Origin of the sequence: Salinicola salarius (assembly GCF_003206135.1) — a bacterium.
GTDB classification, from domain to species: domain Bacteria; phylum Pseudomonadota; class Gammaproteobacteria; order Pseudomonadales; family Halomonadaceae; genus Salinicola; species Salinicola salarius.
On record NZ_PZJT01000021.1, the window covers coordinates 1 to 54,591 of the forward strand.

Sequence of the window (54,591 nt, forward strand, 5' to 3'; positions counted from 1 at the left end):
AGCTCGAAGCTCGTCAGAGGATATTCCATGGCAGTGCTAACGACACAGATCAACCCCCGCACGGACACCTTTCAGACCAACGAGACGGCGCTGCGGGCGGAGGTCGACAAGCTTCACACGCTGACCGCCAGCATCGCCCGGGGCGGTGGCGACAAGGCCCGTGCGCGGCATGAATCTCGCGGCAAGCTGTTCGTGCGCGATCGGATCGACCACCTGCTCGACGAGGGCTCGGCGTTTCTGGAGATCGGCGCGCTGGCGGCGCACGAGGTCTACGATTCCCCCGTGCCCGCCGCCGGCGTAGTGGCGGGGATCGGTCGTATCAGCGGCGTGGAGTGCGTGATCGTCGCCAACGACGCCACGGTCAAGGGCGGCACCTACTTCCCGCTAACGGTGAAGAAACACCTGCGCGCCCAGGAGATCGCCCGCAAGCACCGGCTGCCCTGCGTCTACCTGGTCGACTCCGGCGGCGCCTACCTGCCCGAGCAGGACGAGGTCTTTCCCGACCATGACGACTTCGGCCGCATCTTCTACAACCAGGCCACGCTTTCCGCCGCCGGCATCCCGCAGATCGCCGTGGTGATGGGCTCCTGCACCGCCGGCGGTGCCTATGTGCCGGCGATGGCCGACGAATCGATCATCGTGCGCGGCCAGGGCACCATCTTTCTCGGCGGGCCGCCGCTGGTGAAGGCCGCCACCGGCGAGACCATCAGCGCCGAGGATCTGGGCGGCGCCGACGTTCACGCCAAGATCAGCGGCGTGGTCGACCACTATGCCGAGAACGACGCCCACGCGCTGCAGCTCGCCCGCCGCGCTGTCTCCCGGCTCAACTGGCACAAGCGCGGCCGGTTGGCGATGCGCGAGCCTCGCCCGCCGCGGCTCGATCCGAGCGAGCTCTATGGCATCGTCGGTACCGACCTGCGCAAGCCGTACGACGTGCGCGAGGTGATCGCACGGCTGGTGGACGATTCCGATTTCGACGAATTCAAGCGCTACTACGGCGACACCCTGGTCACCGGCTTCGCCCACTGGTGCGGCCATCCGGTGGGCATCGTCGCCAACAACGGCGTGCTGTTCTCGGAATCCGCCCAGAAAGGCGCGCACTTCATCGAGCTCTGCGCCCAGCGCCAGATTCCGCTGATCTTTCTGCAGAACATCACCGGCTTCATGGTCGGCTCCAAGTACGAGCAGGAAGGCATCGCCAAGCACGGCGCCAAGCTGGTCACCGCCGTGGCCTGCGCCAAGGTGCCCAAGTTCACCGTGCTGATCGGTGGCAGCTTCGGTGCCGGCAACTACGGCATGTGCGGCCGCGCCTATGACCCGAATCTCTTGTTCATGTGGCCCAACGCGCGCATCTCGGTGATGGGCGGCGAGCAGGCCGCCAACGTGCTGGCCCAGGTGAAACGCGAGCAGCTCGAACGCGACGGCAGCGACTGGCCGGAAGCCGAGGAAGCGGCCTTCAAGGCGCCGATTCGCGAACAGTACGAACGCCAGGGCCACCCCTATTACGCCAGCGCCCGGCTGTGGGACGACGGCGTGATCGACCCGCTGCAGACCCGCGACGTGATCGGCCTGGCGCTGTCAGCCGCGATGAATGCCGAGATCGAAGAGACGCGCTTCGGCGTGTTCCGGATGTAGGGCGCTGCGCGCCAAGCNNAGCCGTAAGCCGGGAGTTAACCAATTGATGCTGAGAAACGGCCGGATTTTGTTTTTTCTTACAGCTTAAAGCTTATCGCTGACAGCCCATCAGAGAGGTTCTGAAATGATGAAGGATGTCTCCCACTCAAGCCTGGTTGTCGATTCTCGCGGCGTCGCGCGGCTGACGCTGGATCGGCCAGAGGTCCACAACGCTTTCGACGATGCGTTGATCGGCGAGCTCAACGCCCATCTGGAACAGCTGCACGTGCTGGCGGAACGCGGCGAGGTGCGGCTGGTGGTGCTGGCTTCGAACGGCAAGCACTTCTCCGCCGGCGCCGACCTGAACTGGATGAAGCGCATGGTCGACTACGGCTTCGACGACAATCTGGCCGATTCCCGCGAGCTGGCGCGGCTGATGCAGCAGCTGGACGAGCTGCCCTGCCCGACCCTGTGCCGCGTGCAGGGTGCGGCTTACGGCGGCGCGGTGGGGCTCGCCGCCTGCTGCGATGTGGTGATCGCCGCCGACAGGGCCAAATTCTGCCTCTCCGAAGTGCGTATCGGCCTCTCGCCGGCAGTGATCAGCTCCTACGTGCAACGCGCCATCGGCCCCCGCCAGATGCGCCGCTACGCGCTGACCGCCGAGGTGATCGACGTCACCACCGCGCAGGCGTTGGGGCTGGTTCACGAGGTCGTCGGTGCCGACGCGAATCCCGACGCACTGGATGGCCGCATCGACCAGATGATCGACCAACTGCTCGCCGCCTCGCCCCAGGCCCAGCGCACCACCAAGGCCCTGCTCGCCGAGGTGGCCCGCGAGCCCGACAGCGACGCCACCCGCGAGAGCACCTGCCGCACCATCAGCGAGCTGCGGGTCAGCCGCGAAGGGCAGGAAGGTCTGGCCGCCTTCTTCGACAAGCGCCCGCCGGCCTGGCAAAGCGCGGGTGGCACCAACGGGAATAAAGACGGCAATACGGATAAGGAACCGCGCTCATGAGCCTGACCAACGCACCTCGCCCGCTACGTTCGGTGCTGATCGCCAATCGCGGCGAGATCGCCTGCCGCGTGATGCGCTCCGCCCGCCGCCTGGGACTTCGCACCATCGCCGTCTATTCCGATGCCGACGCCAACGCACTCCACGTGCGCGAGGCCGACGAGGCCGTGCGTCTCGGCCCGGCGCCCGCGCGGGAGAGCTATCTCGATATCGACAAGGTCATCCAGGCCGCCCGGCGTAGCGGTGCCGACGCCATTCATCCGGGTTACGGGTTTCTCTCCGAAAACGCCGAGTTCGTCGCCGCCTGCGAGGCCGCCGGCATCGTGTTCGTCGGCCCGCCGGCCAGCGCCATCGCCGCCATGGGCGACAAGGCATCGGCCAAGGCGCGCATGTTTAATGCTGGTGTGCCGCTGGTGCCCGGCTACCACGGCGAGGCGCAGAACGATGCCCTGCTGAGGGAGGAAGCCGGAAAGATCGGCTACCCGGTGCTGCTGAAAGCCAGCGCTGGCGGCGGTGGCAAGGGCATGCGCGTGGTCGAATCCGACCGCGAGTTCCAGGCCGCGCTCGACGGCTGCCGCCGGGAGTCCCGCGCCGCGTTCGGTGACGAACGGATGCTGATCGAGAAGTACCTGACCCAGCCGCGCCACGTCGAAGTGCAGGTGTTCTGCGATAGCCAAGGCAAAGGCGTCTACCTGTTCGAGCGCGACTGCTCCGTGCAGCGCCGCCACCAGAAGGTGCTGGAAGAAGCCCCGGCCCCCGACCTGCCCCCCGTACTGCGCCAGCAAATGGGCGAAGCCGCCGTCCGCGCCGCTCAGGAGATCGGCTATGTCGGCGCCGGGACGGTGGAGTTTCTGCTGGATGCCGCCTCTGAAACCTCTTCGAGCGAAGCGGCGCATTTCTACTTCATGGAGATGAACACTCGCCTGCAGGTCGAGCATCCGGTGACCGAGATGATCACCGGCGAGGATCTGGTCGAATGGCAGCTGCGCGTGGCCGCCGGGCTGCCGCTACCCAAAGCCCAGGATGAGCTGACGCTGACCGGCCACGCCATCGAAGCGCGGCTCTACGCCGAAGACCCGGACAACGACTTTCTGCCCGCCACCGGCACGCTCGAACGCTTCGGGCTCGACCCGAACGCCGGCGGCCTTGCGCCGGATCGCGTGCGGCTGGATAGCGGCGTCGAAGCCGGTGATGACGTCTCGATGCACTACGACCCGATGCTGGCCAAGCTGATCGTCCACGGCGAGGATCGCGGCCAGGCCCTGGCGGAGATGGATCGTGCGCTGGCGGCACTGGACGTCTCCGGCGTGACCACCAACCGTCGCTTTCTGCAGCGCCTGGTGACGCATCCGGATTTCATCGCCGCCCGGCTCGACACCCGCTTTATCGAACATTACCACGACGACCTGTTCGCGAGTGAACCGGTCGCCGACGGGGAGTTCGCCTGCGCCGCGCTGGTGGCGCTCGACCAGTTGGATCGAGCCAGCGATGAACGTTCACTGTGGAACCGCCGCGACGGCTGGCGGCTCAACGCCCCGCAGCACGTTCGACTGGCGTTTGCCGAGGCCGAAGGCGCGCCACCGATTTCCGTGACCGCGACACGCTCTTCATCGCAATCGACCTGGCAACTGAGCGTGAATCGCATTGGAGAAGAGTCGAATCACTACGAGGGGAAGTTGCAGCGGCTCGATGGCGACGCCGTGGCGATCACGCTGGATGGCCATCGCCGTCGCCTGCTGGCACGTATCGATCCTGCTCTCGAGGGCGAAACGATCATCCTCACCGCCGCCGGCTTCGAGTCCCGCCTGATCTGGCGGCGCTCGGACCGGGCCGATCATCTTCCGCATGAGGTCGAGGCCAAACTGACCGCCCCCATGCACGGCACCGTGGTAGCGCTGCTGGTCGAATCCGGCCAGCCCGTCGAAAAAGGCACACCGCTGGTGGTGGTGGAAGCGATGAAGATGGAGCACACGCTGAGCGCCCCCGCCGCCGGCGCAGTGGAAGCGTTTCACTTCAAGGTGGGCGACGCCGTGGCACAGGGGGACGAGCTATTGGCGTTTGCCAGCACCGAAACGAACGAGGCCATGTGAGATGGGAATGCCGAAACGGGTAAGTATCGTCGAAGTCGGCCCGCGGGACGGGCTGCAGAACGAAGCCGAACCCATCGCCACGGCCGTCAAGCTGGAACTGATCGACCGGCTCGGCGCGGCGGGACTCAAACGGATCGAAGCGGCGAGTTTCGTCTCGCCCAAGTGGGTGCCGCAGATGGCGGATCACCGCGAGGTGATGACCGGTATTCGACGCCGGCCGGGCGTGGTCTATTCCGCACTCACGCCCAATCTGAAAGGGCTGGAAGCCGCGCTGGAGTGCGGCGTCGAGGAAGTCGCCGTTTTTGCGGCGGCCAGCGAAAGCTTCTCGCAAAAGAACATCAACTGCTCCATCGCCGAATCGCTCGAGCGCTTCGCCCCGGTGATCGAACGTGCCAAACAGGCCAACGTGCGCGTGCGCGGCTATGTCTCCTGCGTGCTCGGCTGCCCGTATGAGGGCGAGATCGCCCCGGCCAGGGTCGCCGAAGTCTCCAAGGCGCTATATGAGATGGGCTGCTACGAGGTTTCGCTCGGCGACACCATCGGCGTCGGCACCCCGCTGAAAGCCAAGCGCCTGCTCGAAGCCGTCGCGTACGACATTCCGATAAACAAGCTCGCCGCCCACTTCCACGACACTTACGGCCAGGCGCTGGCCAATCTTTACGCCGTGCTCGAGGAAGGCATCGGCGTGATCGACAGCGCCGTCGCCGGCCTCGGCGGCTGCCCCTATGCCAAGGGCGCCACCGGCAACGTCGCCACCGAAGACGTGATCTACCTGCTCAACGGCCTGGGTATCGAGACCGGCGTGGATCTGGATAAGCTGGCAGAGACAGGGGTGTGGATAACACAAACCATCGGCAAGCCGAATCGGTCGAAGGTGGGTGTGGCGCTGGCAGCAAACAGCTCATCGCATTAGCTTGGCTCGTGTATCTACGAAGCCGTGCTCAGACGCGAGATTGGCACCCAAGCGGTGGAGACATTGCCAGACAACCGCGACTGGTCATGAATTATTCGTAGTGGCTCCAGAGCCTGAGAACCTTCACCACCCGCTCGTCTTCGATCACTTGATAGACCAGGCGATGTTGAATATTGATGCGGCGTGAATAGGCTCCCGCAAGATCACCAATAAGCTTCTCAAACGGAGGCGGCTTGCGATAAGGGTCTTCCGCAATTAATGCCAATAGTTCCTGAGCTTTGGGCTTGAGACCGCTGGAGGCCAGTTTCTTCGCGTCTTTCTGGGCTTGCTTGGTGTAAACCAACCGCCATGTCACCAGTCCAGCTCCTCATCGCATTCATCCACGGAGGTATCCATCCCCTCTCGAATCGACTCCCGCATACCTGGCACGGAGAGCAGATAAAGCGTTTCCTGAATGGCAGACCAGTCTTCTTCGGAAACCAGCACCGCTTTGTTCCGCTTCCCCATGATGACGATGGGTTGGTGGGATTCGGCGGTTTCATCGATCAACCGATAGAGATTGCTACGCGCCTCAGTGGCTGTGATTCCGGTCATGACGCACCTCCTGCTTGTTCAACTGACATCAATGTACGCCTTTAGGTACGTACGTCAAGACGAACGATTCGTGTCATTAGCCATTACCAATGACGCTATACCGAAGGCGCCACCGGCAATGTCGCCACGGAAGACGTGATCTACCTGCTCAACGGCCTCGGCATCGACAGCGGCGTGGACCTGGATAACTTGGCAGAGACAGGGATGTGGATAACACAAACCATCGGCAAGCCGAATCGGTCGAAGGTGGGCGTGGCGTTGGCGGCGCGCTAGTCATTCTCGGGTCGACCACTCTAGGCTCCGCGATCTAGCTGGGATTGAAGCGCGCGAGACAACTCAACATAGTTTTGCGCTGCTTCTTTCGTCGGTTCCAGGTCGCGAGCCACCTCGCGACGCAGACGCCGAAGCTCGTGATACAGCGTCACCTGTGGCTGATCGATCAGCCCTGCCCGCACCAGCAGTTCCGGCAACCGAGCCGCTGATACCTCACCCGGGCCACTCTCGCCGCTTTCCTGCGACGATAACGACGTGCGGGCCGCGCGCTCCAGTCGAGTCCACGCCTCCAGTATCGCCGTACGGGGATGGCGCTCGGCCAGCTCGCTGAGAAATGTCTCCTCTTCACCGGCACGCACACCGACGACGTTACCCTGACGTGGAGACAGCGAACGCAACTGTTCGAGGTCGTGCTCGAACTCGGCCTCGATAGGCCCGGCCCGCAGCTTCTTGATGAAGGCCCCAAACTGCAGGATCTGGTCGCGGAAGAGAAGCGCAAGAATCAGGGCGAACAGCGGCCAGGCCCATCTTGCTGAATATGAAACGGATCTCTCATTCTTGGTGACACTTAACGCCTGCGTAATGGGCTGGTTTGGAGCGCCAGCGGAAAACCAGTCCCAATTGACGCGCCTGTTAAGTGTTTATACTACTTTGTTCATGTCGACTTCATAACCAGAATTACGCATTTCTTTGGCTAGTGCCAACTTCCACGCTCCATGATCATCCATTGGGACATAAACAACCCCCGATATATCGTTTGGAGTTTCTACATCACCTTTAACCAAGGCACATACATTATGGCGCCCAAGTTTTCCATTTAAGAACCCATGTTCAAAAACAACATTCTGGCGAGCCCTAGATCTCAAATCTGGTTTTGAGGATGATTTTGCGCCCAAGTCGCAAGGCGTATACAAAACCACCCCAAAACCAACATTTGAATATTTTTCTATCTTTTCGATTATTGTGCTGCCTGAACTGGCTTGTTCGTGTATAACAATTGGTTCAAAATCCATTTTCTCTATGAATCTTGCAACCTCTATTTTGGCTAGATCATCGTGGCCATGTACGATAAATACCTTGGTCACATCGAACTCAATTTCCGCAGTTTCCTTGGTGTTGGTTTCGACTGGATTGGACTTAATTCTTTCTTCTGCACTAGAAAATACTTGTTTTGTTATATCTTTAGTGTACCTGTCGTAACTTACAACATCTTCTCGAGATACAAACATGATAATACCTGGAGACATATTTCTATTTTCATATTTCGACAACTCTTCTGTAGTTCGCTCGGTCTCTTTTACAACGATGCGCTTGACTTCACTTGCATTTACAAAGTAACCGTCAAACTGAAACCTATTTCCCTTTAGATAAGGGATGACCACATCGTTTTCGATTTCGATCAGATTATCTTTATCTAGCTCGAAAAGTTGCTTGTAGTTTCCGCTCTTTCCGACTTTTTCAGATGTTTCAATTAAGACTTGATAGAACACTTGTGCTGAATCTCCTTTTACTTTTAATGCCCGCATTTGCGGATGGTTTGGAGCGCAGCGGAAAACCAGTCCAACAACATGCGTTTGTTATATTTTTTATATCTTTAAAATTTATATAACAGCATGGCGCCCTTTGTGTACTGTCTCAACAAACCTTCTAAGGTCCTCCAAGCGATCATCATTTAGCGGTATTGAGGATAAAAGCTTGGTGACATATTTCGGGCCATGACTGCCAATTTCTGGGCAAAAATTCTCTATTTCACCAACTGGCACAAGATATATACCTATCTGTTCTAGCCTCTCCTTAAGAGCGCCATAGTCTTTCTGCGCTTCTCCTCTCGGTATACCACGCGAACCATATTTTTTCACTTCAGCCCAAGGTTTTCCTTGCTTCATCGCTTCTATTACGTCACCTTTCGGTAGTTTTTCTGGCTCTGCTTTTTCTAAAAGTGCAGTAATTTCACTTTTTATTTCTTCTGCTGATTTTGGCTTTATTCCTTCTCTAACAGCCGCGTCAACACGACGCCAAAGCGGCTCTATAGATTCCCATGAACCTCCAAATGCTCCGACTGTAGCTTCTACTAAGCTGCGTTCTGACAAAAAATCAATGTCAAAAACTGCCTTTATTGGAACCCCGATTTTACGTAACACTGTTGCAACTTTAGGAACTCCATGCTTTCCACCAGTGGGAACGTAAGAAGTGTCCTGCCATACACTTTCTGAGGAAGAGGATAAATGATCTGCCACACAGTTTATTAGACGACAGTCACTATCATCTTCACAAATAACCGTTTGCTCGTGAAAAACACCTTCAAGAGCATTTGAATAACGAAGCTCAGGCTTTTCCCAAAGCTCCTTAATCACATCGGGAGATGCTTCAGAAACTAAGTTCGCACTTCCCTCACGACGGAGTCGAAAAATACGGACATTACCTTGCGTACCTTCTAAAAAACCTCGCATAATGTCACTGCTATGCGTCGCCACAAGCAACTGTCCCTTAACTTCTGCAGCTAGAGTCTCTCCTAGGCGACGCATTTGGGGTGGATGCAAAAAAGCCTCTGGCTCGTCGATCAGTGTTATATCTCGATTTGCAACAATGGCATCAAAAAGTATACCTGCATAACTTTTCATTCCGTCCCCCTGCTTATCAAGCAACGGATTCTCTCGCACAGCACTTACATAAAGATTACTAACTCGATCAGTTACGTTCTCTATATCAGGAGTTTCTCCTACGTGAATTGGAAGCTTACTCCCCCCACGGAAGTCGAACATGAGTTCTTTCCCAAATGCGCGACTAAAAAGTTCACTTATTTTATCCATAAGAACTTCATCGTCATAAAGGATATGCTGCGGTTTGGATTTTTGATCTCCAGGAGCGATGCTATTTTGTTGATCGCAGATTCTTAAGCGATCATCAGCGGCGATTTTCCTTATGAATCCGCCAGCCATGCCCCGAGTCAGGAAAGGCTGCCCCCAAAATTGAAGTAAGTTTTCTCTTATCTGCCAATCTTCAAATCGATACATCTCGCCTACTAAATCAGCATTATCGGCTAAAAATTTACGCAATTCTTCGACACCACCTGATTTGGAGACGGTTAAATTAGTAACAACGAGATTGTTCGGCTTAACTCCATTTTCGCATATAGAAAGTATTTCACGAAGTGATTGAGATTTTCCGCTATTATTGGGGCCGACGATAATAACCTTTTCGTCTTTCTTAAGCGCAAACGTATCGCCGCCAGAGAATACTAATCCACTGATCGAAGCTGATGGCTTGCTAAAACTTTCTGACATAAATCTATTCCTTAAATCAAACTTTCTGGCTCGCTGCTCCGAAAATCTGACGCCTGCAGCATGTGCGGCTTTGTAGCGTAGGCGAAGCCGCAACGAAAAAGCCGTCGCCGTGCCTGCGATTGTTAAGTTCTTGCTACCGCAGCCTCTAACTCAGCAGCATGCTTTTGGATGACATCGAAAACCTGGGCGCTTGCATCCTTTTTATCTCTAAAGCGCTTAACCTCAGATTTAACAGTTTCATAATCAAGACTGAAGGTTGAGCTGCTAGCTCCTTGAACCTTTAGAGTGATGTGAAAATTCTTATCGTCCCAAGCGACATCAACTTCTGGAAAGTTTGTAAACGTAAAGTTGTTGACCCTCAGATCGTGAAGCAAAGCAGAAGCAACAAAACCGCCCACTTCACAGCTACTGAACCCTGAACTCGTAAAGTATGTTCCCATGTTGCCTCCTGGCTGATGAACGGAAAACTTAACAGGTATTAGATAGCCCGCTCGCTTTGCCACTTTCACAAGCTCGCGCGTTCAAGAACCTTATCTAGAATGCTCTTTCACGCTTAGCGCATTGATTTTAAAGAGCTCTCATAATAATTAGGCGTGCTTTGCAGAATTCGCGTGCTCGCGCGTTTTGCTCGGTCCGATATGACTGTGCATAGATACAGTCATTTGATGAAGGGTCGTTCGGTTGCCTTTTAGCGAAAACAGGCACGCTACCGCCCACCACGCAGCATGATGCTGGCGCGCATCATCTCCGCGGGCAGTTTCTGAGCCTTTTTGACCAGGTAACCCATATGTTGTGACGTCTCGTTCACAGTAACCAACCGTTACATGGCAGGCAACGCCAACGAAAGCATCAGCCAAGCAGTTGTGGCTTAAAGGTTCTATCTCGTAGGGGTCGGCAGATGAGGACTGTGCCCGGCCGCTTGCCGTGGCACACCATGCTCAGGAACGTGTTTCCGCCGCCCTCAACTCTCCTAGCGCACCCTTGCACCGCTCTTCGACCTGGTCGAGTTCGCGCTGCATGATGCGGATGTCTTCCAGTTGGCGTTCGAGGTTGGCGCGTTTGTCGGCGAGGATCTCGAGCAGGCGCTCAAGTTGGCGAACACTGCCGTCGTGGCGGGTGTCATAGAGATCGAGCACTTCACGGATTTCGATCAGCGAGAAGCCGAGACGCTTGCCGCGCAGGGCGAGCTTGAGGCGGACGCGGTCCTTCTCGTGGTAGACGCGGGTCTTGCCGCGCCGCTCGGGGGAGAGCAGGCCTTCCTGCTCGTAGAAGCGGATGGTGCGGGTGGTCACATCGAAGTGTTGCGCAAGTTCGCCAATGGCGTAAGTCTGGCCGGACACGGCATTATTCTCTTTTCTGATTTTCCCCACCCTAGCGCTATTTGACCTTTACGTGAAGATCAACTTTATTCGCGGTTTTTGGCGGTCGTGAAGATTGGCGACGGCGCGTGTCGAGATCCGGTTGGGAGCGAAACATACCGAACGGTTTATCAACAGCCTGTTTCAGATTTGGCTAAAACAGCGATTCCTGTCGCTCACCGGGAAACTCCGCCAACGGCGGCAATTCGATCCGTTCGGCGATCCGGTTGTAGAAGTTTCGTGCCAGTTCCGGCGCCTGTCGGTTATCCGGTGTATGCACAAAGAGAAAAGGGGTTTTCCCCTGTTTTATCCACAGGATGAGGCGTTCTATCCACGGTTCGAAACGGGCGTGATTAATGGATTCGTCGAAGTGCCCGATAAAGCGAATAATGGGATTGACCGCCGTGCAGAGCACGTGTAATGGGACTTTGGGCTTTTCGCCTTGCGCCTTGGCGAGCCGGTTGTCAAGTCCTGGGGGTGTGGCAAAGAGCGCACGCACGTCGAGCATTACACGATTGGCGTCTTGACTTATCAACAAGCGGTTGAATGCCTGTTCCGCGGCCCCTTTGTGGAAAAAATCACTATGCCGGACCTCGACTGCGCGGGGTATCTCCCGCGGCCAGTGAGTGAGCAATCGCTCCAGCGCGGGCAGCTCTGCTTGGCCGAAATCCCGCGGTAGCTGAACCATGATCGGGCCGAGCCGATCCTTCAGTGGCGAGAGCCGCTCGATGAAGCGTTCGAACTCCTCAATGATATCGCGCAGGCGTTTGGCATGGGTCAGCTGGCTGGGCAGCTTGAAGCAGAAGCGGAAGGTCTCGGGAGCCTGTTCGGCCCAGGCGGCGACGGTTTCCGCCTTGGGTATGCCGCTGTAGAAGGTGGTGTTGCCCTCCACGGCGTTAAACACGCTGGCGTAGTCGCGCAGGTCCACATCGCCATGAGCGGGCAGCAGGGAGCCTTGCCAGTCGGCGTTGGCCCACATCGCCATGCCCAGGTAGAGCGGCGGCTGAGGGGCCGTGGCGAGGCTATCTAAGGCGTTCGGCATGCAAGGTCACCGTCGGCGAAACAATATCCTGCTGCGCGGCGATCACGGCCAGTTCGCGGGTGCCGGCGCGGCGGGTGTGTTCGAACAGCATCTGCACGGCGGCGGCGGTCTGCTCCAGGGCGCGGGCGGGGCCTTCTTCGGTGAGGCCGGCGCGCAGGCTGTGGGCGAGAAACATGGCGGCGGTGAAGTCGCCGGCGCCGTTGGGCGGAATGGCGAAATCCACCTTGGGGGTGGCGATCCGCCAGCTGCCGCTTTCGGCATCGACCAGCATGCCGATATGGCCCTCGTCGTCCCCGGCGACTTCCAGCGAGGTGATCAATACGACCTTGGGGCCCTTGGCGCGCAGGGCGGCGGCGGCATCGAGCGCGTCTTCCAGCGTGTCGATCTGGCGCCCGGCGAGGAAGGCGAGCTCGAATTGGTTGGGGGTGACGATATCGGCACGAGCGATGGCGTGGTCGCGCATCCATTCGGGAATGCCTTCGCGCACGAAGAAGCCGCGGCCGATATCGCCCATCACCGGGTCGCAGCAGTAGAGCGCTTCCGGGTTGGCCTGCTTGACGCGGTCGACGCTATCCAGCACGGCGCGGCCGATACCTTCGTCGCCCATGTAGCCGGAAAGCACGGCATCGACGCCGTCGAGCCCGACCAGCGATTCGACGCCGTCCAGCACGTTCCTGAGGTGATCGGGGCTGAAGACATCGCCGGTGAAGGCGCCGTAGCCTGTGTGGTTGGAGAACTGGACGGTGTTGATGGCGGTGACTTCCAGCCCCAGCCGCTGCAGCGGGAACACCGCCGCACGATTGCCGACATAGCCATAGGCGACGTGGCTCTGGATGGAGATGACATGGGTCATGAGACGATCCTGCGGCGAAGGCAAAGGGCACAGTGTAATGCGCCGGCGAGCGAACTTGCAGGGATTTGGCGGATCGAACCGCCGACTCGACGCCATCGAGCGGCGGCGATATGCTCGCTTCAGTTTTTATCGACGGTTTGTCCACCTTTCCGACTGCATCGTGTTCAAGGATCGAATCTGCATGCTCTCCAGCGTTCCGCGCCCGTTCGCGTCATCACGCCACTTCCCTTCGCTGCTGGCCTGTCTCTTTTTCGCCGTGCTCGTGGCCGGCTGTTCCAGCGGCCCGGTGGTGACCACCGCCCCGAGCGGCAGTCCGGAGGCGCGGGTGGAGCAGCCGGCGCGCAAGACCAACTGGCACAACCTGCCGGGCTGGAGCCGTGACCAGCCGATGGCGGCGTGGAGCGCATTCCAGGAAAGCTGTTCGCGGCTGAAGCGCAAACCGCTATGGAAAGGGGTCTGTGAAGACGCCAGATCGGTCGACCCGCTCAATGCCAAGGCGATCCAGAACTTCTTCGAATCCCGCTTCGTGCCCTATCGTGTCACCAACAGCGACGGCAGCGCCACCGGGCTGATCACCGGCTACTACGAGCCGATCCTGCGCGGTTCCCGCGTGCGTGGCGGGCCGTACCAGACGCCGCTCTACCAGTATCCGAAGTACTGGAAGAAGCACACCCACGTTGGCCCCACCCGCGCCGAGCTGATGCGCAGCGGCGATCTCGACGGCACGGAGCTGGTGTGGGTCGATGATCCGGTGGAAGCGGCCTACCTGCAGATTCAGGGCTCCGGCCGCGTGGAGCTGACCGATGGCACCACCATGCGCGTGGCCTATGCGGGCACCAACAACCAGCCGTTCAAATCGTTCGCCAAACGCCTGATCGATCGGGGCGAGATTACCCCGGCCCAGGCCACGCTGCCCGGTGTGCGGGACTGGGCGCGCCGCCATCCGGGCGAGGTCGAGGAGATGCTCAACATCAACCCGCGCATGGTGTTCTTCCGCGAGCTCAAGGGCGGCGAGGCCTTGGCCGATACCAGCGGCCCGGTGGGGGCGCTGGGCGTGCCGCTGACTTCCGAGCGCAGCATCGCGGTCGACCCCGACGAGATCCCGCTGGGCGCGCCGGTGTTTCTTTCCACCACGCAGCCACTCTCCAACCAGCCGCTGCAGCGGCTGATGGTGGCGCAGGACACCGGCAGCGCGGTGAAAGGGGCGGTCAGGGCGGACTTCTACTGGGGCCACGGCGATGCCGCCGGGGAAGCCGCCAGCCGGATGAAGCAGCGCGGCGAGATGTGGGTATTGATGCCGAAAACGGACTGAGCCCGGCGCGGATTTGCCGGCCTCGAGATCGCAAAAAACCGGGAGCCAATGGGCTCCCGGTTCTGGTTCTACCGGTGAATTCGCGCTTCATCGCTTCGATTCGGGCGCGAAGGCCCACCCTATCGAGACGTGTCGAATCGTGCATCAACGGTCGTTGCCGTCCGAACGCGGATCGTCGCTGTGCATTCCACCGCCCTTGAGGGGCGTGGGGCGAGGATTCGAATCGGTGGCTTCTTTCGCGGAGCCGGGCGTCGTGGCCGTGGGCGGCACGGCGGTCTGCCCCTTGTCGATCTCCTCCGCGGTGACGCCGGGCATGCCGGTCGCCGCCGAACCCAGGGTGCCACGGGATCCGGACGTCTCGTGCGAGCCCGCTTCATGAGAGTTCGATCCGGGCGAACCCGCTCCGTGCGAGGCCGTCTTGTGCGAGCCAGTCTCGTGTGAGCCCGTGCCACCCTGGCGCGAATCCTGGCCGGCGCCGCTCTGGTGCTCGGTCTTCTCGTGGATCTTGCCACGCGCTTCGTTGGCGTAACGCTCGCCCTCTCGCGAGGCGCGGTCGATGGCCTTGTCGCGCAGCCCGCCGAGGCGCTGATCCTCGGTACGGGTCGACGGCAGAATCCCGCCCAGCGCGGCACCAATGGCGATGCCGATCGCGCCGGCCATCACCGGATGATCCCTGACGAACTCCGCAGTCTGGTGACTGAAGCTCTGCGCGCGGTCGGAAGCGCCATGCATGGCGTCACGGGAGCCATGACCGAAGCGCGAGGCCTGGTCGTGCAGCCCGTGGGACATGGCGTGGGTTCGATCCTTCACGCTATCCGACATATGGCGCGCCTTTCCGCCGGCGCCAGCGGTGTGCCCCGAGGTGTGGGGCTGGGTATGGGCGTAAGACTGATCGGTGCCCTGGGTGCCGTTCGGCATGCCGGATGTCAGGTCGTCGGCCGCCATCGCTTCGCCGGCCGTTGATGTCGCGTAGGGATCGTAACGCCGATTGGGGATGTTCGATGACGAGGCGTGCTGGCCGCCGTTGCGCTGGGACCAGAAGAGCCAGCCGAGCCCGATGCTAGTGACGAGAAACGGCGTCGGATTGCTCTTGATCGTGCCGCTCAGGTTGGAAACGAACTCGTTGGCGCCTCCGTGGCGAACGTAGTCGAAGGCGCTATTGACCAGCTTCTCGGGAGAGAAACGCTCTTCCATCTGTCCCAGCGTGTCGTCGAGACGTTCGCGATGCTGCTTGATGTCGGATTCGATCTCTTCGGGTTTGCGCTGTTCGTGTTGGTCGCTCATTTCAACTCCTCCTTGACCTGACCTTCATGCTTCTTCGCCATGTCCTGATCCTTCCTGAAACTGGCCATGGTGCGATTGGGTGCCAGATTGGCGCTCTTCAACTTCTTCTTGGCGCTCTGCAGCATGATGAAGCCGATGACGACCACGATGGCACCGACGATCAGCGCGGAAAGCCAGGGCCGTTGCAGGAAGGTATCCAGCGCGAACACGGCCGCGGCCAGCAGGACGAGAAAGCCGCTCAACAATACGCCGCCCGCTACCGCCATCGAGGTGACGCTCGTCGTTACCTGCGACACCTTCTCCCGCATTTCCGCCTTGGCGAGTTCGACCTCATCGCGGACGAGCGCCGTCACTTCGTGCGTCAGGCTGGAAATCAGCGAGCCGAACGAGCCGCTTTCTCCCGAATTACGATTATCAGTATCCATACTTAGCCTCCCTGGCTTTTGAAGGAATCAAGGCGTGTCGAATTGATCTGCGTGCGCTCATTCAAGGAGCGCATCCAATGGATCACTTTCAATGAGCGCTTCCAAATGAAGCACTTCCAACAGCCGCTTCCTGCGAATCACGCTCGATGGTTACCCATCGGCGAAAACCGCTGGCGAGAAATATCGGCTGCCCGCCAACTTCAGGATTACTTTCGGTTGCGTTAAAAGACGCTGCAATGAGTCGAAGTATCCATTCGATAATCAATAAAGCCCTTTGTCGGCATGATCGCTCGCATGTCTCGAGTCGGTCGTGGAGGACATGCTCGCCGACGTGGTGTTTCCGCTGCCTTGCGGTGATGACGTCTCGTCACGCTTCTGGGAGCTGTTAAGAAACCGCGCCAGCACGAACCCTGCCGCAACCGCGCCCCCCATGAAGAGTGCCGGCTGCTGGCGGCTGTAGTCCCGCACCTGCCCCATTAGCCCGTTCATGTCCTGGTCCCGCAAGCGCTCGGAGGCGGTATCGGTACAGTCGGCCATGCGCTTGGCGTAACCGGACAGATAGCCCTGATTCTGATCGTCCAGCTCCTGCGCCATCTTGCGGAAGGCTGAAGACAGGCTCTTCGCCTGATCGGCGGCGACACCCTTCTGCTGGTCGAAGACGCCCTCGGCCTTGTGCTGCGCCGTCTGCCGGATCTCGTCAGCCGTTTCGCGACCTTTGTCGCGCATGTCACCCTGCGGCGAACGATCGGCGGAACCCGTCGCGGCACCCGGCTCGCTGCCCGACAAGGAAACACCGGATGCCGTGCGAGGGTTCGTCTGCTCTTCTGAATTGGCCATGACAGGTGACTCCCTGATTTGATCAAAGTTAAATAACATTTTAACCTTTGACGCATTGGAAACGCGTATTCTCAAAGTAGCCCCCACCGACTCGACGTCAATTAAATTATTAATGTCGAATGTAACCCGATTGAAGATAAAGCCGCATAGGCTATATAAATAAAAGTAAAAACCACTATTGGTGATAATATTTAATTTCAATTAATAATCTGACTGTTTTGTCTTTATCCGCTATCCTGGGTGGACCGCTTCGATGAACAGCTTCTCTTCATCGCGATCCGCCGCCGGCAGTTGCCCTGGCCAGCCGAGGCAGACGGGGGGCGGGAATAAGAGTCATGAGAAGACCGATGAGAGGCCTGGGTGAAGAGCTTGATGACAAGCTTGATAAAAGGCTTGGTGAGCAAACGTTGATGAGAGGTTCCATGAGTGACGCTGAATCGCCGCCGCTGGCCATTGTCACTGGCGCCACCGCCGGCCTCGGCCTGGAAACCGCCAAGGGTCTGGCAAGCGCGGGATATCGGGTCGTCATCGCCGGCCGCCACCCCGACAAGGGCAAGCTCGCCTGTCACGCGGTTCGCCAGCATCGGTCCGGTGCCGCCGTTCGCTTCGAGCTGCTCGATCTCGATAGTCTCGAGTCCGTGCGTCAGTTCGCGGCTCGACTGCGGGAAAGCGAAACCACGCTGGAACGGCTGATCAATAATGCCGGCATCATGGCGCCGCCGAAGCTGGAGCGTACCGAAGACGGCTTCGAGCGCCAGTTCGGCGTCAACTATCTCGGCCACTTTCTGCTGACAAGCCTGCTGCTGCCGCTGCTGGTGGCCTCTTCCCGCCACGGCCGAGCGCCACGCGTCGTCCAGCTTTCCAGCCTCGCTCATCGCAGCGGCAGGATCGATTTCGACGATCTCGGTTCTGACGCCAAAACCGACACGCACTACGACCCGTGGCGCGCCTATCGGCAATCCAAGCTCGCCATGCTGCTGTTCGCCCAGGCGCTGCAGAAGCAGAGCGACCGCCATGGTTGGGGCATTCTCAGCGTCGCCGCGCATCCCGGGCTTTCGCGCACCGCGCTGTTCGATGCTGGCGTGAAGAGCCGCGCCCTGGCCGGCCAGGTCTTCAAGCTGGTAATGCCGCTGCTCAGCCAATCCGCCACCGAAGGTGCCAAGCCCACACTTCACGCCGCGCTCGGAGGCGATGTGCGCCCCGGTGACTACTTCGGCCCGGACGGCTTCAGCGAAACCCGCGGCGCACCCAAACGCGCCTTCCGCAGCAAGGCAGCCAGGGATCAGGCAGTGGAAGATCGGCTGTGGACAGTTTCGTGTGAACTGACCGGAGCGGTGTGGTCGACGGCAGGCAAAATCTAGACACCGGCTCGCCTTTGACGTGTCGGTATTGCCGCTTCGCGCGTGCGCGGTCATCGTTTATGGGCGGCAATTTTGTTATCTTATAACAAATTTTGCTCGGAAGAGATTCCATGCCCGCCACGCCCAGATCGCTAATACCCGTTACCCTGCTGACAGGCTTTCTCGGTAGCGGCAAGACGACGCTGCTCAATCGACTTGTCCGCCAGCCGGCGATGGATCGCACGCTGGTCATCATCAACGAGTTCGGTGAGATCGGACTCGATCACCAACTATTCAGCGCCACCGACGAGACCGAAGTCGTGGCTCTGGACAGCGGCTGCCTCTGCTGCACGATTCGCGGCGATCTGGCCCGCACGCTGCGCGATGCGCCCTGGCGCTATGCGCGCGAAGGCAAGCGCCAGTTCGACCGGCTTGTGATCGAGACCACCGGGCTGGCCGATCCCGCACCGAACCTTCACACCTTGATGACCGACCCGAAAATCGCGCGCCAGTATCGGCTGGACGGGATCGTCACCATTGTCGATGCCGCTCATGGCGCGGCAACGCTCGATCATCATCCAGAAGCGGTAAAACAGGCTGCGGTTGCCGATCGGCTACTGATTACCAAACCGGATCTGGCGGCGAAAATCGCGCTCGATTCGTTGCAATCAAGGCTGGCCGAGATCAACCCCGGTGCACGTCAGCAAGTGGTTACTCATGGTGAAGTCGACTCCGAATCGATGATCGGGCTAGGGTTGACGACCGCAGATGGCAATCGCCCCGATCTGGAACGCTGGCTGGCATCGTCTTCGCCGCCGGCGATGGCCCGGCTCTCGTTCACTGCCGGCTCGGCCGATGGCGGATCGTTGCTGGCGAAACATGCAGACGTGGCCGATCCCAATCGCCACGACGACCGCATTCGTGCTCATTGTTTCATCCTCGAGACACCCATCGTTTTCGCCCGCTTCGAGGCGTGGCTGGATCTTATGCTCTCGCTGATGGGCGAGAACATGCTGCGAATCAAGGGCATTCTGAATATCGCTGGCCGCGACCGACCTACGGTCATCCACGGCGTGCAGCACATCTTCCACCCACCGCTGGAGCTCGAGGCCTGGCCGGATGAAGATCGCCGCTCGCGACTGGTCTTCATCACCCGCGATATTCCACGAGAATCGCTGGAGAGCGTTATGGTGGCGGCATCTCGCTGACGATGACGGCGAGCTGGGCTGGATTGGATCGCTCGACGACTGAACTACGCTACAGATCGATATGCTTGGACTGTGCCGTGCCGATACTTTTTACTCACGTTCATACGCCGAATTCAGTATTGGAGCGCAGATAAAAACCGATATCGATATCCATCAATCAAAGGAGTCAAAAGTGACGGAGTTCACCCGGATCGGAAAATTCAAAATGACCTGGTTGCTCGATGGTTATTATCCATGTACACCAGATTTTGTACCGGGAGCACGATCAGAAGAAGGCAGAAACCTCTACGAGAAAGCTGGCCTTCCGCCAGAAGGGCCCTCGAAAGAGCCCTTTCATGCCTTCGCTATCGAATGGAAAGACCATCTGTGGCTGATCGATACAGGGTGTGGCCAGGAAGCTGGCCCGGAACGGGGAAAAGCCCCCGAACAGTTACGATCGATGGGATACTCGCCTGAAGACGTCGAGGGAATCATCATCACGCATCTCCATAAGGATCATACGGGAGGACTTCTAACCTCGGGAGGTAAAGCCCGTTATCCAAATACGCGACTTTATATTGGTGAAAGTGAAATGGCGTTCTGGACCGGATCGGACGTTCCCGAAGGCAACGCGGGAGACCATGAAGTAACGAAAGTGGTGCTCGAGCAGTACGAAGGGCGGATAGAGGTCGTTCCTGATAATGCCGTCATCGCACCGGGTTTGAGATTCGTGCCTTTATATGGGCATTCCCCCGGCCATAACGGCGTGATGATCGAGGACGGTGGTCAGCGGATGCTGATGTGGGCGGATCTCATGCATTCTTCGATACTCCAATTCCACTACCCCCATTGGAGTGTACGTCCTGACATGGACCCCGAGCGTGCGGTTGCCACGCGATTGGAACTTCTCGAGCGCCTGGTCGAGGAAGATACGAGGGTTGCGGGTTCACATACGTATGGTGCCGGTCTGGTTCGCCGAGGCGAGATCGCTTATGAACTGGTGCCGACGGATACCGACAATCGACACTGAAGTGCCCGATATCGATCCATCCCGAGAATGATTCATAGGGTGTTAAAAGACGGCTCCTCGGGAATGTCAGGAGCCGTCCTGATCCAGAAGCGATTGAATTCATCTCGACGTTACCCATGGCGCTCTCCATGAGCTTTCCTGGGGATACCAATCACATTACCGACGGCATCAAGCCTGCTGAACGAATCTTGGTTGTCATGCTGTGACAGCCATACACGGATTTCCCTCGCCCCGTCGTGATGTGCTATTCCCCGTGACTTGCTATTCCACCGTGACGCTCTTGGCCAGGTTGCGCGGCTGGTCGACGTCGGTGCCCTTGAGCACGGCGACGTGGTAGGAGAGCAACTGCAGCGGAATGGTGTAGACGATGGGGGCGAGCAATTCATCCACAGCCGGTACGTGGAGCACGCGCAGGTTGTCGGCGGCGGTCAGCGCGACACCTTCGTCGGCGAACACGAACAGCTCGCCGCCCCGGGCGCGGACTTCCTGCAGATTGGACTTGAGCTTCTCCAGCAGTTCATCGTTGGGCGCGACGGCGACCACCGGCATGTCGGCGTCGACCAGCGCCAGCGGGCCGTGCTTGAGTTCGCCGGCCGGATACGCTTCGGCGTGGATGTAGGAAATTTCCTTGAGCTTGAGCGCGCCTTCCAGCGCGATCGGGAACTGGGTGCCACGACCCAGGAACAGCGCGTGATGCTTCTCGGCGAAGGCTTCCGACAGGTCGGCAATCGGCCCGTCCATGGCGAGCGCGCTGTCGAGGATCGCCGGCAGGCCGCGCAGTGCCTGAACCAGCGCCGTTTCCCGTTCATCGCCGCGCTGCCTGCGCAGCGAGAGCGTCAGTAGCATCAGGGCGACGAGCTGGGTGGTGAAGGCCTTGGTGGAGGCGACGCCGATCTCGGGGCCGGCCTGGGTCATCAGCGACAGATCGGATTCCCGGGTCAGAGAGCTGCCGGGCACGTTGCAGACCGCCAGCGTGCCGAGATAGCCGAGCGTTTTCGCATAGCGCAGCGCCGCCAGGGTATCGGCGGTCTCGCCGGACTGGGAAAGGGTGACGAACAGGGTGTTTTCCGGCACCACCACTTCGCGATAGCGATACTCGGACGCCACCTCGACCGTGGTCGGCAGGCCCGCCAGCTTCTCCAGCCAGTAGCGTGCCACCATGCCAGCGTGGTAGCTGGTGCCGCAGGCGACGATATGCACCTGCTTGACCTGGTCGAACAGCGCCCTGGCGCCGACACCGAAGCTGCTTTCGAGCACGTGGGAACCGCTCAGCCGGCCCTCCAGCGTGGCGGCGATCACGGCGGGCTGCTCGTGGATCTCCTTGAGCATGAAGTGACGATACTCGCCGCGGCTGGCGGCGCTGTCGCCGTGCTCAAATGTATGCACCGGGCGCTCGGCCGGCTGACCGTCGGCGGCGAAAATCTCGATGCCGTTGACATCGGACAGGCGCACCACGTCGCCTTCCTGGAGATAGATGAAGCGGTCGGTAACCTGCAAAAGCGCCAGCGCATCGGAGGCGAGGAAGTTTTCGTCGATGCCCACGCCGACCACCAGCGGGCTGCCCTTGCGAGCGCCGACGATCTCCCGCGGCGCATCGGCGTGCATCACCGCCAGCGCGTAGGCGCCGTCGATTCTGTCGAGTGTCGCCTGAACCGCCGCCAGCAGACCGCCGGTTTCGCCACCGTCCTGATTGGCGCTGTCCTGATGTCGAAAGGCGCGGTCGATCAGGTGGGCGACGACTTCGGTATCGGTCTCCGATTCGAACACCACGCCTTCGGCTTCCAGTTCGCGCTTGAGCGGCTCGAAGTTCTCGATGATGCCGTTGTGGACGATCGCCAACCGCTCGCGCGCCAAATGTGGGTGAGCGTTCACTTCGGACGGTTTGCCGTGGGTCGCCCAGCGGGTGTGCGCGATGCCGACCCTGCCCGTCAGCGCCTCCTGTTCGAGCTTCTTCTCGAGCGCGGCGACCTTGCCCTTGGCACGCTGGCGGGCCAGTTCGCCGCCGGCATTCAACACCGCCATGCCGGCGCTGTCGTAGCCGCGATATTCGAGCCGCTTGAGCCCTTCCAGCAGGATGCCCTGCACGTTGCGCGCAGCCAGCGCGGCGACGATTCCACACATAGTCGATTCCTTTCTGAGTCCGTTTTTTCTTACCGCTCGGCGGGCGATTCGGCGACCACCAGCGTCACGTCCTGGCGTTCGATGGCCGCCGCCGCGTCATCGTCGATTCGCCAGTCGGTGACCAGCGTGTCGATGCGCGCCCAGGGCAGTTCCAGATTGGGGATACGGCGACCGATCTTGTCGGCCTCTACCATCACCACCACCTCGCGGGCGACCTCGGCCATGACGCGGGTCAGGCCGAACAGTTCGTTGTAGGTGGTGGTGCCGCGTTCGAGGTCGATGCCGTCGGCGCCGACGAAGAGTTGATCGAAGTCGTAGGCTCGCAGTACCTGCTCGGCGACCTGACCCTGGAAGGATTCCGAATGCGGATCCCAGGTCCCGCCGGTCATCAGCAGCGCCGGTTCCGACTCCAGCTCGCGCAGCGCGCCGGCCACGGCGAGCGAGTTGGTCATCACTACCAATCCGCGCAGGCCGCCCAGCTCGCCGATTAGCGCGGCGGTGGTGGTGCCGCTGTCGACGATGATCCGGTTGTGCTCGCGAATGCGTGCTCGTGCCGCCTGGGCAATGGCCTGCTTGTACGGTGACAGGGTCTGCAACGGCTCGCTCAGCATCTCCTGGGGCAACGGCGCGGCGCCGCCGTAGCGGCGCAGCAGCAGGCCGCTGCGCTCCAGCGTGTTGAGATCCTTGCGAACGGTGACTTCGGAGATCGCGAAGCGGCTCGCCAACGTCTCGACCGGGGTTTCCCCGTGTTCGTTGACGTAGGCAAGGATGGCATGACGGCGCTGGGCGGTATCGCGTTTGGGCATGGTGTCGAGTTTCGAGATTCGGCCTTTATCTTTCGATTCGAAAGTTAACAGATTCGAATCAAAGCTTATTGAGGCAAACTCGTCAAGTCTTGCGATACTCGAGGTGGCGAGGTAGCCACCATTGGGCAGGCTCGGCATCATGGTCGCCATCGGAAACAACCATAAAAGGCCTCCAGGCATGACCAGTCAGGAACTCCTCGGGAAACTCATCGGCTTCGATACCGTCAGTCGCGAATCCAATCTCGCCCTGATCGAATTCGTGCGTGATTATCTCGCCCAACACGACGTCGATAGCGAGCTGATTCACAACGAAGACGGCAGCAAGGCCAATCTATGGGCGACGATCGGCCCGACCGATCGCGGCGGCGTGGTGCTCTCCGGCCATACCGACGTGGTGCCGGTGGACGGCCAGCCGTGGACGGTGCCGGCGTTCGAGATCACCGAGCGCGACGGCAAGCTCTACGGACGCGGGACGACCGACATGAAAGGCTATCTCGCCTGCGTGCTGGCGGCGGTGCCGAGCTTCACCGCTGCGGAGCTGAAGACGCCGATCCATCTGGCGTTCTCGTATGACGAGGAAGTGGGCTGTCTCGGCGTGCGTTCGATCATTTCGATGCTGGAAGGCAGACCTCACAAGCCGCTGGCCTGCATCATCGGCGAGCCGACCGAACTCAAGCCGGTGCTGGGCCACAAGGGCAAGCTCGGCGTGCGCTGCCGCGTGCATGGCGCGCCCTGCCACTCCGCCTATGCGCCGGAAGGCGTCAACGCCATCGAGTACGCCGCCAGGATGATTACTCGGCTCAACCAGATTGGCGAGCGGCTGGCCGACCCATCGCGTCACGACGACCGCTTCTACCCGCCTTTTTCCACCATTCAGACCGGCGTGATCGAGGGTGGCCGCGCGCTCAACATCGTGCCGTCGGAGTGCCGCTTCGACTGGGAAGTCCGCTCGCTGCCGGGCTTCGATGCCGGCGAGGTGGAGCGCGAGATGCGCGACTACGCCGAAAACGAACTGATCCCTCGCATGCGCGCGGTCGAGCCGAACACCGATATCGTGTTCGAGCCGCTGCAGGCCTACCCGGGGCTGACCACCGAGGCCTCGAGCGAGGTGGCGCGCCTGATCGCTACGCTCTCGGGTCGCGATGACTTCGGCACCGTCGCCTACGGCACCGAGGGCGGGCTGTTCCACGAAGCCGGCATTCCCACCGTGGTCTGCGGCCCCGGCTGCATGGATCAGGGCCACAAGCCGGACGAGTTCATCGCCATCGACCAGCTCGAGCGCTGCGATGCGATGATGCAGAGACTGAAGGAGCATTTGAGCGCATGAAGGGATTCACACGCCTTTCCAGGCTTCGCTGGGCACCGGCATTCGCGCTGGCCCTGCTGGCCGGCTGTAGCACGCAGGCGCCCCAGCCCGGCTTCGAGCAGCGTCCGGCGAGCGTGAAGAACGAACTGGTCTCGCTCATTCCCGCCTCCGCCGAGGATCGCGACGGCTGGGCGACAGACATTACCGCCGCGTTCTCGGCCCAGAATCTGCCCGCAACCCGGGACAATCTCTGCTCGGTGCTGGCAGTGATCGAGCAGGAATCGACCTACACGGCGGATCCCAGCGTACCCAATCTTTCGACCATCGCCCGGGAGGAGATCGAACGTCGCGCCAGCGCCCTGCACATTCCCGGCTTTCTGGTCGAGGCGGGCCTGAATCTCGAATCGCCCACTGGCGAGACCTACAGCGAGCGTCTCGACCACATCACCACCGAGCGGGAGATGAGCGAGATCTTCGAGGATTTCATCGGCATGGCGCCGCTGGGCCGCCAGCTCTTCGGTAGCCTCAACCCGGTGCATACCGGCGGCCCGATGCAGGTCAGCGTCGATTTCGCCGAGGAGCATGCCGAGAACTATCCCTACCCGGTCGACGGCTCGATCCGCCACGAAGTGTTCACGCGCCGCGGCGGGCTCTATTTCGGCATCGCCCACCTGCTCGGCTATCCCGCGAATTACGACGAGCCGATCTATCGTTTCGCCGACTTCAACGCCGGCTGGTATGCCAGCCGCAACGCCGCGTTCCAGGCCGCAGTGAGCCAGCTTTCCGGCATTCCGCTGGCACTCGATGGCGACCTGATCATTCCTGGCTCCCGTCAGGCCGGGCAGACAGAACTGGCGGTTCGCACGCTGAAACGCCAGCTGGAGATGGACGACGGCGAGATCCGAGACGCGCTCGAGCAGGAGAATTCCCTCGAATTCGAACAGACCGAGCTCTACGAAAAGGTCTACTCGCTGGCGCTACAGCAGGAAGGTCAGTCCATCCCCTACGCACGCCTGCCGGGCATCAAGCTCGAAAGCCCCAAGATCACCCGCAACCTGACCACGGCATGGTTTGCCAATCGGGTCGACGACCGCTGGCAGCAGTGCATGAGGCGGTGATGTCCAATATTTGAAATCTGAACGGCAAGTTTCTCCAGTCGCCGGAAAGAAACCACCCGATAGCGCCTTCCAGGCTCAACCCGAGCGATCTTCGGCGAGCCGGGTCTAGCGACATGGAGGTCGCTAGAGGCGCGCCGGGACAGGGACGTCCTTGCGCGCCGACCCGAAGCGCTGACGAAGATGCTCGGGATTTCTTGAGCCTGTGGCGCGAAAAAGGGAGCGCGAGGGGCTTGCCCCTCGCATTCACGGCGATGAGGATCGCCAGAACCCTGCCAGTGGTGAACTCGTTTGTCTCGAATGAGTTCTGAATAAAACTGGCTCAGGACTTCGGGGCCTTGCGCGGCCGCTGCCAGCCCTGCTTGACCACCTGCCGACTCCGCCCGATGGCCAACTCATCCTCTTTCACCTCGCGAGTGATCGTCGAGCCCGCGGCAATCGTGGCGCCATTACCGATGGTGACCGGGGCGACCAGCGAGCTGTTGGAGCCGACGAAGACCGCTTCCCCGATCTCGGTGCGATGCTTGTTGGCGCCATCGTAGTTGCAGGTGATCGTCCCGGCACCGATGTTGGTGTCGCGGCCGATCTCGGCGTCGCCCAGATAGCTTAAATGGCCCGCCTTGACGCCCTCGCCGAGGGTGGCGTTCTTGGTCTCGACGAAGTTGCCCACATGCGCCTTGGCGCCCAGGCGGGTGCCGGGACGCAGGCGGGCGAACGGGCCGCAGTCGCTGCCTTCGCCCATTTCGGCGCCTTCCAGATGGCTGTTGGCCTTCACCACTGCGCCGCGCCTCAGGATGCTGTCCTTGATCACGCAGTTGGGGCCGATGACCACGTCGTCTTCCAGCGTCACCTGCCCTTCCAGGATCACGTTGACGTCGATCCGGATATCCCGGCCGAGAGTGACCTCTCCCCGCAGATCGAAACGCTGGGGGTCCGCGAGAGTGACTCCTGCCGCCATCAGACGATCCGCCTGGCGACGCTGATAGGCGCGCTCCAGTGCCGCCAACTGGCGGCGATCATTGACGCCCTCGACTTCGACCGGCGAGCTCGGCCGGGTCGCCTTGATCTCGACGCCATCCGCGGCGGCCATGGCGATCACGTCGGTCAGGTAGTACTCGCCCTGGGCGTTCTCGGCGGAGAGCTGCGGCAGCCAGCGACGCAGCTGTGCGCTGGTCATCGCCATGATGCCGGTGTTGCATTCACGGATGGCGCGCTGCTTGGCATCGGCGTCCTTGTGTTCGACGATGGCGACGACCGCATCCTTGTCGTTGCGCACGATCCGGCCATAGCCGGCAGGATCGTCGAGCGTCACCGTCAACAGCGCCATGTGCTGCTCGTCGACGCCCTCGAGCAGGCTTTCGAGGGTCCTGGCCTGGATCAGCGGCACGTCACCGTAGAGCACCAGCACCTTGCCGTCGCCGAGGCCATCCAGCGCCTGGGCAATCGCATGCCCGGTGCCCTTCTGCTCGGTCTGCTCGCAGAAGGCGAGTTCGCGATCGGCAGGCATCGAACCGGTGTTCGACAGCGCGTCGCGCACCGCCTCGCCGCCGTGGCCGACCACCACATGCAGCCTGGCGCGCTCCAGCCCCGCGGCGGTATCGACGACGTGCTGAACCAGGGGGCGGCCCGCCAGCTCGTGCAGCACCTTCGGTGTCTTCGAGCGCATGCGGGTACCTTGGCCGGCGGCCAGAATCACGACGTCGAGGGTCATGGCATTAGTCCTTCGCTGATCAATGGAAACTGGGCGTCATTCTAGCGTTTAAGACGCGGCCTGACAGAGGAACCGGAGATAACCGGGCGGCCACGAAAAAGGCGACTCCGGGGAGTCGCCTTCTGGTACCGCACTAGCGTGTACTGCACGGGTACTTGCGTCGGTGCACGGCGCGTGCCGTCAGCCTCGGCCGCCCTTGCGACGCAGCTGTTGCAGCGTGCGCAGCTGAGCGGTGGCTTCGGCCAGTTCGGCGGCGGCGCGCGCGTAGTCGAGCTCGGTCTGCTTTTCGTTGAGCGAGGCCAGCGCATGCTGACGCGCCTGCTCGGCTTCCGCTTCATCGAGATCGCTGGCTCGGGTGGCGGTATCCGCCAGCACCGAGACCACGTCCGGCTGCACTTCGAGGAAGCCGCCGGTGACGTAGTAGAGCTCTTCTTCACCGCTTTCCTGAATCACGCGCACCGGACCGGGCTTGAGCTCGGTCAGCAGCGGCGCGTGACCGCGCAGGATACCCAGATCGCCGGCCACGCCGGCAGCGATGAGCTGCTCGACGTTGCCCGAGAAGATCTCCTTCTCGGCACTGACGATGTCACACTGAAATGTGGCCATAGCGATATCTCCCGGGAGTCTGCAGGCTTACTTCATGCTCTTGGCTTTCTCGACGGCTTCGTCGATGGTGCCGACCATGTAGAACGCCTGTTCCGGCATGTCGTCGTAGTCGCCGTTGAGGATGCCCTGGAAACCACGAATGGTTTCCTGCAGCGACACGTACTTGCCGGGCGCACCGGTGAAGACCTCGGCGACGAAGAACGGCTGCGACAGGAAGCGCTGGATCTTACGCGCCCGTGCCACGGCCAGCTTGTCTTCGTCGGACAGCTCGTCCATCCCCAGGATGGCGATGATGTCCTTGAGCTCCTTGTAGCGCTGAAGCACGTTCTGCACACCGCGAGCAGTGTTGTAGTGCTCTTCGCCGACGACCAGCGGATCGAGCTGGCGCGAGGTGGAGTCGAGCGGATCGACGGCCGGATAGATACCCAGCTCGGCGATGGAACGCGACAGGGTCACGGTCGAATCCAGGTGGGCGAAGGTGGTCGCCGGAGACGGGTCGGTCAAGTCGTCCGCCGGCACGTAGACGGCCTGGACGGAAGTGATCGAGCCGGTCTTGGTCGAGGTGATGCGCTCCTGCAGGGCACCCATCTCTTCCGCCAGGGTCGGCTGGTAACCCACCGCCGACGGCATACGACCCAGCAGTGCCGACACTTCGGTACCGGCCAGGGTGTAGCGGTAGATGTTGTCGACGAACAGCAGGACGTCACGACCTTCGTCACGGAAGTTCTCGGCGATGGTCAGGCCGGTCAGGGCGACGCGCAGACGGTTGCCCGGCGGCTCGTTCATCTGGCCGTAGACCAGGGCGACCTTGTCGAGAACGTTGGATTCCTGCATCTCGTGGTAGAAGTCGTTACCTTCACGAGTACGCTCGCCGACACCGGCGAACACGGAATAACCGCTGTGCTCGGTGGCGATGTTACGGATCAGTTCCATCATGTTGACGGTCTTGCCGACACCGGCGCCGCCGAACAGGCCGACCTTGCCGCCCTTGGCGAACGGGCACACCAGGTCGATGACCTTGATACCGGTTTCCAGCAGGTCGCTGGAAGCGGCCTGGTCAGCATAGCCTGGCGCCTGACGGTGGATCGGCATGCGCTCGGCATCGATCTCGCCGGCTTCGTCGATCGGCTCGCCCAGCACGTTCATGATGCGGCCCAGCGTCTGCTTGCCGACCGGCACCGAAATCGGCGCACCGGTGTTGACCACCTCGATGCCCCGCTGGAGACCTTCACTGGAGCCCATGACGATGGCGCGAACCACGCCGTCGCCGAGCTGCTGTTGCACTTCGAGAACGGCCTCTTTACCCGAGACCGTCAGCGCGTCGTAGACCTTGGGAACGTCGTCCCGCGGAAACTCTACGTCAACCACCGCGCCGATGATTTGTACGATACGTCCGCTCATAGTGGTTCCTCGTAAACCTGCAAATGAAACCTGTAGGCGTCGTGCGAAGTGAACTCATTCACACGACGCTTGGCCAAGCCGTACTCGAGATCGCCGCCCCGCAGGCGGCGAACCGTCATACCGCCGCGGCACCGCCGACGATTTCCGAAATTTCCTGGGTAATGGCCGCCTGACGCGCCTTGTTGTACACCAGTTGAAGATCGTCAATCAGATTGCCGGCGTTGTCGGTCGCGTTCTTCATCGCGATCATGCGCGCAGCCTGTTCGCAGGCCACGTTCTCGACCACGGCCTGATACACCTGGGATTCGACATAGCGAACCAGCAGGTGATCGAGCAGGGTCTTGGCATCCGGCTCATACAGGTAGTCCCAGTTCTGTGTCGCACCGGGACCGGGTTGTTCTTCCCCGTCCTCGCCCTCGTCGAACGCTGCCAGCGGCAGCAACTGACGAACCACGGGTTTCTGGCTCATGGTGTTGACGAATTCGTTGTACACCACATAGAGCCGATCCAGACTGCCCTCGTCGAAGGCATCGAGCATCACCTTGACGCTACCGACCAGATCCTGGGCTTCCGGGGCATCGCCGAGGCCTTTCTTGGCCGCCAGCAGGTTGCCGCCGCGCTTGCGGAAGAAGCCGCCGGCCTTGCTGCCGATGGCCGCAAAGTCGGCACCGACGCCCTTCTTGTCCCAGTCCCGGGCATGGTTGACCACGGCCTTGAACAGATTGACGTTCAAGCCGCCGGCCAGCCCGCGATCACTGGATACCACGATATAACCGACGCGCTTGACCTCACGGTCGACCATGTACTCGTGGCGGTATTCCGGATTGGCCTTGGCGACGTGGCCGACCACCCGGCGGATCAGTTTGGCATAGGGCTGGCTGGCCGCCATGCGCTCCTGAGCCCGACGCATCTTCGACGCAGCGACCATTTCCATGGCGCTGGTGATTTTCTGCGTGTTCTTGATGCTCCCGATCTGGGATTTGATCTCTTTTGCAGCTGCCATCGCGGATCACCTGATTCATGCCGCTCAGCCGGGCAGGCCGGCTCGCTCACATCACGCGATGGAGCGAGCCGCGCCGCTTACCAGGTCTGAGTGGACTTGAACGACTCGAGACCCGACTTGAGACCTTGCTGGATCTCGTCGTCGTATCCGCCGCTCTGGTTGATCTTGTCGAGCAGATCGGCGTGCTCGGACTTCATGTAATCGTGCAATGCACGTTCGAAGTCCAGCACCTTGTCGACCGCGACGTCGTCCAGGAAGCCCTCGTTGGCGGCGTAAAGCGTGACGCCCATCTCGGCCACGGACAACGGCGAGTACTGCTTCTGCTTCATCAGTTCGGTGACACGCTGACCGTGCTCGAGCTGCTTGCGGGTCGCCTCGTCGAGATCGGAAGCGAACTGCGAGAACGCCGCCAGCTCGCGATACTGCGCGAGAGCCAGACGAACACCGCCGCCGAGCTTCTTGATGATCTTGGTCTGGGCCGAACCACCGACACGCGATACCGACAGACCGGCGTTGATCGCCGGGCGGATACCGGAGTTGAACAGGCCGGTCTCGAGGAAGATCTGACCGTCGGTGATCGAGATCACGTTGGTCGGAACGAACGCGGAGACGTCGCCACCCTGGGTCTCGATGATCGGCAGTGCGGTCAACGAACCGGTCTTGCCTTTCACTTCACCGTTGGTGAACTTCTCGACGTAGTCGACGTTGACACGCGCGGCGCGTTCGAGCAGACGCGAGTGGAGATAGAAGACATCACCCGGATAGGCTTCACGGCCCGGCGGACGACGCAGCAGCAGCGAGATCTGGCGATAGGCGACGGCCTGCTTGGAAAGATCGTCGTAGACGATCATCGCGTCTTCGCCGCGGTCGCGGAAGTACTCGCCCATGGTGCAGCCGGCATACGGTGCCAGATACTGCATCGAGGCCGGGTCGGCAGCACCGGCGGCCACCACGATGGTGTGGCCCATGGCGCCGTGCTCTTCGAGCTTGCGCACCACGTTGGCGATGGTCGACTGCTTCTGGCCAATGGCGACGTAGATACAGGTGACGCCCTTGCCCTTCTGGTTGATGATCGCGTCGAGCGCGACCGCCGATTTACCGATCTGACGGTCGCCGATGATCAGCTCGCGCTGACCGCGGCCGATCGGCACCATGGCGTCGATCGACTTGAGACCGGTCTGGATCGGCTCGTCGACGGACTGACGCGTGATGACGCCCGGCGCGACCTTCTCGATCGCGTCGGTCATCTTGGCGTCGATGTCGCCCTTGCCATCGATCGGGTTGCCCAGCGCATCGACCACACGGCCGATCAGCTCCGGGCCTACCGGCACTTCGAGGATACGACCGGTACACTGCGCGGTCATGCCCTCTTCGAGCTCCAGGTAGTCGCCCAGGACCACGGCGCCGACACTGTCGCGCTCGAGGTTGAGCGCCATGCCGAAGACGCCACCGGGGAATTCGATCATTTCGCCCAGCATCGCATCGGCCAGGCCGTGGATGCGAACGATGCCGTCAGCGACGCTGACGACGGTGCCCTGATTGCGGGCTTCGGACGCGACATCCAGCTTTTCGATACGCTGTTTGATGATGTCGCTGATCTCGGAAGGATTCAGTTGCTGCATGCCATGTCCCTCGAACTCAGGCGGTGAGCGCTTCGCGCAGACGTTGCAATCGACCGCGTACCGAACCGTCGATGACGGTATCACCGGTACGCAGGATCACGCCGCCTAGCAGCTCGCGGTCCACCTGAGTGGTAATGGAGATTTCACGATTCAGGCGCTTCTTCAGAGCCTCGGCGAGCACGGACTGCTGCGCGTCATCCAGCGCGAAGGCGGAGACGATGGTGACATCGACCCGCTTTTCCTGCTGGGCGCGCAGCGCCTCGAACTCGGCGTGGATGTCGGGCAACGCAGCCAGACGCCCCTTTTCACCGACGAGGCGCAGGAAGTTGCCTACCCCTTCGTCGAAAGGTTCGTCACCGCAGACTTCCAGCAGCAGACGCGTCTTGTCCTCGAAGGTCAGCCGCGGGTTGCCGAGAATGCGTTCACGGACATCGGAGTCACCGGCCGCCTGGGCGACCAGTGACAGACTCTGGGACCACGCTTGGAGCGCCTTGTTATCGCGCGCGAACTCGAACGCCGCCTTGGCGTAGGGTCGAGCGACGGTAGACGATTCAGCCATGGTGCGCCTCCTTAGAGCTCGGCAGCGAGCTTGTCGACGAGCTCACGATGCTTGGCTTCGTCGATGGAGGACTCCAGGATGCGCTCTGCACCGGCGACGGCCAGCAGCGATACCTGGGCACGCAGCTCTTCCTTCGCGCGATTGATCTCCTGATCGATTTCGCTGCGAGCGCCTGCAATGATGCGCTCGCCTTCGGCCCGCGCATTGTCGCGGGCTTCTTCGACGATCTGATTGGCCCGCTTGTTGGCCTGTTCCAGGATCTGCTGCGCCTGTTCCTTGCTTTCCCGCAGAGTCTCTTCGGCCTTTTCCTGAGCCAGTTCGAGATCACGGGTCGCACGGCTGGCTGCATCCAGTCCATCGGCAATCTTCTTCTGTCGCTCCTGCAGGGCCTGCATGACCGGGGGCCATACATACTTCATGCAGAACCAGACGAAGACTGCAAAGGCAATGGCCTGACCAATCAGTGTAAGGTTCAGATTCACGCCAGCACCTCTCGCGTCACGGGTTTGGGGTTAGGGTCACCGGAGGCCTCGTGGGCCACGAACGGTGCCGTTAACCGACAAACGGATTGGCGAAGGTGAAGAACAGGGCGATACCGACACCGATCATGGTCACAGCGTCAAGCAGGCCCGCGACGATGAACATCTTGACCTGCAGCTGCGGGATCATTTCCGGCTGACGCGCGGCGCCTTCCAGGAATTTGCCACCGAGGATACCGAAGCCGATGGCGGTGCCGAGGGCACCCAGGCCGATCAACAGAGAAACGGCAATTGCGGTCATGCCCAGAACTTGTGCTTCCATGGTTCTCTCCAGTTTCAGTCGAGTCTTGCTCAGTCGAGTTTTACTAAGGGTCAGGGGTTAACGGGAACGCTACTCAATGCTGCTCTTCCGTCGCCATACTCAGGTAGACGATGGTGAGCATCATGAAGATGAAGGCCTGCAGCGTGATGATCAGGATGTGGAAGACCGCCCACGGGAAGTGCAGCGGGAGCTGCCACAGTCCGACCATGGCTATCAGGATGAAGATCAGTTCACCGGCGTAGAGGTTACCGAACAGTCGTAGCGCCAGTGAAACCGGTTTGGCCAACAAGGTAACGATTTCAAGCAAAAAGTTGACCGGAATCAACAAGATCTGGGCAAGTTTGTTGGGCGTGTTGAACGGGTGCAGTGTCAATTCCGCGATGAAACCGGACAGGCCCTTGGAACGAATGGAATAGAAAATGATCAGCGCGAAGACCGACAGCGACATGCCGAGCGTGGCATTGACGTCGGTGGTGGGCACAACCTTGAAATAGACGTGCGCCGGGTCGGCACCGAACCAGGCACCCACTTTCTGGGCCAGCATCGGCAGGAAGTCCACCGGCACCAGGTCCATGATGTTCATCAGGAAGATCCAGCAGAAGATGGTCAGCGACAGCGGCGCGATCAGCCGGCTCTTGCCGTGGAACGTCTCGCGTACGGAGCCATCGACGAATTCGACCATCATCTCGACGAAGTTCTGCAGCCCGGTCGGCACGCCGGTGGAAGCGCGCTTGGCAACCAGGCGGAACAGATACAGGAACAGTACCCCGAGCCCGATCGACCACAGCATGGTATCGACGTGAATGGCCCAGAATCCCATCGCCTTGGCATCGGCGGCGGAATGAGCCATGGACCAGCCGTTTTCCGGATGCAGACCAAACGTCATGTTCTGCAAATGGTGCTGGATGTACTCCGTACTCGTCATGTTGTTGCCAGCCATGGTTCAGCCTCGAGATTGAATGTGTGACGGTCGGCGCAGGAGCCAGGGCCCCAACCAGTGCGCCAGCAGCGTCACCACATAAGCGCCAAAGAAGAAAGCAGGGTTTGAGGGGGGCACTGTCACGAATACCAGCGTGAACAATACCGCCGTCAAACCGAACTTGCCGGCCTCGGCGTGGTAGAAACTCTTGACGATGTATCTTGCCTGCGCTGCGCCCTGATAGCGAAAGGCACGCCAGGCAAAAAAGGCGTTGGGGATGGCAGCAACGAAGCCGCCGGTCAAAGCGGAAAGCGCTGTTCCGCGATCCCAAATACCCCAGGCGACGAGACCCAGCCCCATCACCACACCGCACTGTAACAGGATCAATGCCGCGATTCGCGGTCTTGGAAGCTTGGCCGGTGCCGCTGGTTGCATGGCGTCGGTCTCGCCTTGAATCCTGGAATGGTCTTGTTTCTATGTTCGATGTCTGCGTTCGGCATCAGCCTGGCAAATCTCGGCGGATTATAGAGAAGCGGCAATGCCGCTTCAACCGAACCTGCACCGATCTGAGGCGTCTTTCCGATTAAATGTTCACGAAAAGTGCGCAATTTCCGTTAACGCGCTAAACGTTTTTTCAATCTCTGAAAGCGCTGACGATTCATCACTCTTCAGCGGATGTGGCCGAGTATGCCATCCAGTTCGTCGAGGCTGGTGTAACGAATGGTGACTCGCCCCTTCCCGGAACTGTTGTGATGAATCTTGACCGGTGCACCTAGCAGGTCGGCCAGGCGATTCTCGAGCCGCCCGACATCCGCCGGTGGCCGCTTGTCCTCGGCCTTTTTCTGGCCGCTGGCGATCTGTTTCACCAAGGCTTCGGTCTGGCGCACGGTAAGCTCCCGCGCCACGACTTCGTGCGCGGCGTGCCGCTGCTTGGCGGCCGGCAGGCTGAGCAGGGCGCGGGCGTGTCCCATGTCCAGATCGCCACGTTCGAGCAGCGTCAACACCTGCGGTTCCAGCGCCAGCAGACGCAGCAGGTTGGCGACCTGGGCACGGGAGCGCCCTACCGCATCGGCGACCTGCTGCTGGGTCAGTTCGAACTCGTCGAGCAGACGCTTGAGCGCCATCGACTCCTCGACCGGGTTGAGGTTCTCGCGCTGAATGTTCTCGATCAGCGCCAGCGCCAGCGCGACCTCGTCGCTGACTTCGCGAATGACTGCCGGAATGGTATCGAGCTCGGCCAGTTGAGAAGCCCGCCAGCGACGTTCGCCGGCGATGATCTCGTAGCGCTCTGCGCCAATTTGTCGCACCACGATCGGCTGCATGACGCCTTGTGCACGGATCGAATCCGCCAGTTCTTCCAGGGCTTCGGGCTGGATGTCACGTCGTGGCTGATACTTGCCTCGGGTCAACTGGCGCAGCGGCAACCGCTCGAGTCTTTCTTCGACAGACTGGGATTCCGGCGGCGCCTGTGCGGGTGACGGCGTATCCGAATCGGCCTGCGACAAACTGTCGCGGCGACGGGCACTGGACCCGATCAGGGCGTCGAGACCGCGACCCAGGGGGCGTTTGCGCGTCGTCATGGGGTGTTCCTCGCAGCAGTCATCGTCATTACAGCGCCAGCCGGCGAATCAGTTCCTTGGCCAGAACACGGTGCGCCTGGCTGCCACGCGAGAGCCGCGCGTATTTGGTGACCGGCACGCCGTGACTGGGCGCTTCCGCCACGCGAACGTTGCGCGGGATGGTGGTCTTGAGCAGGGAATCGCCGAAATACTGGCCGAGCTGCTTGCTGACGTCTCGCGTCAGGCTGTTGCGAGGATCGTACATGGTTCGCACGATGCCGAAGATCTCGAGCGTGGGGTTCACGCTCTCCTGGATCTGTTCGACGGTATCGAGCAGCGCCGAGAGTCCTTCGAGCGCGTAGAATTCGCACTGCACCGGAATCAGTACGCCATGGGCGGCGGTCAGGGCGTTGACCGTCAGCATGTTGAGCGACGGCGGGCAGTCGATCATCACCACGTCGTAATCTTCGGCGACGCTCCCGACGGCGGTTTGCAGCACCCGTTCGCGGCCATCGCGGTCGAGCAGATCGACCTCGGCAGCGGTCAGGTCGCCATTGCCCGGCAGTAGCGCATAACCGGCAACGGCGCAGTCGACGATCACCTCGGCGGCACTCTTGTCGCCGAGCAGCACATCGAGCACGCTGCCGTCGAGATCGTGCTTGTCGACCCCGCTGCCCATGGTGGCGTGGCCCTGGGGATCGAGATCGATCAGCAATACGCGACGATCGAGTGCCGCGAGGCAAGCCGCCAGATTGACCGCGGTCGTGGTCTTGCCGACACCGCCCTTCTGATTGGTCAATGCGATGATTCTGGTCACTGGCGACTCCCTTCGTCGAAACTGATCCTGTGGATCGCGAGCGATCCGCTAACGCTAAATCGGCATTGGCATCGACGCCGCTGTCCCCATGCCCGGCTCATGACGCGTCCATCGATCTCACGAGACGCTTATCGACGATGGCCTGCAACATCGACCCGCCCGAGACGAAGCAGTTGCCGTTCGGCGTCGTCGACACCGGGCACCGACAGGGCGAGACGCTCGTGCACCGCGACATGGGCCGGCACGGATTCGAGCTCTCGGGGTTCGAGCCCCCCTTTCATCGCCAGCCATTCTCCGCCTTCGGCCAGCAAGGGCTCGGTGAGCCCGATGAAATCGCCCAGCGAGGCGAAAGCGCGCGAGATGACCTGGTCGAACGTGGCGCCGAAGGCTTCGACCCGAACCTGCTCGCAGCGCACGTTATCGAGCCCGAGTTCCATCACCGCCTGACGCTGGAAGCGCACTTTCTTGCCGTTGCTGTCCAGCAGCGTGACTTGAAGCCCAGGATCCAGAATGGCCAGTACCAGCCCCGGGAACCCGGGGCCGGAGCCCACGTCCAGCAAGGTGGGGCCGCTCACGGCAAAGGCCACGCTGGCGCTGTCCAGCAGATGGCGGCTGACCATCGCCTCGGGCGAGCGTACTGCGGTGAGGTTATAGGCGCGATTCCACTTGTGCAACAGCGCGAGCAGCGACAGCAATCGCTCACGCTGACGGCGGTCGATCTCGATATTCAGTGCCGCCAGACCCTCGTCCAGCCGGCGTTCACAAACCGGTGTCATGCGCTCAATGCCTGGCTGTCGTCGATCAGGCGACGCTTCTTGAGATGGATCAGCAGAATCGAGACGGCGGCCGGGGTCACGCCGGAAATGCGACCGGCCTGGCCCAGCGTCTGCGGCCGCGCCTGCTCGAGTTTCTGGCGAATCTCGTTGGAGAGCCCTTCGACCCTGGCGTAATCCAGCGATTCCGGCAGCGGTGTCGCTTCGTGACGTCGCAGACGGTCGATCTCGTCCTGCTGGCGCGCGATATAACCCTCGTACTTGGCCTCGATCTGCACCTGTTCGGCGACGGGCTCTTCGCTGACGGCCTCGCCCTTGAGCGAGGCCACGTCGGCGTAGGTGAGCTCGGGCCGCTTGAGCAGATCCATCAGGCTGTACTCGCGCGCCAATGGCTGTCCGAGTTTCTCTGCCACGCGCTCGGCCGCCGGCGTTTTCGGCTGGACCCAGGTCGAACGCAGCCGGGCGCTCTCCTGCTCGATCTGGTCACGCTTGGTGGCAAACGCCGACCAGCGGTGATCGTCGACCAGGCCCAGCTCGCGACCGGTGGGGGTCAGGCGCAGGTCGGCGTTGTCTTCGCGCAGCAGCAGCCGGTATTCGGCCCGCGACGTGAACATCCGATAGGGCTCTTGCGTGCCCATGGTGATCAGGTCGTCGACCAGCACGCCGAGATAGGCCTCGTCGCGTCGCGGCCACCAGGCGGGTTCCCCCTGGGAACGGCGAGCAGCGTTGATACCCGCCAAGAGCCCCTGGGCGCCGGCCTCCTCGTAACCCGTCGTGCCATTGATCTGACCGGCGAAGAACAGGTTGTGGATAAATTTGGTTTCTAGCGAGTGCTTGAGATCACGCGGATCGAAGAAATCGTATTCGATGGCGTAGCCGGGCCGAGTGATATGCGCGTTTTCCAGTCCGGTGATCGAGCGCACGACCTGTAGCTGAACGTCGAACGGCAGGGACGTGGAAATCCCGTTCGGGTAGAGCTCGTGAGTGTCCAGACCTTCGGGTTCGATGAACACCTGATGACTGGTCTTGTCGGCGAAGCGGTGGACCTTGTCCTCGATCGACGGGCAGTAGCGCGGCCCCACGCCTTCGATCACGCCGGAATACATCGGCGAACGGTCGAGATTGGCGAAGATGATCTCGTGGGTTCGCTCGTTGGTATGGGCGATATGACAATCGACCTGGCGCGGATGCTGTTCGCGGCTGCCCAGATACGACATTACCGGCAACGGCGTGTCGCCGGGCTGTGGCTCGAGCCTGGAGAAATCGACGCTCTTGGCATCGATCCGCGGTGGTGTCCCGGTTTTCAGCCGATCGACCCGGAACGGCAGCGCACGCAGACGTTCCGCCAACGCGTTGGCCGGCGGATCGCCGGCGCGACCGCCGGCATGATGATCCAGCCCGATGTGAATCACGCCGCCTAGGAAGGTACCGGTACACAGCACCACGGTGTCCGCCATGAAGCGGATGCCGGTCTGGGTCCGGACACCGACGACGGTGTCGTTTTCCACAATCAGATCGTCGACACCCTGCTGGAACAGCGTGAGATTCGGCTGGTTCTCCAGGATGCCACGAATGGCGGCCTTGTAGCGCACGCGATCCGCCTGGGCTCGAGTGGCGCGAACCGCCGGCCCCTTGCGGGAATTGAGCACGCGAAACTGGATGCCGGCCAGGTCGGTTGCCTGTGCCATGGCACCACCCAGGGCATCGATCTCCTTGACCAGATGGCTCTTGCCGATCCCGCCGATGGCGGGATTGCAGGACATCTGGCCCAGCGTCTCGATGTTATGCGTCAGCAGCAGGGTGCGGGCACCGCCACGTGCCGCTGCCAGAGCGGCTTCGGTACCGGCATGGCCACCGCCGATCACGATGACCTGAAAACGGTCGGGATACTCCACGGTTTACCTCACGAGGTGCTGAAAACGAGTAGCTCGAACAGGCACCCGACAGTGAATGAATCTCGAAAAGCCGCCCAGTATAAACCTCCTGTGGGTAACCGTCAGGGGTTTTCCACACCCGATTGTCTTCAGCCCACCAGCCAGCAGAGTCATTACTAAATAAAGAAAAATATATAAAGAAGTTCTGTTGTGGTAGTAACTAATGGTGTGGATGCTTTCAGTGGATAAGTCGAATTACTCTATGGATGATAACCACTTGCATTGTTATTCGATTGTTTGAAAAGCACTGGGGAGGCTGCTGACAACGGCGTTGGTTCCTGTGGACAGAAGATCGCTTTGTACACATCGCCAGCCGCACACGGGTTGTCCACCGCCGCATACGCCAACTGTTACCGCGATGGTCAACAAACCGCGGATTCCTCGCCAGCGCCGGACGAATCAGGGTTACAGCCAGATAGGCGAAAAAACTATCCACAGGCGGAAAAACGCGCCTGGGATAACCATGAATGACGAAATCGGCCTTGGCCGACCCGATCTTTCGACCCTGAGGCGAACCGATGGCTCGGCGTTTATCGTTCGAGCCAGGAGACGAAGCGGTAAAACGCGGCGAAGAGGACAGGCGGAATGGCGATGGAAATGAAGAAGCGCAGTGCAGGAAGGGCTGAGCGTGCTGGAGGCGGGTAGAGCGTACCTCGAGGAAGGCGGACACCGGAAATGCCTCCGGTGCCCGCGGTTTTCGGAACGCTCGGCCCGCGTTCGGGCTAGTGCTTGAGCACCCGTGAAAGGAACGCTTGCGTGCGTTCGTGGCGGGGATGATCGAAGAGCTGCTCCGGCGGGCCCTGCTCGACGATCTGGCCGCCGTGGACGAAGACCACACGATCGGCGACCTCGCGAGCGAAGCCCATCTCGTGAGTGACGATCATCATGGTCATGCCGTCGTTGGCCAGTTCGCGCATGGCGTCGAGCACCTCGCCGATCATCTCCGGATCCAGCGCGGAGGTGGGCTCGTCGAACAGCATCAGCCGCGGCTCCATGGCCAGCGCTCGGGCGAGCGCCACGCGTTGCTGCTGCCCGCCGGAGAGCTGGGTCGGATACTTGTCGGCCTGATCGGCAATGCCGACCCGTTCGAGCAGCTTGTCGGCGATGGCGTTGGCCTGGTCGCGCGTGACGCCGCGGACCTTGCGCGGTGCCAGCGTGACGTTGTCGCGGATCGACAGATGCGGGAACAGGTTGAACTGCTGGAACACCATGCCGACTTCGGTGCGCACCGCCTGCAGGGACTTGCCGCTGGCGCCGTTGGGCATCAGGGTCTTGCCGTCGACTTCGATACGCCCGGACTGAAACGGTTCGAGCCCGTTGACGCAGCGGATCAGGGTCGATTTTCCCGAGCCGCTGGCGCCGATGATCACCACGACTTCGCCGTGGGCCACGCTGAGATCGATCTCCTGCATCACGTGCAGGTTGCCGAAGTGCTTGTCGACCTTGTCGAGCCGGACGATCGGCGACGCATCCGCCGTCCGGTCGGTGTCTTGACTGGTTACGCTATCGTTCATCCCACCAACCCCTTGCGTTCGAGCAGACTCAGAGCCAACGACAGACTCAGGGTGATCGCCAGGTAGAGCAGGGCGATCATGAAGTAGACCTCCAGCGCGGTGAAGGTATTGGCGATATAGACCTGTCCCTGGCGAACCAGCTCACCGACGCCGATGACCGAGAACAGCGAGGTGTCCTTGATGCTGACGATGCCCTGATTGCCCAGTGCCGGAATCATGCGGCGCAGTGCCTGAGGCCAGATCACGTAGCGAAAGGTCTGGGGTGGCGACAGCCCCAGCGACAGCCCGGCTTCACGCTGCCCCCGTTCGATCGATTGAACGCCGCCGCGCACGATTTCCGAGATGTAGGCACCGGCGTTGAGGGCGATGGCGGCGATACCCGCCGTCAGCGCATTGATGGGGCCTCCAAGCAGGGTGGGCAGGCCATAGAAGATGAACAGCACCTGGACCAGCACCGGCGTACCGCGGAACACTTCGACATAGACCACGGCGGGCCAGCGGAGCCAGCGCGTGGGGCCGATTCGCATCAATCCGAAAATAATGCCGATGAGGAAGCCGATCGCCAGACCGGCAAAGGAAATGAGCAGGGTGTAGGGCAGACCCTTGAGTAGAAAGGGCAGGGATTCGATCGCCGCCTGCCAGTCGAACTGGAAGTTGAACTCCACGGGGTATCTCCGTTTGGCAACGAGATGAAAGACCTCACCGCCCTGCGATGAGGCCTTCCAGAATGGCTTTTGCAGTCACGGTAACCACAAAAAACGGGGCCAGCGCTTGTGGCGCCGGCCCCGGGGTCAGGTTCGATCGATCATTTGGCGTCCGGTGCTGCGCCGAACCACTTTTCGTGAATCTTGTCGTAGGTACCGTCTTCGTGCATGGCCTTCAGTGCCTCATTGGCAGGTTCGACCCACTGGCTGCCCTTGGCGAAGGCGATGCCGTACTGCTGACCTTCATAGAGCGGGCCGGCGGTCTTGACCTTGCCTTGCCCCTTGGTTTTGGCGAAATAGCCGACGTTGGGCGCATCGTAGAAGACGGCATCGGCGCTGCCGCCCATCAGGGCCATGTACATGTCGGAGCTGCCCGGATAGGGCGTGATCTCGGCATCGTCGCCAAGGTTTTCCTGCAGATAGTCGTAGCTGGTGGAGCCGATCTTGGTGGCAATGCGCTTGCCTTCCAGATCGTCCAGCGAGTCGATGTCGCTACCGTCGGATACCAGGATTCGCAGCCCGGAATCGTAGTACGGGTCGCTGAAATCGACGATCTCCTGGCGTTCATCGGTAATGGTGATGCCAGCGATCGCCAGATCGACGTTGCCGGTCTGCACGGCGGGAATGATGCCGTTGAAGTCCATGGTATTGAGATCGACCTTGAAGCCGGCGCGGTCAGCGATCTCGTGCAGGATATCCATATCGAAGCCAACCATCTCGCCGCTGTCCTGATCCATCATTTCGAACGGCACGAAGCTGGGATCGGTGACGGCCTTGAGAGTGGTGTCCTGTGCCGAGGCCAGACTGGAGGCACCCAGGGCGAGGGCGAAGGCGGGAATGGCGAGCCATTGGCTCGGAGTCATGTTGTTTTTCATAGGTTCCTCTAGTCATTGTTCGATTTGGACAATCGACCACTACCTTGAGGAAAATTGTTACTCAACGTCAAGTCGACCTAGGTGTCGTTCGACAATGGCTGCGTTCGTCCGGACGCGTGAAAATCGTGACATGAGGCTCGTGGACTCGGACCCGCGTCCGAGTCGTTTTCTCGGTTTCGCCTTGATCATGCCTTCCGATTCGAGCGGCGCTCGAACTCATCGGCTTGAACCCCCGGTTGTGCTGGCTGGCCTTTCAGACCGAGAACGAGGCGCCACACCCGCAGGTAGACTGGGCGTTGGGGTTCTTGATGATGAAGCGGGCACCGGCCAGGCCTTCCTCGAAATCCACCGTCGAGCCGACCAGGTATTGATAGGAGAGAGCGTCCACCACCAGGCTGACGCCATCGTTGTCGATCACGGTATCGTCCTCGGCGGTCTGGTCGCCGAGATCGAAGCCGTATTGAAACCCCGAGCAGCCGCCGCCGGTCACGTAGACCCGCAGTTTCAGGGCTGGATTGTTCTCTTCGGCGATCAGCGCCTTGACCCGCTTGGCAGCGGCATCGGTGAAGAACATCGGGGTTGGAGCGAAAGACTCCACTGTGCTCATCGTCACGCTCCCGTGCGTGCCGGTCATGGGCCGAGACCGGCTTATCGAAAATGACGTGGGCGAAATTCGCCCGATTGATGTCCATTATCGTTAATACCAAGTAAAAGGGTCAACTAATGGGCGCTGCCGCATTCGAGCGCCGTCGGCGTCCTCCACTGTCCGATGTGGATAGGTGTATGATGTCATTCCCGTTAACCGCTCGCACGGCGTGGCTGTCGGCCTGGACAGGTATCGCGCACGGAAGACGAGCGATCCGGATCGGGCAAGGAGAGGGGTTTGTCACGCGTGCCGCGGTTCGTCCCACGCCTCAATCTCGAACGTTTTCGGCGCCAGCTGGCGAGCGTCGATGCCATGCCGCAACTCTGCTTGCTGGGGACGCTCGCCGGTATCCTGACCGGCACCGTCATGGTCGTGTTCCGTCTGTTGCTGGAATTCGGCGCGCTGTTCTTCATTCCCGGCGACAATCCGGAAGCCTTCGAAACCTTGCCGCCGGCATTTCGCGCGGGCCTGCCGCTGATCGCCGTCGCTCTGATCGGCATCTGGTTGTGGCCGCAGCCCAATCGCGCGCTGAAGATGGGGATCGGGCACGTCATCGAGCGTCTCGCCTACCATCAGGGCAAGATGCCGCTGCGCAACTGGATCAATCAGTGGTGGGTCGGCGTCATCTCGGTCATCGGCGGGCTGTCGGCCGGCCGCGAAGGCCCGGCGATCCATCTCGGTTCCGCGGCCTCGAGCTGGATCGGCTCGCGTCTGCGTCTGCCCCACAACAGTCTTCGTGTACTGGTGGCGTGCGGTACGGCGGCGGGGATTTCCGCCTCGTTCAACACGCCGATCGCCGGCGTCATCTTCGCCATGGAAGTGGTGATGATGGAATACACCATTGCCGGTTTCATGCCGGTGATCCTCGCTGCCACCATGGGCGCGCTGGTCTCCTGGACGGTCTACGGGGCCGAACCCGCGTTCAGTGTGCCGCCATTGCAGCTCAATTCGCTGCTGGACCTGCCCTGGATCGTGTTGACGGCGCTGGTCGTGGGCGTGTTGGCTGGCGGCTTCGTGCGGCTGGCGCAGGGGCATGCGTCGATTGCCCGAATCCCGTTTGCTCTGCGTCTGGCCATCGTCGGTTCGCTGACCGGGGCCGTGGCGTGGTGGTATCCGCAGGTGCAGGGGATCGGCTACGACAGCCTGGAACAGATGCTCAACGGGCCAATGGCCCTGGACGTGCTGCTGGTGCTGGCGGTGATCAAGCTGGCATTGACGGGCATCTGCCTGGCCGGCGGTGTGCCGGTAGGCGTGATCGGGCCGATGCTGGTGTCCGGCGCTGCCGTGGGCGCGGTAATGGGAATGGTCGGCGGTACCCTGCTGCCGAGCGTGGTCACGACGCCGAATCTCTATGCCGTCCTCGGCATGGCGGCGATGATGGCGGCGGCGCTGCAGGCCCCTCTGGCCGCCTTGCTGGCGCTGCTGGAACTGACCCGCAATTCGGCGATCATGTTGCCCGGCATGCTGGCGGTGGTGGTGGCGGTGCTCACGGCACGCCAGCTCTGCCGCTGCCAGGGATTCTTTTTATCCAGCCTCAACCAGCAGGGGCTTCATCCGCTGCAGCAGCCGTTGATGCAGGCGCTGTCGCGGGTCGCCGTGCCGGCCGTGATGGAGCGTAACCTGGTGCGCACGCCTCGGGTCATCGACCACGACCGGGCCAAGGCGCTGCTCGATTCCAAGCCGACCTGGCTGGTGATCATGCAGGAGGACAGGGACAAGCCGCCCCTGGCGATGAAGGCCGCCCATCTGGCGCGGGTACTGCACGACGAGGCGTGGCTCGCGGAGCATGAGCAGATCGATCTCGAAGAAGTGCCCGGTCAACGGCTCGACCTGGCGCCGGTGCATCTGGAAGCGACGCTGTCCGAAGCCTACGACACGCTCAACGAATCCGGTCTCGACGCGCTCTACGTCGAACACACCACGGCGCCGATGATCCGCAAGATTTCCGGTATCATCACTCGCGAGGCGATCGAGAACTATTATCGACGTAAGCGCTGACGTAGCGGGATGGCCGTCTAGGCGCTGCCGGGCGCTGGCACTCAGGACACACCGAAGCGATCGATGAGGAGAACCCCATGCGAGAAACGACAGGTTGCCTCGCCACACGATCCCGAGCGGTGACGAACGTCCCGAGGAGGGCATCATGATTCGCTACGACGACAAACCCGTGGTGATGATTCTGGCGGGCCACGACCCCAGCGGCGGCGCAGGACTGGTCGCGGATGCCGAGGCGGTGAGAGGTTGCGGCGGCTGGCCGGTGACCGTGCCCACGGCGATGACCGTCCAGTCGACCCGCGACGTGATCAGCGTCGAGCCCTGCAGCGGCGATTTCGTCCGCCGTGCAGCGCGCGCCCTGTTCGACGATTTCCGCATCGCGGCCATCAAGGTGGGGCTGATTCCCAATCTCGAGGTGCTGGAGGCGGTGATCGATGTCGCCCGGATGAGCCCCGGCACGCCGCTGATCGTCGATCCCGTCTTGCGCAGCGGTGGCGGTTCCGAGTTATCCACACCCGGTTTGCTCGAACCGATTCGTCACCGGCTGCTACCCCTTGTGGATATCTTGACGCCCAACCGGCGCGAGCTGACGCTGCTCTCCGCCAGCGCCGATGCCGACGAAGTGGCGCGGGTGGTGGAGGTGATGTCGCTGGGCTGCGCCGCAGTCCTGGTCACCGGCACCGATCCGCTGGACGGGGAAGCGACGGCGGGCAACGTGGTGCATACCCTGCACACCCCGGAGCTCAATCGTCAGTGGCAGTGGCCGCGGCTGCCGGCCGACTATCACGGGTCGGGATGCACGCTGGCCTCGGCACTGGCGACCCGACTGGCCGCCGGCGAGGGTCTGGCCGCGGCCTGTGCCCAGGCTCAGCGGTTCACCTGGGATACCCTGGACAACGGTCTGGCGCTGGGCCAGGGCCAGTATCTGCCGGACCGGGTCTGGCGCGCACCCGACTTCGATGCCACGCTGGAATGATGATGCCGACACGCTCGAATCCATCGGCCCTGAACGGGCTCTACGCGATCACCGACAGCCATCTGCTGCCGGATGATCGAACCCTGCTAGCTGGCTGCGAAGCGGCGCTGGAAGCCGGTATCGTGCTGCTGCAGTATCGCGACAAGTCTGTCGACACGAATCGGCGCCAGCGGCAGGGCGACGCGCTGGCGGCACTCTGCGAACGCCATGCGGTGCCGTTGATCGTCAACGACGATCTCGAGTTGGCGTTGCGACTGCAGCAGCGCTGGGGAGACGTCATCGGCCTGCACGTCGGCCAGGAGGATGTCTCGCTGGCGGCTGCCAGACAGCGGCTGGGCGGCCGCGCCATCATCGGTGCGACTTGCCACGATTCGCCGACGCTGGCGAGCAAGGCGGCCGATGCCGGCGCCAGCTATCTGGCATTCGGACGCTTCTTTGCCTCCCGGACCAAGCCGGAAGCGGCGCCAGCGCCGCTGTCGATACTCGACGAAGTCGCGCCACTGGGGTTGCCGCGAGTGGCGATCGGCGGTATCGATGCGGGTACCGCAAGTCGGGCTCGTGCGGCGGGCGCCGAGATGCTGGCGGTGGTCCATGCTATTTTCGGTGCGCCGGATATTGCCCGCGCGGTGCAGGAGCTCAATGCCATTCTCGCCGAGGCGCCCCTGTCGAATTCCGCCATCGATGGAAAGCCTGTCATCGATCGATGTCAGTAGAACTTTGCTAGAGAGAACACCATGACGACATCCGCCGAACTGTTCGAACGCGCCTGCCGGCATATCCCCGGCGGCGTCAATTCCCCGGTACGTGCCTTCAAGGGCATGGCGCAGCCACCGGTCTTCGTCGAGCGCGCCCAGGGCGCCTATCTATTCGACGTCGAGGGCAAGCGTTACATCGACTACGTGGGCTCCTGGGGGCCGATGATCACCGGTCACGCCGACCCGGAGGTGTTGAACGCCGTTCGCGAACGCCTGGACAACGGCCTCTCCTTCGGGACGCCGACGGCGATCGAGACCACCATGGCCGATCTGATCTGCGAGATCATCCCCTCCATCGACATGGTGCGAATGGTCAACTCCGGCACCGAGGCGACGATGTCGGCGATTCGCCTGGCGCGGGGCTACACCGGGCGCGACAAGATCGTCAAGTTCGAGGGCAACTATCACGGCCATTCGGATTCGCTGCTGGTGAAGGCGGGGTCCGGTGCGCTGACCCACGGCGAGCCCAGCTCCCCGGGGGTGCCGGCATCGCTGGCGGAGCATACGATCACGCTGGCCTACAACGATATCGAAGCCGTGCACGAGTGCTTCGAAGCCATCGGCGAGCAGATCGCCGGGATCATCGTCGAGCCGGTGGCCGGTAACATGAACTGCATCCCGCCGCAGCCCGGCTTCCTGGAGGCGCTGCGCGAGGTGTGCGACAACCACGGCAGCGTGCTGATCTTCGATGAGGTCATGACCGGGTTCCGCGTGGCGCTGGGCGGCGCTCAGGCCCATTACGGCATCACGCCGGATCTGACCTGTCTGGGCAAGATCGTCGGCGGCGGCATGCCGGTCGGTGCCTTCGGCGGCAAGCGCGACATCATGGAGCAGATCTCCCCGCTGGGGCCGGTGTATCAGGCCGGCACGCTGTCGGGCAACCCGCTGGCGATGGCGGCTGGTATCACCCTGCTCGGCAAGATACGTCAGCCCGGTTTCCACGAGGCGCTTTCCACCCGCGTGGAAACCTTGTGTGAAGGTCTCGAGGCGCGTGCCCGCGATGCCGGTATCGATCTGATCACGCAGCGCGCCGGGGGTATGTTCGGGCTATTCTTCACGGCGCAGCAGCGGGTCGACAACTTCGGCCAGACCATGGCTTGCGACGCGCAGGCATTTCGCGATTTCTTTTCGCACATGCTGGAATCCGGCGTCTATCTGGCTCCTTCCGCGTTCGAAGCCGGATTCATGTCGAGCGCGCACACCCACGACGATATTCAGACGACCTTATTGGCCAGCGAGCGGGCGTTCGCCGCCATGCGTCAGCCATGAGACACGAACGCGACTGACAGGGAGACGACGCATGAGCCGAACGCTGATACAGGCGCTCAAGGAGAGTGATTGTTTCGATCATCCGATCGGCGCCGTCGAAGTGTTCGAAACCCCCATCTCCTGGGTGGTATCGACCGGCGACTACGCCTACAAGATCAAGAAATCGCTGGATTACGGCAGTTTTCTCGATTTCTCGACCTTGGAGAAGCGACGTCGCCTCTGTGAGCAGGAAGTCGCGCTGAACCGTCGCGTGGCGCCTGCGCTCTATATCGGCTGCGTCGCGATCTCGGGGTCCGAGACGTCGCCGCGGGTCAACGACGACAGCGCGCCGATCGAGTACGCGGTCAAGATGCGCCAGTTCAGCAGCCGCCATCTGCTGAGTTCGCTGCAGGCCAGCGGTGAACTCTCGGCGGAACTGATCGACGATCTGATCGATCAGCTAGTGGCGCTGCACGAGTCGGCGCCCAGCGTGTCCGGCGATAACCCGCTGGGCTCGCCTTCGAGCATTCGCGACATGCTGGTCAACGAGTTCGAGACGATCGAGCCGCTGCTGGAATCGCCGCAGGATCAGGAGCAGCTGGCCAGGGTCAGGACACTGACGCTGGAGAGTTTTTCGCGGCTCGAACCCATTCTCGAGTCACGCTGGGAAGGCGGTTTCATTCGCGAAAGCCACGGTGATATTCACCTGGGCAATGCGGTGCGCTTCGAGGGCAAGGCGATCCTGTTCAATGGCATCGAGTTCAACGATCGCCTGCGCTGGTGCGATGTCGCCTGCGAACTGGCCTTCCTGATCATGGACCTGGAAGCCCGCGGCGAGAACGAGTTCGCGCACTATGCGCTCAATCGATATCTCGAGCTGTCCGGGGATTATCAGGCGGTCCGCCTGCTCAACTTCTACAAGCGCTACCGGGCGCTGTTGCGCGCACGGATCGAACTGGTCAGGGATCACGACGCCGGCATGATCGACGACCTGCCCGGGGGCGAGCCCATCGAGGTCTTCCGCCGTTATCTGTCCATGGCTCAGGAGTACAGCGAGTTCCGCTTCCCTTACCTGATCCTGGCGGTCGGTGTCTCCGGCAGTGGCAAGAGCCGGTTCACCGAGGAGATCGTGAGGCGTCTGGGTGGGGTACGGATCCGGTCCGATGTCGAGCGCAAGCGTCTGTTCGACTTCACGGCGGCGCCCGACGATGCCGACGCCGTCTACAGCGAGCAGGCCACCGACCAGACCTATCGGCGTCTCGCCGAATTGACGGGCACGGTACTCGAAGCCGGTTTGCCGGCGTGTATCGATGCCACCTGCCTGTTGCTGGAACAGCGCAAGCGGCTTCGGTTCGAGGCCGAGAAGCGCGGGCTTCCCGTCTTGATCGTCAGTTTCGAAGCGGATCGGGCGACACTACGGGCTCGCATCGTCAAGCGTGCCAGACGTAGCGGAGAACCTTCGGAAAGCAGCCTTGCGATTCTTGAACAGCAACTGGAACGCTTCGAGCCGTTTGCCAGCGACGAGACGACCCATCTCGTGCATCTCGACACGACGGCGCCGGATGCCAATCTGACGCTGGCTTCGTTGATCCAGGAACGCATGCGGCTGAACTGAAAAATCCACAGGGAAGCCGGTAGGGTTTCCCTGTGGATTGAAATTAGGTTCTTGCTATTGCTATTGCTATTGCTATTGCTATTGCTACTTGCGTTCAGCGGCGTCCGTTGGCGTAACGTGAAGCCATGACCGGAATCGTGCCCAGATTCTGTCGCGCCCAGTTGGTGGCCTGGATGCGGTTGTGAACGTTGATCTTGCGGAACAAGTTGTAGAGATGCGACTTGACCGTGTGTTCGCTCACGAACAGTTTTTCTGCGATTTCCGTATTGCTGGCACCCGATACCAGCAGGGTAACGATCTCCAGCTCACGTCGCGTCAGGCCACATACCGGTCGATAGGTATTGACTTGCTGGCGACGGTAAAAGTCTATCAACATCGCGGAGAGCGGCCGAGAAATCCACAGCTCGCCTTCCATTAGTTTGACAATACCTTTACAAATAAGCTCGAGATTGTCCTGCCGGTAGAACACGCCACGCAGGTGGATACCGATCAACAGTTCCATGACCTGCTTGTTATCGCGAACATTGAAGGCCGACAGAATGATCGCGTTATTTTCTTCGGCTCTGGTATTCCAGGCCAGTAAGTCCTTTTCCTGAACGTGATCTCCATCCAACAGGACGAGAACGTGGCGTCCCTCAGCCACCGGAAAACGCTCCTGGGGACTGAGTGCCGAGACGCGGCACCCGGTTTTCTGGTGGATGTAGTCCAAAAATAGTACAGACTGGGAGTTACAATCCGTAACAAGTACGATATCGGTGTTTTCAGTGTTCATGGTCTGATCCCTTCGAAGGATTTTAATTAGTCTTTTACACTTTTCGTTGTGATTCCTGGCTAGGTAATCGACTGCCTTCCGCGATTGTTGGAGCCCAATAGTGTTAATAAAACCCATGCGTTGTAAATATAGGGCATCTAACTTTTCAAACCGTGACACCGCAGGAACAATTAAGGACTCTGTAATTTTTTGATATTTCCTCTAAAAATCATAGATTTATGGTCATGTTAGCGGTAATTAATTAAAAAACATTGTTTCCATTCCCAGAAAAAGCACGCTTTCCTCTCTACAAAACAGGAATGACCAGTAGGCGAATTTTTGAGTTTTCTCATTACCGGCGGTAGTGGGAACTTCAATGGCAATAATAAGGGGCGCTATGCCCCGATCGCCGAGCCCCGTAGAATGACCGCTTTTGGCAGGAGACTCTGACAGGAGCCCATGAGCGTGCAGATTGATAACCTGGTCGTAGCCAGTGGCAACCGTGGAAAACTGGCTGAATTCCAGCAGCTACTAGGCCCGCTCGGTCTGCGTGTCCAACCGCAGTCGGATTTCGGCGTGACCGATGTGGAAGAGACCGGACTGACATTCGTCGAGAATGCCATCCTCAAGGCGCGAGCCGCCGCCCGTGCCAGCGGGTTGCCGGCGTTGGCCGACGATTCCGGGCTGGCAGTCGACGCACTGGCAGGGGCACCGGGCATCTACTCGGCCCGCTATGCCGGGGAATCGAACAACGGCGAATCCAAGGATGCGGCCAACAATGCCAAGCTGCTGGCGGCACTCAAGGATGTTCCCGAAGGGGAACGCACGGCGCGTTACTGGTGTGTGCTGGTCTATCTGCGGCATGCCGACGATCCCGTGCCGCTGATCGTCCAGTGCGACTGGAAAGGCGACATCCTGGCGTATCCGCGGGGTAATGGCGGCTTCGGCTACGATCCGCTTTTCTGGATACCCGAGTGTGGCATGAGCGTCGCCGAACTCAGCGCCGAGGAGAAGAACCGCTTGAGTCACCGGGGACGTGCGCTGCAGTCGCTGATCACGCAGCTCAAGGAATCGGGACAGGTTTCGGAATGATGGCTTTGCCGCCGCTGGCGCTCTACATCCACGTGCCCTGGTGCGTGCGCAAGTGTCCGTACTGCGATTTCAATTCGCATGGCGTGGGTCACGGCGCGGCGCTGCCGGAGTCCCGTTACGTCGAAGCGCTGCTGGCGGATCTCGATCACGACCTGCCGGCGGTTCAAGGCCGCGAGATCGTCAGTATCTTCATTGGCGGCGGGACGCCAAGCCTGCTCTCTCCGGCGGCCTACCAGCGCCTTTTCGATGGCCTGCGCGCGCGGCTGGCCTTCGCTTCGGATATCGAAATCACCCTGGAAGCCAACCCCGGCACGGTGGAGCAGAGCCGCTTCGAGGGCTACCGCCGGGCGGGAATCAATCGGTTATCCATCGGCGTACAGAGTTTCGCCGCCGCACAGCTCGAAGCATTGGGTCGCATTCACAATGGTGACGAGGCGGTGCGGGCAATGCGCAGCGCTCGGAATGCCGGGTTCGACAACGTCAATCTGGACCTGATGCACGGCCTGCCGGGGCAGACGCTGGAGACGGCGCTGCAGGATATCGAGACGGCGCTGGCGCTCGAGCCCACCCACCTGTCGTGGTATCAGCTGACGCTGGAGCCCAATACCGAATTCTTCTCCCATCCGCCGGCGCTGCCCGATGAAGAGCGGCTGTGGGATATCCAGGACGCCGGTCACGAACGGATCGAGGCAGCCGGTTTCTCCCGCTACGAGATTTCCGCCTACGCCCGGCCCGGGCGGCAGGCGCGCCACAATCTCAATTACTGGCGTTTCGGTGACTATCTCGGCATCGGCGCCGGTGCGCACGGCAAACTTTCCCGGGTCGACTCGGCAGGGAAGTGGTGTATCGAACGTCGCTGGAAAACGCGCCAGCCCGACGCCTACCTGCGCCGTCTCGACGACCCGCGCGGCTTCGTGGCCGGTGGTCAGGAAGTGGACGACCAGGCACTGCCGCTCGAGTTTCTAATGAACGCCTTGCGCCTGACCGAAGGCGTGAGCGCCGAGGATTGGGTAAACCATACCGGTCGGGCATTGTCTGAACTGACGCCTCGCCTGGAGCCGGCGCGACAGAAAGGACTGTTGATGGAGACGCCGTCGCGTCTGCAAGCGACCCCGCAAGGCCTGTTATTCTTGAACGACCTGCTCGCGCTGTTCGATGAAGCGCATTCGACCAACGGCGTCGATCCTCGAACGAGGGCCGAGCAGTGATGGATTCGTCGTCACGTTTTCTGGCGACAGGTAAGACGTGATGATTTGCCAGCAAGGAGTTCCTCAAGCATGAAGATGATGAAAAAGACGTTCTGGTTGTCCATTCCGCTTGCCGTGGCGGTTGGTGTGACCGGCTGTGCTTCCACCGGTACCGATGGCCAGCAGCAGAGCAGCGGCAACACCAAGACCTGGAGCGGTGCCGGCATTGGGGCGGTCGCCGGGGCGGTCGCGGGTGCATTGACCGGCGACGGCGGCAGCAGCACTCGGGATCGCGCCTTGATCGGTGCGGCGGCCGGTGCGGCGATCGGCGGCGGAGTCGGCGCCTACATGGATTCCCAGGAGAAAGAGCTGCGCAATCGCCTCGACGGTACGGACATCGGCGTCGAGCGTAACGGCAACGATCTGATCCTCAACATGCCGAGCAGCGTGACTTTCGACGTCGACGCCAGCGATCTGAAGACGGCAGCACGCCAGGCGCTCAACGACGTCAATGCGGTGCTGCGCTCCTATCCGGAAACGCGCATCAACGTGGCAGGCTATACCGACAGCACCGGCTCCGACAGCTACAACCAGACGCTGTCCGAACGGCGTGCGCAGTCGGTGGCGACCTATCTCGAACAGGGTGGCGTCGATGGCGGGCGCATCAACGCTGTCGGCTACGGCGAGTCGAACCCGGTCGCCAGCAACGACACCGAGGCGGGCCGTGCCCAGAATCGTCGCGTCGAGATCACGCTGACGCCGACACAGCAGTCCTGAGACCCAAGGCCGTCCCGAGACGGCCGATGATCGGTCTCGAATCCGGGCGTGGCCAACAGCCACGCCCTTTTTGATGGATGGATCCCCATGCTTGCCTACCAGCACGCCTATCATGCCGGCAATTTCGCCGACGTCCACAAGCACCTTGGCTTGCGGCAACTCGTCCAGGCCATGATGAAAAAGTCTTCCGCCATCAGCTTCGTCGATACCCATGCCGGCCGCGGGCTCTATCCGCTGGCCGCGCCGGAGACGCAGAAACTGGGCGAATATCGCCAAGGCGTCGAACGGCTATGGCAGCGTCGTCGCGGTATTCCTGCCGATTCGCCGGTGGGTGAATGGCTGGCGACGCTGGCGACGTTGCAGCCAGGTGCCGAGCTGAGCCGATACCCCGGCTCGCCCTGGTGGCTGGGTTCGGCGCTACGTCCGCAGGATCGGCTGACGCTGTTCGAGCTGCATCCGGGTGAACACCAGCACCTGGCCGATCAGGCCCTGGCGACCGACAGCGCCGTGCAGCGGCGGCAGGCGGATGGCCTCAAGGGGCTGGTGAAAGGATTGCCGGTCTCCACGCCGCGGCTGTGTGTACTGATCGACCCGAGCTACGAACGCAAGGCGGAGTATGACGAGGTCGCCGAGACGTTGCGTCAGGTGGTACGCAAGGTACGTCATGCGGTGGTGCTGGTGTGGTATCCGCTATTGCCGGCGGGGCGCCACCAGGCGATGCTGGCAACGCTGCGAGAGGCTGGCATTCCCAAGCTGTGGCGTAGCGAACTGCAGATCCGGGAACCGATCGCCGACCGCGGCATGTATGGCAGCGGCCTGCTGATGCTCAATCCGCCGTGGCAGCTGGATCGGGAGCTTGATCGCGCCTTTTCCACGCTGGCCCCGATGCTTGCCGATGGCGCCAGACATCATGGCGAGTGGTGGACGGCCGAGACTTTCTAGCTACGGGCTACGG

53 protein-coding genes are annotated in these 54,591 nt (G+C 61.2%); 20 read left to right on the top strand and 33 right to left on the bottom strand.

Translation table 11 applies throughout. The features are described from left to right. Positions 1–27: 27 nt before the first annotated feature. The 4 genes from DOM32_RS15990 to DOM32_RS16005 all read left to right on the top strand — a co-directional run bounded on the left by DOM32_RS15990 (position 28) and on the right by DOM32_RS16005 (position 5,629). Positions 28–1,635 (top strand): carboxyl transferase domain-containing protein, encoded by a 1,608-nt coding sequence (locus DOM32_RS15990; protein ID WP_110636338.1) that lies wholly within the window; start codon positions 28–30, stop codon positions 1,633–1,635. 127 nt (positions 1,636–1,762) lie between these two features. Then, positions 1,763–2,629, top strand: coding sequence for an enoyl-CoA hydratase/isomerase family protein (locus tag DOM32_RS15995; RefSeq protein ID WP_110636455.1), 867 nt, complete (start codon positions 1,763–1,765; stop codon positions 2,627–2,629). Further along, positions 2,626–4,716 (top strand): acetyl/propionyl/methylcrotonyl-CoA carboxylase subunit alpha, encoded by a 2,091-nt coding sequence (locus DOM32_RS16000; RefSeq protein WP_110636341.1) that lies wholly within the window; start codon positions 2,626–2,628, stop codon positions 4,714–4,716. Before DOM32_RS15995 ends, DOM32_RS16000 begins: the two co-directional genes overlap by 4 nt. Before the next feature lies 1 nt (position 4,717). Beyond that, complete coding sequence (locus tag DOM32_RS16005; RefSeq protein ID WP_110636344.1) at positions 4,718–5,629, top strand: hydroxymethylglutaryl-CoA lyase; 912 nt, start codon at positions 4,718–4,720, stop codon at positions 5,627–5,629. Positions 5,630–5,720: 91 nt separating this feature from the next. Here DOM32_RS16005 and DOM32_RS16010 read toward each other — a convergent pair whose 3' ends face one another. Next, positions 5,721–5,984 carry a Txe/YoeB family addiction module toxin gene (locus tag DOM32_RS16010; RefSeq protein WP_110636347.1) on the bottom strand — a complete coding sequence of 88 codons (264 nt, stop codon included), beginning with the start codon at positions 5,982–5,984 and terminating at the stop codon, positions 5,721–5,723. Then, positions 5,981–6,223 carry a type II toxin-antitoxin system Phd/YefM family antitoxin gene (locus DOM32_RS16015; RefSeq protein WP_009722422.1) on the bottom strand — a complete coding sequence of 81 codons (243 nt, stop codon included), beginning with the start codon at positions 6,221–6,223 and terminating at the stop codon, positions 5,981–5,983. The genes DOM32_RS16010 and DOM32_RS16015 overlap by 4 nt, the downstream gene beginning before the upstream one ends. Positions 6,224–6,358: 135 nt before the next feature. On the opposite strand from DOM32_RS16015, the gene DOM32_RS16020 reads away from it, so the two are divergent. Continuing rightward, entirely contained in the window at positions 6,359–6,496 is a 138-nt protein-coding gene (locus DOM32_RS16020) for a hypothetical protein (protein WP_338095138.1), read from the top strand. A gap of 20 nt (positions 6,497–6,516) precedes the next feature. On the opposite strand, the gene DOM32_RS17825 is transcribed toward DOM32_RS16020, so the two are convergent. From DOM32_RS17825 to pdxY, 7 genes are all read right to left on the bottom strand, one after another. Next, positions 6,517–6,894: a hypothetical protein gene (locus tag DOM32_RS17825; RefSeq protein WP_157957103.1), complete on the bottom strand. Its 378-nt coding sequence runs from the start codon at positions 6,892–6,894 to the stop codon at positions 6,517–6,519. Positions 6,895–7,137: 243 nt separating this feature from the next. Further along, positions 7,138–7,986 carry a TIR domain-containing protein gene (locus DOM32_RS16030; RefSeq protein WP_110636353.1) on the bottom strand — a complete coding sequence of 283 codons (849 nt, stop codon included), beginning with the start codon at positions 7,984–7,986 and terminating at the stop codon, positions 7,138–7,140. A 111-nt stretch (positions 7,987–8,097) separates the two neighbouring features. Further along, positions 8,098–9,780, bottom strand: a complete 1,683-nt coding sequence (locus DOM32_RS16035) for an ATP-dependent nuclease (RefSeq protein ID WP_110636356.1) — start codon at positions 9,778–9,780, stop codon at positions 8,098–8,100. A gap of 122 nt (positions 9,781–9,902) precedes the next feature. Further along, on the bottom strand, positions 9,903–10,220 hold the full coding sequence (locus tag DOM32_RS17830) for a hypothetical protein (protein ID WP_157957104.1): 318 nt from the start codon (positions 10,218–10,220) through the stop codon (positions 9,903–9,905). Between the two features lie 498 nt (positions 10,221–10,718). Continuing rightward, positions 10,719–11,120: a MerR family transcriptional regulator gene (locus tag DOM32_RS16040; protein ID WP_110636359.1), complete on the bottom strand. Its 402-nt coding sequence runs from the start codon at positions 11,118–11,120 to the stop codon at positions 10,719–10,721. A 172-nt stretch (positions 11,121–11,292) separates the two neighbouring features. Then, positions 11,293–12,180 (bottom strand): DUF72 domain-containing protein, encoded by an 888-nt coding sequence (locus tag DOM32_RS16045; protein ID WP_110636362.1) that lies wholly within the window; start codon positions 12,178–12,180, stop codon positions 11,293–11,295. Next, entirely contained in the window at positions 12,161–13,033 is an 873-nt protein-coding gene (pdxY, locus tag DOM32_RS16050; protein ID WP_110636366.1) for a pyridoxal kinase PdxY, read from the bottom strand. Before pdxY ends, DOM32_RS16045 begins: the two co-directional genes overlap by 20 nt. A gap of 181 nt (positions 13,034–13,214) precedes the next feature. Here pdxY and mltA point away from each other — a divergent pair, with 181 nt between their 5' ends. Further along, positions 13,215–14,345, top strand: coding sequence for a murein transglycosylase A (gene mltA / locus DOM32_RS16055; protein ID WP_110636369.1), 1,131 nt, complete (start codon positions 13,215–13,217; stop codon positions 14,343–14,345). Positions 14,346–14,489: 144 nt separating this feature from the next. On the opposite strand, the gene DOM32_RS16060 is transcribed toward mltA, so the two are convergent. The 3 genes from DOM32_RS16060 to DOM32_RS16070 all read right to left on the bottom strand — a co-directional run bounded on the left by DOM32_RS16060 (position 14,490) and on the right by DOM32_RS16070 (position 16,891). Then, positions 14,490–15,629 carry a DUF3618 domain-containing protein gene (locus DOM32_RS16060; RefSeq protein ID WP_110636372.1) on the bottom strand — a complete coding sequence of 380 codons (1,140 nt, stop codon included), beginning with the start codon at positions 15,627–15,629 and terminating at the stop codon, positions 14,490–14,492. Continuing rightward, complete coding sequence (locus DOM32_RS16065; RefSeq protein ID WP_110636375.1) at positions 15,626–16,054, bottom strand: phage holin family protein; 429 nt, start codon at positions 16,052–16,054, stop codon at positions 15,626–15,628. The genes DOM32_RS16060 and DOM32_RS16065 overlap by 4 nt, the downstream gene beginning before the upstream one ends. A gap of 261 nt (positions 16,055–16,315) precedes the next feature. Further along, a complete protein-coding gene (locus tag DOM32_RS16070) occupies positions 16,316–16,891 on the bottom strand; it encodes a hypothetical protein (RefSeq protein ID WP_110636378.1) in 576 nt (191 codons plus the stop codon). A 422-nt stretch (positions 16,892–17,313) separates the two neighbouring features. Here DOM32_RS16070 and DOM32_RS16075 point away from each other — a divergent pair, with 422 nt between their 5' ends. From DOM32_RS16075 to DOM32_RS16085, 3 genes are all read left to right on the top strand, one after another. Next, positions 17,314–18,252, top strand: a complete 939-nt coding sequence (locus DOM32_RS16075; protein ID WP_110636381.1) for an oxidoreductase — start codon at positions 17,314–17,316, stop codon at positions 18,250–18,252. A gap of 110 nt (positions 18,253–18,362) precedes the next feature. Further along, positions 18,363–19,439 (top strand): CobW family GTP-binding protein, encoded by a 1,077-nt coding sequence (locus DOM32_RS16080; protein ID WP_110636384.1) that lies wholly within the window; start codon positions 18,363–18,365, stop codon positions 19,437–19,439. A gap of 172 nt (positions 19,440–19,611) precedes the next feature. Continuing rightward, positions 19,612–20,448, top strand: a complete 837-nt coding sequence (locus DOM32_RS16085; protein WP_157957105.1) for an MBL fold metallo-hydrolase — start codon at positions 19,612–19,614, stop codon at positions 20,446–20,448. Between the two features lie 261 nt (positions 20,449–20,709). On the opposite strand, the gene glmS is transcribed toward DOM32_RS16085, so the two are convergent. Further along, the gene (gene glmS / locus DOM32_RS16090; protein WP_110636390.1) at positions 20,710–22,569 is read right to left on the bottom strand and encodes a glutamine--fructose-6-phosphate transaminase (isomerizing); all 1,860 of its coding nucleotides are present in this window, start codon (positions 22,567–22,569) and stop codon (positions 20,710–20,712) included. A gap of 29 nt (positions 22,570–22,598) precedes the next feature. Next, on the bottom strand, positions 22,599–23,375 hold the full coding sequence (locus DOM32_RS16095) for a DeoR/GlpR family DNA-binding transcription regulator (protein ID WP_110636392.1): 777 nt from the start codon (positions 23,373–23,375) through the stop codon (positions 22,599–22,601). Between the two features lie 178 nt (positions 23,376–23,553). Between DOM32_RS16095 and argE the strand changes: the two genes are divergently transcribed. Together argE and DOM32_RS16105 are read left to right on the top strand one after the other, a co-directional pair. Continuing rightward, positions 23,554–24,702, top strand: a complete 1,149-nt coding sequence (gene argE, locus DOM32_RS16100) for an acetylornithine deacetylase (protein ID WP_110636395.1) — start codon at positions 23,554–23,556, stop codon at positions 24,700–24,702. Then, on the top strand, positions 24,699–25,799 hold the full coding sequence (locus tag DOM32_RS16105; protein WP_110636398.1) for a DUF1615 domain-containing protein: 1,101 nt from the start codon (positions 24,699–24,701) through the stop codon (positions 25,797–25,799). The genes argE and DOM32_RS16105 overlap by 4 nt, the downstream gene beginning before the upstream one ends. A gap of 319 nt (positions 25,800–26,118) precedes the next feature. Here DOM32_RS16105 and glmU read toward each other — a convergent pair whose 3' ends face one another. From glmU to erpA, 18 genes are all read right to left on the bottom strand, one after another. Next, positions 26,119–27,507 (bottom strand): bifunctional UDP-N-acetylglucosamine diphosphorylase/glucosamine-1-phosphate N-acetyltransferase GlmU, encoded by a 1,389-nt coding sequence (gene glmU, locus DOM32_RS16110; RefSeq protein ID WP_110636401.1) that lies wholly within the window; start codon positions 27,505–27,507, stop codon positions 26,119–26,121. A 180-nt stretch (positions 27,508–27,687) separates the two neighbouring features. Next, positions 27,688–28,113, bottom strand: coding sequence for a F0F1 ATP synthase subunit epsilon (locus DOM32_RS16115; RefSeq protein ID WP_071232479.1), 426 nt, complete (start codon positions 28,111–28,113; stop codon positions 27,688–27,690). A 27-nt stretch (positions 28,114–28,140) separates the two neighbouring features. Continuing rightward, positions 28,141–29,514 carry a F0F1 ATP synthase subunit beta gene (gene atpD / locus DOM32_RS16120; RefSeq protein ID WP_110636404.1) on the bottom strand — a complete coding sequence of 458 codons (1,374 nt, stop codon included), beginning with the start codon at positions 29,512–29,514 and terminating at the stop codon, positions 28,141–28,143. 115 nt (positions 29,515–29,629) lie between these two features. Further along, positions 29,630–30,517, bottom strand: a complete 888-nt coding sequence (atpG, locus tag DOM32_RS16125; protein WP_110636407.1) for a F0F1 ATP synthase subunit gamma — start codon at positions 30,515–30,517, stop codon at positions 29,630–29,632. Between the two features lie 77 nt (positions 30,518–30,594). Next, complete coding sequence (gene atpA / locus DOM32_RS16130; RefSeq protein ID WP_110636410.1) at positions 30,595–32,139, bottom strand: F0F1 ATP synthase subunit alpha; 1,545 nt, start codon at positions 32,137–32,139, stop codon at positions 30,595–30,597. A 16-nt stretch (positions 32,140–32,155) separates the two neighbouring features. Next, positions 32,156–32,698, bottom strand: a complete 543-nt coding sequence (locus DOM32_RS16135) for a F0F1 ATP synthase subunit delta (protein WP_071232475.1) — start codon at positions 32,696–32,698, stop codon at positions 32,156–32,158. 11 nt (positions 32,699–32,709) lie between these two features. Then, on the bottom strand, positions 32,710–33,180 hold the full coding sequence (locus DOM32_RS16140) for a F0F1 ATP synthase subunit B (RefSeq protein ID WP_110636413.1): 471 nt from the start codon (positions 33,178–33,180) through the stop codon (positions 32,710–32,712). A gap of 70 nt (positions 33,181–33,250) precedes the next feature. Further along, positions 33,251–33,499 (bottom strand): F0F1 ATP synthase subunit C, encoded by a 249-nt coding sequence (atpE, locus tag DOM32_RS16145; RefSeq protein WP_011508579.1) that lies wholly within the window; start codon positions 33,497–33,499, stop codon positions 33,251–33,253. A 73-nt stretch (positions 33,500–33,572) separates the two neighbouring features. Continuing rightward, entirely contained in the window at positions 33,573–34,439 is an 867-nt protein-coding gene (gene atpB / locus DOM32_RS16150; RefSeq protein WP_071232473.1) for a F0F1 ATP synthase subunit A, read from the bottom strand. Between the two features lie 3 nt (positions 34,440–34,442). After that, positions 34,443–34,805 (bottom strand): F0F1 ATP synthase subunit I, encoded by a 363-nt coding sequence (locus DOM32_RS16155; RefSeq protein WP_244179951.1) that lies wholly within the window; start codon positions 34,803–34,805, stop codon positions 34,443–34,445. Between the two features lie 281 nt (positions 34,806–35,086). After that, positions 35,087–35,998 (bottom strand): ParB/RepB/Spo0J family partition protein, encoded by a 912-nt coding sequence (locus DOM32_RS16160; protein WP_110636416.1) that lies wholly within the window; start codon positions 35,996–35,998, stop codon positions 35,087–35,089. Between the two features lie 28 nt (positions 35,999–36,026). Continuing rightward, complete coding sequence (locus DOM32_RS16165; protein ID WP_071232470.1) at positions 36,027–36,794, bottom strand: ParA family protein; 768 nt, start codon at positions 36,792–36,794, stop codon at positions 36,027–36,029. Between the two features lie 128 nt (positions 36,795–36,922). Beyond that, entirely contained in the window at positions 36,923–37,570 is a 648-nt protein-coding gene (rsmG, locus tag DOM32_RS16170; RefSeq protein ID WP_110636419.1) for a 16S rRNA (guanine(527)-N(7))-methyltransferase RsmG, read from the bottom strand. After that, positions 37,567–39,462 carry a tRNA uridine-5-carboxymethylaminomethyl(34) synthesis enzyme MnmG gene (gene mnmG / locus DOM32_RS16175; RefSeq protein ID WP_110636423.1) on the bottom strand — a complete coding sequence of 632 codons (1,896 nt, stop codon included), beginning with the start codon at positions 39,460–39,462 and terminating at the stop codon, positions 37,567–37,569. The genes rsmG and mnmG overlap by 4 nt, the downstream gene beginning before the upstream one ends. Before the next feature lie 761 nt (positions 39,463–40,223). After that, the gene (locus tag DOM32_RS16180) at positions 40,224–41,015 is read right to left on the bottom strand and encodes an amino acid ABC transporter ATP-binding protein (RefSeq protein ID WP_110636426.1); all 792 of its coding nucleotides are present in this window, start codon (positions 41,013–41,015) and stop codon (positions 40,224–40,226) included. Further along, positions 41,012–41,680 (bottom strand): amino acid ABC transporter permease, encoded by a 669-nt coding sequence (locus DOM32_RS16185; protein WP_110636429.1) that lies wholly within the window; start codon positions 41,678–41,680, stop codon positions 41,012–41,014. Before DOM32_RS16185 ends, DOM32_RS16180 begins: the two co-directional genes overlap by 4 nt. A 140-nt stretch (positions 41,681–41,820) precedes the next feature. Then, the gene (locus DOM32_RS16190; protein ID WP_244179952.1) at positions 41,821–42,582 is read right to left on the bottom strand and encodes a transporter substrate-binding domain-containing protein; all 762 of its coding nucleotides are present in this window, start codon (positions 42,580–42,582) and stop codon (positions 41,821–41,823) included. Positions 42,583–42,847: 265 nt separating this feature from the next. After that, entirely contained in the window at positions 42,848–43,201 is a 354-nt protein-coding gene (erpA, locus tag DOM32_RS16195) for an iron-sulfur cluster insertion protein ErpA (protein WP_087720425.1), read from the bottom strand. A gap of 285 nt (positions 43,202–43,486) precedes the next feature. Here erpA and DOM32_RS16200 point away from each other — a divergent pair, with 285 nt between their 5' ends. From DOM32_RS16200 to DOM32_RS16220, 5 genes are all read left to right on the top strand, one after another. Beyond that, complete coding sequence (locus DOM32_RS16200; RefSeq protein ID WP_244179953.1) at positions 43,487–45,238, top strand: chloride channel protein; 1,752 nt, start codon at positions 43,487–43,489, stop codon at positions 45,236–45,238. A 145-nt stretch (positions 45,239–45,383) separates the two neighbouring features. After that, entirely contained in the window at positions 45,384–46,211 is an 828-nt protein-coding gene (thiD, locus tag DOM32_RS16205) for a bifunctional hydroxymethylpyrimidine kinase/phosphomethylpyrimidine kinase (RefSeq protein WP_110636435.1), read from the top strand. Between the two features lie 2 nt (positions 46,212–46,213). Beyond that, on the top strand, positions 46,214–46,924 hold the full coding sequence (thiE, locus tag DOM32_RS16210; RefSeq protein ID WP_110636438.1) for a thiamine phosphate synthase: 711 nt from the start codon (positions 46,214–46,216) through the stop codon (positions 46,922–46,924). A 21-nt stretch (positions 46,925–46,945) separates the two neighbouring features. Next, on the top strand, positions 46,946–48,235 hold the full coding sequence (gene hemL / locus DOM32_RS16215; protein ID WP_110636441.1) for a glutamate-1-semialdehyde 2,1-aminomutase: 1,290 nt from the start codon (positions 46,946–46,948) through the stop codon (positions 48,233–48,235). Positions 48,236–48,266: 31 nt separating this feature from the next. Further along, a complete protein-coding gene (locus DOM32_RS16220) occupies positions 48,267–49,829 on the top strand; it encodes a bifunctional aminoglycoside phosphotransferase/ATP-binding protein (RefSeq protein WP_110636444.1) in 1,563 nt (520 codons plus the stop codon). Between the two features lie 94 nt (positions 49,830–49,923). On the opposite strand, the gene DOM32_RS16225 is transcribed toward DOM32_RS16220, so the two are convergent. Further along, positions 49,924–50,601, bottom strand: coding sequence for a LuxR C-terminal-related transcriptional regulator (locus tag DOM32_RS16225; protein ID WP_110636447.1), 678 nt, complete (start codon positions 50,599–50,601; stop codon positions 49,924–49,926). A gap of 444 nt (positions 50,602–51,045) precedes the next feature. On the opposite strand from DOM32_RS16225, the gene rdgB reads away from it, so the two are divergent. From rdgB to DOM32_RS16245, 4 genes are all read left to right on the top strand, one after another. Continuing rightward, complete coding sequence (rdgB, locus tag DOM32_RS16230; protein WP_420876626.1) at positions 51,046–51,672, top strand: RdgB/HAM1 family non-canonical purine NTP pyrophosphatase; 627 nt, start codon at positions 51,046–51,048, stop codon at positions 51,670–51,672. After that, positions 51,669–52,880: a radical SAM family heme chaperone HemW gene (hemW, locus tag DOM32_RS16235; RefSeq protein WP_420876627.1), complete on the top strand. Its 1,212-nt coding sequence runs from the start codon at positions 51,669–51,671 to the stop codon at positions 52,878–52,880. Before rdgB ends, hemW begins: the two co-directional genes overlap by 4 nt. A gap of 78 nt (positions 52,881–52,958) precedes the next feature. Continuing rightward, positions 52,959–53,636 (top strand): YiaD family glycine zipper/OmpA-like lipoprotein, encoded by a 678-nt coding sequence (locus DOM32_RS18290; protein ID WP_071232504.1) that lies wholly within the window; start codon positions 52,959–52,961, stop codon positions 53,634–53,636. Positions 53,637–53,723: 87 nt separating this feature from the next. Next, positions 53,724–54,578 carry a 23S rRNA (adenine(2030)-N(6))-methyltransferase RlmJ gene (locus DOM32_RS16245; protein WP_110636452.1) on the top strand — a complete coding sequence of 285 codons (855 nt, stop codon included), beginning with the start codon at positions 53,724–53,726 and terminating at the stop codon, positions 54,576–54,578. Positions 54,579–54,591: the final 13 nt, after the last annotated feature.

Excerpts from the sequence above, each read along its gene's own strand:
- DOM32_RS15990 (WP_110636338.1), top strand. The coding sequence starts at position 28 with ATGGCAGTGCTAACGACACAGATCAACCCCCGCACGGACACCTTTCAG.
- DOM32_RS15995 (WP_110636455.1), top strand. The coding sequence starts at position 1,763 with ATGAAGGATGTCTCCCACTCAAGCCTGGTTGTCGATTCTCGCGGCGTC.
- DOM32_RS16000 (WP_110636341.1), top strand. The coding sequence starts at position 2,626 with ATGAGCCTGACCAACGCACCTCGCCCGCTACGTTCGGTGCTGATCGCC.
- DOM32_RS16005 (WP_110636344.1), top strand. The coding sequence starts at position 4,718 with ATGGGAATGCCGAAACGGGTAAGTATCGTCGAAGTCGGCCCGCGGGAC.
- DOM32_RS16015 (WP_009722422.1), bottom strand. The coding sequence starts at position 6,223 with ATGACCGGAATCACAGCCACTGAGGCGCGTAGCAATCTCTATCGGTTG.
- DOM32_RS16035 (WP_110636356.1), bottom strand. The coding sequence starts at position 9,780 with ATGTCAGAAAGTTTTAGCAAGCCATCAGCTTCGATCAGTGGATTAGTA.
- DOM32_RS17830 (WP_157957104.1), bottom strand. The coding sequence starts at position 10,220 with ATGGGAACATACTTTACGAGTTCAGGGTTCAGTAGCTGTGAAGTGGGC.
- DOM32_RS16045 (WP_110636362.1), bottom strand. The coding sequence starts at position 12,180 with ATGCCGAACGCCTTAGATAGCCTCGCCACGGCCCCTCAGCCGCCGCTC.
- pdxY (WP_110636366.1), bottom strand. The coding sequence starts at position 13,033 with ATGACCCATGTCATCTCCATCCAGAGCCACGTCGCCTATGGCTATGTC.
- mltA (WP_110636369.1), top strand. The coding sequence starts at position 13,215 with ATGCTCTCCAGCGTTCCGCGCCCGTTCGCGTCATCACGCCACTTCCCT.
- DOM32_RS16060 (WP_110636372.1), bottom strand. The coding sequence starts at position 15,629 with ATGAGCGACCAACACGAACAGCGCAAACCCGAAGAGATCGAATCCGAC.
- DOM32_RS16065 (WP_110636375.1), bottom strand. The coding sequence starts at position 16,054 with ATGGATACTGATAATCGTAATTCGGGAGAAAGCGGCTCGTTCGGCTCG.
- DOM32_RS16070 (WP_110636378.1), bottom strand. The coding sequence starts at position 16,891 with ATGGCCAATTCAGAAGAGCAGACGAACCCTCGCACGGCATCCGGTGTT.
- DOM32_RS16075 (WP_110636381.1), top strand. The coding sequence starts at position 17,314 with ATGAGTGACGCTGAATCGCCGCCGCTGGCCATTGTCACTGGCGCCACC.
- DOM32_RS16080 (WP_110636384.1), top strand. The coding sequence starts at position 18,363 with ATGCCCGCCACGCCCAGATCGCTAATACCCGTTACCCTGCTGACAGGC.
- glmS (WP_110636390.1), bottom strand. The coding sequence starts at position 22,569 with ATGTGTGGAATCGTCGCCGCGCTGGCTGCGCGCAACGTGCAGGGCATC.
- DOM32_RS16095 (WP_110636392.1), bottom strand. The coding sequence starts at position 23,375 with ATGCCCAAACGCGATACCGCCCAGCGCCGTCATGCCATCCTTGCCTAC.
- argE (WP_110636395.1), top strand. The coding sequence starts at position 23,554 with ATGACCAGTCAGGAACTCCTCGGGAAACTCATCGGCTTCGATACCGTC.
- DOM32_RS16105 (WP_110636398.1), top strand. The coding sequence starts at position 24,699 with ATGAAGGGATTCACACGCCTTTCCAGGCTTCGCTGGGCACCGGCATTC.
- glmU (WP_110636401.1), bottom strand. The coding sequence starts at position 27,507 with ATGACCCTCGACGTCGTGATTCTGGCCGCCGGCCAAGGTACCCGCATG.
- DOM32_RS16115 (WP_071232479.1), bottom strand. The coding sequence starts at position 28,113 with ATGGCCACATTTCAGTGTGACATCGTCAGTGCCGAGAAGGAGATCTTC.
- atpD (WP_110636404.1), bottom strand. The coding sequence starts at position 29,514 with ATGAGCGGACGTATCGTACAAATCATCGGCGCGGTGGTTGACGTAGAG.
- atpG (WP_110636407.1), bottom strand. The coding sequence starts at position 30,517 with ATGGCAGCTGCAAAAGAGATCAAATCCCAGATCGGGAGCATCAAGAAC.
- atpA (WP_110636410.1), bottom strand. The coding sequence starts at position 32,139 with ATGCAGCAACTGAATCCTTCCGAGATCAGCGACATCATCAAACAGCGT.
- DOM32_RS16135 (WP_071232475.1), bottom strand. The coding sequence starts at position 32,698 with ATGGCTGAATCGTCTACCGTCGCTCGACCCTACGCCAAGGCGGCGTTC.
- atpE (WP_011508579.1), bottom strand. The coding sequence starts at position 33,499 with ATGGAAGCACAAGTTCTGGGCATGACCGCAATTGCCGTTTCTCTGTTG.
- atpB (WP_071232473.1), bottom strand. The coding sequence starts at position 34,439 with ATGGCTGGCAACAACATGACGAGTACGGAGTACATCCAGCACCATTTG.
- DOM32_RS16160 (WP_110636416.1), bottom strand. The coding sequence starts at position 35,998 with ATGACGACGCGCAAACGCCCCCTGGGTCGCGGTCTCGACGCCCTGATC.
- rsmG (WP_110636419.1), bottom strand. The coding sequence starts at position 37,570 with ATGACACCGGTTTGTGAACGCCGGCTGGACGAGGGTCTGGCGGCACTG.
- DOM32_RS16180 (WP_110636426.1), bottom strand. The coding sequence starts at position 41,015 with ATGAACGATAGCGTAACCAGTCAAGACACCGACCGGACGGCGGATGCG.
- DOM32_RS16190 (WP_244179952.1), bottom strand. The coding sequence starts at position 42,582 with ATGACTCCGAGCCAATGGCTCGCCATTCCCGCCTTCGCCCTCGCCCTG.
- erpA (WP_087720425.1), bottom strand. The coding sequence starts at position 43,201 with ATGAGCACAGTGGAGTCTTTCGCTCCAACCCCGATGTTCTTCACCGAT.
- thiD (WP_110636435.1), top strand. The coding sequence starts at position 45,384 with ATGATTCGCTACGACGACAAACCCGTGGTGATGATTCTGGCGGGCCAC.
- thiE (WP_110636438.1), top strand. The coding sequence starts at position 46,214 with ATGCCGACACGCTCGAATCCATCGGCCCTGAACGGGCTCTACGCGATC.
- hemL (WP_110636441.1), top strand. The coding sequence starts at position 46,946 with ATGACGACATCCGCCGAACTGTTCGAACGCGCCTGCCGGCATATCCCC.
- DOM32_RS16220 (WP_110636444.1), top strand. The coding sequence starts at position 48,267 with ATGAGCCGAACGCTGATACAGGCGCTCAAGGAGAGTGATTGTTTCGAT.
- DOM32_RS16225 (WP_110636447.1), bottom strand. The coding sequence starts at position 50,601 with ATGAACACTGAAAACACCGATATCGTACTTGTTACGGATTGTAACTCC.
- hemW (WP_420876627.1), top strand. The coding sequence starts at position 51,669 with ATGATGGCTTTGCCGCCGCTGGCGCTCTACATCCACGTGCCCTGGTGC.
- DOM32_RS18290 (WP_071232504.1), top strand. The coding sequence starts at position 52,959 with ATGAAAAAGACGTTCTGGTTGTCCATTCCGCTTGCCGTGGCGGTTGGT.
- DOM32_RS16245 (WP_110636452.1), top strand. The coding sequence starts at position 53,724 with ATGCTTGCCTACCAGCACGCCTATCATGCCGGCAATTTCGCCGACGTC.